Genomic DNA, 54,160 nt, shown 5'->3' on the forward strand with positions numbered 1-54,160 from the left:
GCGCCCGCCCACGCCGCCGTTGGCGTGGTGGCGAGCAGCATCAGATACATCATCGGCGACTGGCTCTCGACCCGGCGCGCGCGCAGGATCGTGAAATCATCCCGGATCGCATCCGGGACCGGCGGCACGAACCGGCGGCGCAAAATGTCGGTGATCCCCCTCATCCTGCCGGGATTAGTCAGGAGACGTGAAATACGCGTTAAGCACAGGCAAAAGCCTCTCGCGCCGCATCACTCGCCGCGCCATTTAAGCAGCAGCCACGGCACACGGTCGGGCGCGAATTGGGTGCGGCTTTTGCGGTCGAAATAGGGCGGCATGGGAGCCAGAGCCGCGAACCCAATAAGGTCAGCACGTGGCTAAACCGCGGGCCCGACGACCGATGCAGGCTAGCTCGCGCCGACCTTGCTGATGCGGTAATCGGCAAGGCTCATCCAGTAAGCGAACCGCCAGCGCATCCGGTTGATGAAGGTGCTTTCCCGTTCATACCGCTCGCGCGTCATTGGCTCACTGGCGGCTTCCATGTGGTCGATCAGCTCGCGCAGCTTGGCGGCCAGCTCCGCGTCCTCGATCCGCACCATCAGCTCGACATTGATGCGGAACGACCGCTTGTCGAGATTGGCGCTGCCGACATAGCTCGCATCATCCACCACCATCAGCTTCATGTGCAGCTTGCACGGCTGGAACTCGGCAATCTTGGCACCGGCGCGCAGCAGCTTGCCATAAAGCAGCCGCGCCATATCGACCGCGGCCGAGATGTCGGACTTGCCTGCCATGATCATCCGCACCTCACCGCGCCGCGCGACCTGCGCCATCTGGCGGCGGTAACTGCGCGGCGGGGAGAAATAGGCCGAGACTGTGTCGAGCCGCTTGGCCTTCACCAGATCCTGCCGAAAACACCATGCCCAGTGCCCGCGCCGCACCAGCGGCCCGCCAACCAGCAACCGCACCTTCCCATCAGTCCCATCGGCGCCGCCGTCCCAGGCCTTGACGATATCGCGCAAGCGGCGGAGCTGGCTTGTGCGACCGTTGGCCTCGTTCGCGACCCATTTCTGCAAAAGGTCGAACCAGCGCATGAACTGCTCCACCACCGCGCCCTCGATCAGCACCGACAGATCGCACCACCCATTATTGGCGGGGATCGCGAAGTAATGATCGGAGACATTGGCCCCGCCCGTCATCACCCGTGCGCCGTCGGCGATCACGAACTTCTGATGGTTGCGCACCAGATAGCGCTTGCCCCAATTCGGCGAGAAGACTGCGAAGCTGCCGCCGGCCTCCTCAAGCGGGGCGAAGAACTCGGCGCCCGCGTCATTGCCGAAATCATCCACGATCAGGTCGACCGTCACCCCGCGCTGCGCGGCGGTGACCAACGCGTCGCGCACCATCGTGCCGGAGATGTCACTGTCGAACAGGTAGTAGAACAGCTTAAGGCTGTCCTGCGCGCCGTCGATCAGCGCGACCAGCGCCTTCAGCCGGTCCTGCCCGTGGGGGTAGAAGGTAAATTCATGCCCGGCGGCGGTGAGGTTGAACGGGTCCAGATCGGAATAATCAGTCACCTGCTCGCCGGATTGGGAAGAATCGGCGGCGGGAGCGGGAGCGGTGGCCATGGCGCCTTGTAACGCGCGGCAAGCACAAAGCCACTGCCCGTTGCGACAAAGCGCAGCAGGCGCGGGACTTGCGGCACGCGCTCAGTTCACGCCGGTGCAGGTCGCCGATTACATTACCTTGCGGCTGCTCGCCCCGACGCGCTAGATGGCCGAGGTGGCCGGCCGCGCACAGCGCTCGATCCTGACGCTGATTCGCGCCAACGCGGATCGCCAGTCAGAAATGTCGCGCTTTGATCTCACCTGTCTGGCCACGCTCTACCGCCTGCGCTTCAATGCGACCGCCATGGAAGTGGCGATGACCACTGCGCGCATGCTGGCAGAGGATGGGGAGGAGGCGCGGTAGGACGGCAGCGCCTAGCGGATCAAGGCCGGGCCTCCAGCGGATCAACCGGCGCGCGCTCGGCAAAGTCGAACACCGCAGGCTGGCGCCGCAACGGCGACACCCGCACGCCTTCCGCTTCCAGCAGCATGGTCTGATAATCCGTTCCGCCTGGGTATTTCGGATTGAGAAAGCCGCCCTTCTTAAGCACGCGCCACCACGGTGTCAGCTCGGCATCGGGCATGCCCATCTCGCGCTGCTCCTCGGCGGCACGGGCGCACATGTTGAGGAAGATTGCGGTCGAAACCGGGCAGGCCACCGCGACCGAATAGCGGCGGGCGATAGCGGCGCGCAGGCCATCCAGCGTCACCAGCTCCCCGCTCCTCAGGCGGCGCACCATCGCGTTTACCTCCGCTGGCGACGACACCACCATCGCACCGCCATCGGCCTCGCGATAGCCGGGTGCGCCCGGGGGAATGAGATGGACGATGTGCGGCTCACGTCCGCTGGAAAGATGGTCGAGGGCGGTCTTGCGCTTTCCCATGGGCGATAGGCTCCTGATTCGAGGAAGGTCTATCGCAACTCACACAGAGCGGGAATAAGATGACTTTGTTCACCTTTTGAGCAGTGATCGCCCTATCCGGCATCCCGCCTCGGAATACACTGAGGCGCGGTTCGGCACGTCGCCTATGCGGGTTGCACAGTCCGGTCCGCGCTGGCTGACACCCCCTTTTCCTTGACTTCGTGCCCCCGCCTGCCTAGCTGCGCGCTTCTCTTTCCGTCCCGATTCTGACAAAAGGCTGCCCATGGCACGCGTTACCGTTGAAGATTGCGTCGACAAGGTTCCCAACCGGTTCGACCTCGTCCTGCTTGCCGCGCAGCGTGCGCGCGAGATTTCGGGCGGTAGCGAGCTGACCATCGATCGTGACCGCGACAAGAACCCGGTCGTGGCCTTGCGCGAAATCGCCGAGGAAACCGTTGGCCCGCGCGCGCTGCATGAATCGCTCGTCACCAGCCTGCAGAAGATCCTGCCCGATGACGAGGACGAGGCCGATGAGATCGGTTCGCTCAGCCAGTCGGCGGAAGCGCTGCGGATCACCGCCTCGGCACCGGCGCGCACCTCCTCGCTCGGCGGTGACTACGACGGGTAAGCGCTTCGCTATAAAATATTAGCCCAATTCGAGGGGCGGTCCAGACCGGGGTTCACCGGCCCAGACCGCCCCTCGGTCGTTTTAGCCTCTGCTTGACCACTTCTTGACCCCGCCTTGCCCGCGCTTGCCTTCGGGCTTCGCGGCGTTATCCCATGTGGCTGTAACGGAACGGTCATATCACGGGGCGGCAAGGCGCATGGCATCGATTGCGGTCTACAGCGTAAAGGGCGGGGTCGGGAAGACAACGCTGGCGGTTAATCTCGCTTGGTGCTCGGCAAGCATCTCGCGCCGCAAGACGTTGCTGTGGGATCTGGACGCGGCCAATGGCTCGGGCTTCCTCTTGGGCGTGGACCCCAAGAAAAAACGCAGCGCAGACAGCATGTTCGCCGAAGGCAGCGATCCGGCCAAGCTGATCCAGCCGACCGCCTTTCCCGGCCTCGACCTGCTACCCGCTGACGAGAGCATCCGCGCGATTGATCGCACGCTTGACCGGATGGGGAAGAAGAAGCGGCTGGCCAAGCTGACGGCGGCGCTAGGCAAGGACTATGATCGGATCATCTTCGATTGTCCGCCCGTTCTCAACGAGTTAAGCGCTCAGATCATCCGCGCTGCCGACCTCATCATCGTCCCCCTGCCGCCCTCGCCCCTGTCGGCCCGGGCGTTCGAAGTCGTGGTCGAGGAAGTGCGCGGGGCCGGCAAGGGGCATCCGCCGATCCTGCCCGTGCTCGCCATGCTCGACCTGCGCCGGAGCCTGCACAAGGAAGCGCGTGAGGCCAACCCGAACTGGCCCGCCATTCCGCTCGCCAGCGCGGTCGAACAATGCGCGGTGGAGCGCAAGCCTGTCGGCGCCTTCGCCCCACGCTCTCCTGCGGCGCGCGCCATTGCCCAACTTTGGACCGCGATCGAACGCAAGCTGGCTGAGAAATAGCCGCTTTCGCAGGTGCGGGAAAAAGGCTTATACCAGCGCGGTTTGCAGACACAGGGGGGCGCAGCATGAGCGGATTGGGCGAGGGAATCGGCGCGGCGATCGAAGGCGGCCTGCTGGCGCGCGCGGTCGAACCCCGAGCCGGCGAGATCGGCAGCCATTCGCCGGCAAGTTCCGTCACCTGCGCGAATTGCGGCACTTCCTATCACGGGCATTTCTGCCCGGAGTGCGGTCAGAAGGCCCACATCCACCGTAGCCTCGCCGCCATCGGGCATGACATCATGCACGGGGTGCTGCACCTCGACGGCAAGCTGTGGGAGACACTGCCGCTGCTGACTTTCAAGCCGGGGGAGCTCACCCGCCGCTACATTACGGGCGAGCGCGCCAAGTTCGTCAGCCCGATGGCGATGTTCCTGTTCACGGTCTTCGCGATGTTCGCGGTGTTCCAGATGGTCGGCATCGGAGCGCCAACCGATTTGGCGAACGACCTGTTCGGATCGGACGACGACAACCCGGTTCAGACCGAGGTGCGCAGCCAGATGGAAGCGCTGGAAAAAGAGCGTGCCACCCTACCCGCGAAGAGCCCTCGCCGCGCGCAGATCGATAGCGAGCTAAAGGGGCTCAATCTGGTCTTTGCCAAGGCTGGGAGCCCGGGCGACGAGACGGATAAGGTCGTCACCTTCAATACCGGCAATTCGTGGCTCGATCACAAGCTGTTGGAAAAATGGAAAAATAATCCAGGGCTGATGCTCTACAAGCTCCAGGCCAACGGGTACAAATTCAGCTGGCTGCTCATTCCGCTATCGGTGCCGTTCCTGTGGGCGATGTTCCTGTGGCGGCGGCAGTTCAAGGCCTATGACCACGCGGTGTTCGTCACCTATTCGCTGAGCTTCATGTCCCTGCTGTTCATCGTGATGTCGATCCTCAGCACGATCCCCGATGGCGGCGGCTGGTCGGCGATGTTGTTCTTTGTGGCTGCTCCGCTCCACCTCTACAAGCAGCTTCGCCAAGCCTATGGCCTCAGCCGCTTTTCGGCGTTCTGGCGGTTCTGCGTGCTTATCTTCTGCATGCAGATCGTAGTGTTGCTGTTCCTGATTGTTCTGGGTCTGCTGGGCGCGTTCTGATCGCGCCGCAGCGAAGCGCGATCAACGGCAGGGGAAACGCTGACGCACAAGCTGCGAGAAAGCTTCGCGGATCGTGGTGCGCGCAGCGGCTTCCGGAGTGTAGCCCGCCAGATGAGCGAACAGCACATCGCTTTCGATCTCGGCTTCGGGCGGCAGGCAGGCTTCGACCGGCTGCCCGGCCGTGAGCCGGTCAGCTAGGGTCTGGCGATAGGCCTTGCCGACGGCCGAGATCGCTCCGAACAATTCGCCAGCCTCGGGTGAAAGCGTCCATTCGGGGCCGCCTGTGCGCAGTTGATCGACCCGGGCGAGAAAGGCCGCCACGGTCATGTCGGGCGAGGGAGTGATCGCGGTCGTGGGCACGGTCTGCGCGATGCTTGCCCCTGACATCACCAGCGCGCTGGCGACCAACGCCAAAGCCATCACTCGCAGCATCCGATTGCCCCTGCCTCTTGATCCTGAGAAGTGGCCGGATGTGCTGCTCGCCAGCTTAACCCACGCTGAAAGCAACAAAAAAGGCGCCGGAATTGCTTCCGGCGCCCTTGTTGTTCATGGCAGAGGATCAGGCGCCCTGCGGTGCCTCGTCACCTTTCCCGAAGCGCTTGCCCGCCTTGGGGATCGCCGAGCCGCGCATCGGCGCTGCCACCATCGGCCCGCGCGGGGCATCGGGACGGTCAATCTTGCCGTTTTCGAGCAGCGAATTGATCTCCTCGCCATTCAACGTCTCGTATTCGAGCAGCGCCTGAGCGAGAAGGTGGAGCTGATCCTCATGCGTCTTGAGGATGTCAGTGGCACGGGCATGAGCGCCTTCGACCAGTCCCTTGATCTCGTTGTCGATCAACTCGTTGGTCTGGCCCGAACGGAACGTCCGCTGCGAGGCCCCGTAACCCAGATAGCCCTCAGACTGCTCCTCATACTGGAGCGGGCCGAGCTTGTCCGACATGCCCCACTGGGTCACCATGCTGCGCGCCAGTTTGGTTGCATACTGGATGTCCGACGAAGCGCCCGAGCTGACCTTATCATGGCCGAAGATGATTTCTTCCGCCACGCGGCCACCCATCGAGACCGAGAGGTTCGCGTGCATCTTGTCACGGTGGTAGGAGTAGCTGTCCCGTTCCGGCAGACGCATCACCATGCCCAGTGCGCGGCCGCGCGGGATGATGGTGGCCTTGTGGATCGGATCGGACGCCGCCTCGTGCACCGAGACAATCGCGTGGCCGGCTTCGTGATAGGCGGTCATCCGCTTCTCATCATCGGTCATGACCATGCTGCGACGCTCCGCGCCCATCATGACCTTGTCCTTGGCGTCTTCAAACTCCTGCATCGCCACCAGCCGCTTGTTACGGCGCGCGGCCAGCAGAGCGGCTTCATTGACGAGGTTAGCCAGATCGGCGCCAGAGAAGCCGGGCGTGCCGCGCGCGATAACGCGCGAGTTGACGTCAGGGGCCAGCGGCACCTTCTTCATGTGCACGGCGAGGATTTTCTCGCGCCCGTCGATATCGGGGATCGGCACGACCACCTGGCGATCGAAGCGGCCCGGACGCAGCAGCGCCGGATCGAGCACGTCGGGCCGGTTGGTCGCGGCGATGATGATGATGCCTTCGTTGGCTTCAAACCCGTCCATTTCGACCAGCAGCTGGTTCAGCGTCTGCTCGCGCTCGTCATTCGAGTTGCCGAGGCCATTGCCGCGCGAACGGCCCACGGCGTCGATTTCGTCGATGAAGACGATGCAGGGCGCGTTCTTCTTGGCCTGTTCGAACATGTCGCGCACGCGGCTCGCGCCGACGCCCACGAACATCTCGACGAAGTCCGAGCCTGAAATGGTGAAGAACGGCACGCCCGCCTCACCCGCGATGGCGCGGGCAAGCAGGGTCTTGCCGGTACCGGGCGAACCGACCAGCAGCGCGCCCTTGGGAATCTGACCGCCGAGCTTGGAGAAGCGCTGCGGATCGCGCAGGAACTCAACGATTTCCTGCAATTCTTCACGCGCTTCATCGATACCAGCCACATCGTCGAAGGTCACTTTGCCCGACCGTTCGGTCAGCAGCTTGGCCTTGGACTTGCCGAAACCCATCGCGCCGCCGCCGCCGCCCTTCTGCACCTGACGCAGCGCGAAGAACGCGATGCCGAGGATCAGAAGGAATGGCAGGGAATTGAGCAGGATGAACAGAAGAACGTTCTGCCCCTCACGCTGCGTGCCGGTGAAGCGCACGCCGTTGTCTTCCATCAGCTTGGTGATTTCGACATCATTGGGCACGGGGACGGTGCTGAACGGCTCGCCATTCTTGAGCGTTCCGGTGATGAGCTCGGCGCCCATCTGCACGTCTTGCACTTCGCCTTCGGCGACAGCGGCGCGGAAGTCGGAATAGCGGATCGCGGCGCCCGTGGTCTGGCCCGCGTTGCTGAACATGGTCACCACCAGCAGCAGGGCGAGGAAGATCCCGCCCCAAATCATCAGCTGCTTAACCCAAGGGTTGGGGCCGTCGCCTTGCGGCTGGGGATCGTTTTGCTGACTCATTGCAAGGGATTCCTTTCGTCAGCCTGCAATGTAGGATGCGCGCGGTGAATGGCAAGATAATGCGCAAGCTCGCGCATGATGCTAATTTTCGAACAGCGTGATGCGAATTATCGATCCGTCGCGCACGGCATCGCCGGTTTGCCATAAGCGGCGAGGAACACCTCGACCGCGCCCGCGATACGCTGATCGCGCGCTTCCGGGGTGACGAAGGCACCAAAGCGGCGTTCAAGATCGCCCATGCCCTTGCACATCGACACGAATTGTTCGGCCGCTAGCATCGGATCAGGGATCGCCAGCTCGCCTGCCGCGACCGCATGACTGAGATAGGCCGCAAAGCCATGCTTCATCCGCCACGGCCCGGCTTCGAGAAACGCCGCGCCAATAGCGGGTTCAACCTCGGTCTCGGCAGCGATGCGGCGTTCGAACTGGATCATTTCCGGGCGGAACAGGAAGGCGTAGATCGCCTGGCCGATCGCTGTCAGCCGCTCACGGACGGTGCCGTGGACTGCGCCTTCGAGCGAGAAATGCCCGCGCATCTTCTCGCATTCGCATTCGACCGCCGCGGTGAACAGCGCGCGCTTGTCGCCGAACTGGTTGTAGATCGTGACCTTGGAGACGCCCGCGTCAGCGGCGACCTGTTCGATCGCGGTGGCGGCATAGCCGTGGTGGAAGAAATGATGCGCAGCTGTCTCGACGATCGCTACGCGCTTGGCGGCATCAAGCGGCCGGCCCGCCTTGCGGCGAACAGGTTTTTTTTCAGGTTCGGATGAACCGGAGATTGACAAAATGAACGGCTCCGTTCAGTTAAACGCGACCGTTCAACAATGCGTCTAATCATCCAAGGGCGCAACCCTCTCCGCTGATAAAGGTTCCTGCCAACGTGCTTTGGATCGCCATCAGGATGCTCACCGGGGACGCCCAGAAGTTCTATGGGCTGTTGTTCGGTATCGGTTTTTCCACTCTCCTCATCACCCAGCAGATGACGATCTTCGTCAACCTGGTCGAGCGCGGGGCCAGCGGCGTTTACAACGCGCCCGAGGCCGAAGTGTGGGTGATGGACCCGGTCAGCCGCACCACCGATGTCAGTTACGCGATGCCCGGCACCGCGCTGGACCGGGTGCGCTCGGTCGAGGGGGTGGAATGGGCCGTCCCGCATCTGCGCGCAGTCGCCAATGTGCGCACGGCCGACGGCGATCTCGAAGGCGTGGCGGTGATCGGCGTTGACGATTCAACGCTGATCGGCCTGCCCGAACGCATGGCCAAAGGCGACAAGTCGGTGATGTTCGCGCCGGACAGCGTGGTGATCGACGACACCGGAACCACCCGCTTCTTCCCGCCCGAACAAGACCCGATCGGCGAGCGGCTCGAACTCAATGACCAGCGCGCCGTTATCCGCGGCATTGCGGATTCGATCCCGAGCTTCACCAGCACCGTGGTGCTCTACACCCGCTATTCCAACGCTCTGAAGTTCGTCCCCGGCACTCGCAACCGCCTGAGCTTCGTGCTGGTCGGCGTGAGCGAGGGACAGACGCCCCAAGAGGTTGCCGCGCGGATCGAAGCCGAGACCGGATTGAAGGCCCAGACCCGCGACGAATTCTCGCAGGCCGGCGTCAACTTCATCATCGAGAACACCGGCATCCCGACCAATTTCGGCATCACCGTGTTCCTCGGCTTCGTGGTCGGCGTGGCGATTGTCGGCCTGACCTTCAGCCTGTTCCTGCGCGACAACATCAAGCAATTTGGCGCCTTGAAGGCGATCGGCGTCACCAATTCCAAGATCGTCCAGATGGTCGCAGCGCAGGCCGGGATGGTCGGCATCATCGGCTATGCGCTGGGCGTGGTCGGCACGGTCGCCTTCATCAAGGGGTTCAGCGCCAATCCGTTCTTCAAGGGCTTCTACATCCCCTGGCAGATCCCGCTGATCAGCTTGGCTGCCGTGGTGGTGATCCTCGCCATCACCGGCCTGATCGCGATCCGCAGCGTGCTCAATACCGAACCGGCTTCGGTGTTCAGGTGAGCGGGGAGGTGATCATGGACACGACAAAAATCGGCGGCTGCGCGCCCGAAGCCGCGATCTGCGCGCGCGGCATCTCCCGCGATTTCGAGGCCGGGCAGACCACCATCCGCGTGCTGCACGACATCAACACTGACATCCGCCCGGGCGAAATGACCTATGTTGTGGGCGAAAGCGGCTCGGGCAAGACGACGCTGATCTCGATCATGTGCGGCATCCTGTGGCCGACCGAGGGCGAGGTGAAGGTGTTCGGCACCGACATTTACAAGCTGTCGGATACTGAGCTGGTCAAGTTCCGGCTCAACAACATCGGCTTCATTTTCCAGCAGTACAACCTGATCCCGTCGATCGACGTCGCCAGCAACGCCGCCGTCCCGCTGATCGCGCAAGGGATGCCGCGCGAGGAAGCGCGTGAACGGGCCAAGGTGCTGCTCGACAAGCTCAATATCGGCAATCAGGCGGACAAGCTGCCGCGCCAGCTTTCGGGCGGGCAGCAGCAGCGCGTCGCCATCGCCCGCGCACTGGTGCACGAACCGCGGCTGGTGGTGTGTGACGAGCCGACCGCCGCGCTCGATGCCTCGTCGGGCCGCCGGGTGATGGACCTTCTGCGCGAAGTCGCGGTTGCGCCGGATCGAGCGTGCATCATCGTGACTCACGACAACCGCATCTTCGATCTCGCTGACCGCATCATCGTGCTGGAAGACGGTCGCATCACGCATGACGGCAAGGAAATGCCCGATGACCATTGATGCCGCCCCAAACACTCTCTCCCCCTCCCTCCTGACTCCGCCGAGGACGCCATGTTCCGCAATCTAAGCTTTGCCCGCCAGATCCTGCCGATTGCCGCGCTGATCGGTGTCGCCATCGGCGCCTGGCTGATCTTCGTCGGCTTGCCTGACCGCTCCACTTCCGAGCCGGTTGAACAGCCCCCCAAGGCGGTCGGCAAGCTGGCCGACCAGCCGCGCGTGGCGGGCGCCGGGATTGTCGAGCCGTCGAGCGAAGTGATCGACATCGGCTCGGCCCTGTCGGGCCTTGTCACCGATGTCCGCGTGCGTCCGGGGGACCGGGTGGCCAAGGGCGAAGTGCTGTTCACGGTCGATGCCCGCGCCGCGCGAGCTACCCTCGATCAGGCCGCTGCCGCGATCAACGAAGCGCGCGCCTCAATCGCCGAAGCGAGCGCCGCGCAGAAGACCGCCCGCGAACAGCTGGCGCTCTATCGCAACCTCTCCGATCCTGCTGCCGTCAGCCGCGCCGAAGTGATCCGCGCCGAGGGTGAGGAAGCCGCTGCAACCAGCCGCCTCGGCCTCGCCCGCGCGCGCCTCGCCGCCTCGCAATCCGCCGCTGCCGCCGCCCGCACCGAGATCGAGCGGCTCGTGGTTCGCGCACCGATTGCGGGCGAGATCCTCGCGGTCAACATCCGCCCCGGCGAATTCGTCGCCACGCAGGGTGGCGGCAACAGCCAGCCCTTCATCCAGATGGGCGAGACCAATCCGCTCCACGTCCGTGTCGATATCGACGAGAACGAAGTGGCGCGTGTCGCTCTGGGCGAACCGGCAGTCGTCTCCCCGCGCGGTGCGGCGGAACTGCACGTCAATGCCACCTTCGTGCGGGCCGAACCGCAAGTGGTGCCCAAGCGCTCGCTCACCAACTCGGCGGCGGAACGAGTCGATGTCCGGGTGCTCCAGCTGATCTACGCGCTGCCGCCGTCGGATGCCTTCAGGGTCGGCCAGCAGATCGACGCCTTCATCCCCGCCAAGCCCGGCCAGCCTGCCAAGCAGGGGAACTGAGGCGATGCGCCGCCTGCCCTCCGCCCTCGCCGGAGCCCTGCTGCCGCTGACACTCGCGGCCTGCATCGCCAACCCTGCGCCCGAAATCGCGACCCCGGCGCCCGATCTGCCGCCTGCGTTCTTGTACCAGCCCGAGGGCGCGGCCGGAGCAGAGCTTGCTGCGCTGATGCCCCAAGGCGATCCGGCGTGGCGGACGCTGTCCGAGGCTGCGATTGCCGAAGGGCCAAGCCTCGCCGAAGCGCTGGCCCGGATCGATAGCGCGCGCGCCGGCGCGCGCCGCGCCGGAGCCGACCGGCTGCCGAACATCACCGCCGATGGCGATGTGACCCGCAACCGCATCAACCCGGCGCAATTTGGGCAGGCGGGCCAGCAGGGCTTCATTCCGCGCGAACAATCCTCCTATGGCGCGAATATCGTCGCCAGCTGGGACCCCGACCTGTTCGGCGAATTGAAAGCGCAGGAACGCGCGGCAATTGCCCGGATCGACGCGGCCAGCGCACAGGCGCAAGGCGTGCGGCTGGCGCTGCTGGCTGAGATTGCCGCCAGCGTTACCGATTGGCGCGTACTCGATGCGCGTGCCGCCGCGATCGAGGCTGATGGCACGGCCGCACGCCAGCTCGCCAGCCTTGCCAAGGTGCGCGAGGATGCCGGGATCGCCCCAGGGTTCGATCGCGTCCGGGCCGAAGCGACCGCGAGCTCCTCCGCCGTGCGCCTCGCCGCGCTGGATAGCGAACGCGCGCGCCTGATCGGGCGGCTGGTGACGTTGACCGGGCAGGACGGCGCGAGTGTCCGCGCTGCTTTGGCCGTCCCCGCGCCTGCGCTGGCCCCCGCCTCCGCTCCCGCCGGACTGCCGTCTGACCTGCTCGCCAACCGGCCCGATGTCGCCGCTGCGGCTGCCAGCCTCGCAGCCAGCGACGCCGATCTGGCCGCCGCCGCTCGCGCACGCTTCCCGCGCATTACGCTGTCAGGCGTGATCGGGCTGCTCGCCTTCGATCCTGAGGATTTCTTCGACAGCGATTCGATCATCGGGACGCTGACGGCCGGGATCGCCGGACCGCTGCTCGATTTCGGGCGTGTTGGCGCAGGGATCGACGCCGCCGCCGCAGACAAGCGCGCCGCTTTCGCCGCCTATCGCGGGGCGGTGTTCACCGCCTTGGGCGATGCCGAGGCGGCTTACGGCGTGGTCACCGCTGCGGATAACGAAGCGCGGCTTTCGGTCGCCGAACGCGATCAACTGACCCGCGCGGCGAGCCTTGCCGAAACCCGCTACCGCGCGGGCCTCGCCAGCTTCCTCGAAGTGCTCGAAGCCCGCCGCGCTGCCGATGCCAGCGGCGAACGCGCTGCCGCGGCGTTGGGCCGGGCGCAGCGCGCGCGGATCGTGCTGTGGCAGGCGTTGGGCGGCGACGTAATGGCCTCAGCCGCGCCGACGGATTAAGGCTGACCGCTCACACCGACACACCACTTCATCGCGCTGATTCCACATTTCGTGCGTCCAGGTGACGATCCCGGCATCGGGGCGGGATTTGCTTTCGCGCAGGTCCTTCACCTCGCTCACCGCGCGCAGGGTGTCGCCGATGAACACCGGCTTGGGGGTGACGACCTTGTCGAAGCCGAGATTGGCGACCAGCGTGCCGAGTGTCGTATCGCCCACCGACAGCCCGACCAGCAGGCTGAAGGTGAAGGTCGAATTCACCAAAATCTGCCCATAGCCGCTCGCCTTGGCCGCTTCGACGTCCAGATGAAGCGGTTGCGGGTTGTGGGTCATGGTCGAGAACAGCAGGTTGTCCGTCTCGGTCACGGTGCGGCGGATTTCGTGCTCGATCCGCTCACCCACCACCCATTCGTCGAAGAACTTGCCGGCCATCAGCTCTGCTCCGCCCAGCGCGCGACCACATCGGCGCCGTCATCCGCGCTCGACCGAACGGCGCCCGGCGTGCGGCTGAAGCGCGGGGCAGGCGCGGTGTGCCACAGCCCGTCATGCTCCACATAGGCCCCGCGCGCCTTCATGTGCGGATGCTCGCGCGCCTCGTCAATGCCGAGCACCGGGGCAAAGCAGGCATCGGTGCCTTCAAGCAATGCGCACCATTCGGCCTGCGTCTTGGTGAGGAACAGCGCCGCCAGCTTCTCGGCGTAATCGTCCCAATTGGTCGGAATCATCTGGCCCCGCGCCAATGCCTCGGGCGCGCCGGTGCGCTGGAGCATCTCGGCATAGAATTGCGGCTCGATCGACCCCAGCGAGATTTCCTTCCCGTCCGCGCAGCGGAAGCAGCGGTAGAAATGCGCCGCGCCGCCGAGCATTCCCTTGCCGCGCTCGGTCGAAAGATGCGGCACATGGCGCACGCCGAAGAAGAAGCTCATCAGGCTGGTCGCCCCGTCGACGATCGCAGCGTCGACCACCTGCCCCTTGCCGGACTTTTCCCGCTCGTACAGCGCAGCCATGATCCCGAAGGCGCAATACATCGACCCGCCGCCGAAATCGCCGACCAGGTTCTGCGGCGGCGTGGCAGGCTCGCCCGCCTTGCCAACCGCCGACAATGCGCCGGTGATCGCGATGTAATTGATGTCGTGCCCGGCGGCCTGCGCGAGCGGCCCTTCCTGTCCCCAGCCGGTCATACGGGCGTAAACGAGACGCGGGTTGGCGGCGAGAAGCTCCTCCGGCCCCAGCCCCAGCCGCTCCATCACGCCGGGGCGAAAGCCTTCGATCAGCACATCGGCGCTGGCCGCAGCGGCGCGCACGGCCGCTTTGCCCGCATCGCTTTTCAGATCCAGCGCCAGCCGATGACGCGCACGTTCCACCACCGGATTGCTTGGCACCGCCCCCGGCCGGTCGATCCGCACCACTTCGGCGCCCAGATCGGCCAGCAGCATCGCCACGTGCGGGCCGGGGCCGATACCGCTGAATTCGAGGACGCGCAGGCCGGAAAGCGGCCCTGTCGGTTGGCTCATCTGTCTCTCCCTTTTGCCCAGCCTTAAGCGCGCCGCAAAGCCAAGGGCAAGTCTCCACATTGCCAGCCCCCAAAAGGCCCACCATCCTTGCACAAAGGCAAAATTGCTTGTGGCAGGCCGCGCAGCCTATACCTGAGCGACCATGCGCAGTCTGACCCATCTCGAACGGCTCGAGGCCGAGAGCATCCATATCTTCCGCGAAGTCGTGGCCGAGGCGGAGAACCCGGTCATGCTCTATTCGGTGGGCAAGGATTCTGCGGTGATGCTGCACTTGGCGCGCAAGGCGTTCTACCCTGCGCCTCCGCCGTTCAAGCTTCTGCACGTCGACACCACGTGGAAGTTCAAAGCCATGTATGCGCTGCGCGAGAAGGCGGCGCAGGATGCCGGGATGGAGCTGCTTGTCCACCAGAACCCGGAGGCCAAGGCGCTGGGGATCAACCCGTTCGATCATGGCCCGCTGCACACCGACATGTGGAAGACCGAAGGGCTGAAACAGGCGCTCGACCTCTATGGCTTCGATGTCGCGTTTGGCGGCGCGCGGCGCGATGAGGAGAAAAGCCGGGCGAAGGAACGCATGTTCAGCTTCCGCACCGCGAGCCACAGCTGGGACCCCAAGAACCAGCGCCCTGAGCTCTGGAACCTCTACAACGCCCGCAAGAAGAAGGGCGAAAGCATCCGCGTCTTCCCGATCTCGAACTGGACCGAACTCGATATCTGGCAATACATCATGAACGAGGGCATCGAGATCGTGCCGCTGTATTTTGCTGCCCAGCGCCCGACCTTCGAATACGAGGGCGGGCTGTTCATGGCGGACGATCTGCCCCGGCTGGAAGCGGTGATGGGCTATCGGCCCGAAATCACGATGCGTTCGATCCGGTTCCGCACATTGGGCTGTTTCCCGCTGACCGGCGCGGTCGAAAGCTCGGCGGCGAGCTTGTCCGAAGTGGTGCAGGAAATGTTGCTCACCACCACCAGCGAACGTCAGGGCCGGGTGATCGACAAGGACGGCGGCGACGCCAGCATGGAGAAGAAGAAGCAGGAAGGGTACTTCTGATGAACACGCCCTCATTCTTCCAGACCGACGCCCTCATCGCCGAGGATATCGACGCCTATCTCGAACAGCACCAGCACAAGAGCCTGCTGCGTTTCATCACCTGCGGCAGCGTGGATGATGGCAAGTCGACTCTGATCGGGCGGCTGCTGTACGATTCCAAGATGATCTTCGAAGATCAGCTCGCCGCGCTCGAAAGCGACAGCGCGCGGCACGGGACGCAGGGGACCGAGATCGATTTCGCGCTGCTGGTCGATGGCCTCGCTGCCGAGCGCGAGCAGGGCATCACGATTGACGTCGCCTACCGGTTCTTCACCACCGAAAAGCGCAAGTTCATCGTTGCCGACACGCCGGGGCATGAACAATACACCCGCAACATGGTCACGGGCGCCTCCACCGCCGACCTTGCCGTGATCCTGATCGACGCGAGGAAGGGCGTGCTGCAACAGACGCGGCGGCACTCCTATCTCGTCCACCTGCTCGGCATCCGCCACGTGGTGCTGGCGGTGAACAAGATGGATCTGGTCGGCTACGATCAGGCGACGTTCGACGCCATCCTTGCCGACTACCGCGCTTTCGCCACCAGCATCGGCATCAGTGATTTCACGGCGATCCCGATTTCGGGGTTCAAGGGCGACAATATCACCGCGCTGTCCGCCAATACCCCGTGGTACTCCGGCCCTGCTCTGATCGAGCATCTCGAAACGGTGGAGGTTGATGCTGCCGCCGCGCAAACCCAGCCGTTCCGGATGCCGGTGCAATTGGTCAACCGCCCCAATCTCGACTTCCGCGGCTTTGCCGGGCAGATCGCCAGCGGCGTTGTGCGCCCCGGCGATGCAGTGCGGATCGTGCCTTCGGGCAAGACAAGCACGGTCAAGGCGATCACGACCTTCGACGGCGACTTGCACGAAGCCGTCGCGGGCCAGTCGGTCACGCTCACTCTCGCCGACGAAGTCGATTGCAGCCGCGGCGACCTGATCGCTGCCGCAGGCGATCCGCCGCAGGCCTCCGACCAGTTCTGCGCCACCTTCGTCTGGATGGACGAGGAAGCGTTGAAGCCGGGGCGCGGCTATTGGCTCAAGCTCGGCACCCAGATGGTGACCGCCACAGTGCAGCCGCCCAAATACGAGATCGACGTCAACAGCCTCGAACATCTCGCGGCCAAGACCCTCACCCTAAATGCCATCGGGGTGGCCGAATTCGCGACCGACCGGCCGATCGCGTTTGAGCCCTATGCCACCAACCGCCAGCTCGGCGGGTTCATCCTGATCGACAAGTTCACCAATGCGACGGTTGCGGCGGGGATGATCGAGTTCAACCTGCGCCGCGCGGACAATGTTCACTGGCAGCCGGTCGCGATCACCCGCGAAGATCACGCGGGCATGAAGAACCAGAAGCCCAAGGTGCTGTGGTTCACCGGCCTTTCGGGCAGCGGCAAATCGACCATCGCCAACGAGGTCGAAAAGCAGCTGTTCGTGATGAACCGCCATACCTTCCTGCTCGATGGCGATAATGTGCGGCACGGGCTCAACCGCGATCTCGGCTTTACCGAAGCCGACCGGATCGAGAATATCCGCCGCGTGGGCGAGGTGGCCAAGCTGATGGCGGATGCGGGGCTGATCGTGCTCACCGCCTTCATCTCGCCATTCCGCGCCGAGCGGCAGATGGTGCGCGAGATGCTGCCTCCCGGCGAGTTTGTCGAAATCTTCGTCGACACTCCGCTCAGCGTGGCCGAGGCGCGCGATGTGAAGGGCCTCTACAAGAAGGCGCGGTCCGGCCAGCTCAAGAACTTCACCGGAATCGACAGCCCCTATGAGCCGCCCGAAAGCCCCGAGATCCGCGTCAACACCGTGGACATGACGCCCGAGGAAGCCGCGCGCTACATCATCCAGCAGATCCTGCCGCTCAAATGACGCTGACCGATCTTGATGATGCCGCGCTGGCGGCCCGGCTGGCCTACGAAGCGGGGCAACTGGCTCTGGACGTGCGGGCCGGGTCGGGCCTGACCGGCAAGGCGCTGGGCGATGCCGGTGACGCTGCCGCCAACCGCCTGCTGTGCGATGCGATCCGCACCGCGCGGCCCGACGATGGCCTGCTCTCTGAGGAGGAAAAGGACGACACCCGGCGCTGTTCGCAAAGCCGGGTGTGGATCGTCGATCCGGTCGATGGCACCCGCGAATATGGCGAGGCGCGGGCCGATTGGGCGGTGCATGTCGCGCTGGCGGTGGACGGGGTCGCCAGCATCGGCGCTGTCGCGCTGCCCGACCTCGAAGGCGGCGTGGTGTTGCGCTCCGACCAGCCGCAAGCCCTTCCGCCAATGGCTGCCCGCCCGCGCTTCCTCGTCAGCCGCAGCCGCCCTGCACCCGAGGCTGAGGCCGTGGCCAATGCGCTCGGCGGCGAGTTGGTGCCAATGGGCAGCGCGGGGGCCAAGGCGATGGCCGTCGTCAGGGGCGAGGCGGAAGTCTATCTCCACTCCGGCGGCCAGCACGAATGGGACAGCTGCGCACCCGTGGCCGTGGCGCTGGCGCACGGTCTCCACTGCTCGCGCATCGACGGCAGCCCGCTCGTCTACAACCAGCCGCATACCTATATGCCCGATCTGCTGATTTGCCGCGCCGAATGGGCCGAACGGGTGCTCGCCGAAGTGGCCCGCATCGCTGGGAGCCATTGACTGAGCAGCAAGCAGGACACCGCATGGTGAAAAGCGTAGCAAGCCTAACGCGATTTTAAGGGCTTTGCGGGCAATGTTCCGGCTGAAAACCGGGACACGACCTCGCATGAATGCTCCTTTCGATGCCACCGCCGCGCTCGGGCGCAAGGCCCTCGCCCATCCCGCACCGGATCATCAGGTTGCGGTGATCGGCCTTGGCTATATCGGCCTGCCAACCGCCGCAGTGCTCGCCAGCTACGGCTGGAGCGTGTGCGGCGTCGATGTTTCGCAGAAGGTGGTCGACACCGTGAATGCGGGCGGCGTGCACATTGAAGAGCGCGATCTCGACAAGCTGGTGCATGACGCGATCACCGCGCAGACTCTGGTGGCGTCAACCGAAGTGCCAACTGCGAGCTTTTACATGATCGCCGTGCCCACCCCGCTGGGGCCGGACAATGCGCCCGACATCTCCTATGTCGAAGCGGCCGCCCGCGCGATTGCACCCCGGATTTTGCCCGGCGCCTGTGTGATCGTCGAAAGCACCTCGCCCGTCGGTACGACCGAACGCGTCGCTGCGATCATCGCCGAGGCGCGCCCCGATCTGGTCGTCCCGAGCGATGGCTGCGATGAGGAGGCGGACATTGCGCTCGCTTATTGCCCGGAACGCGTGCTGCCGGGCCGGATCGTCAACGAACTGGTCCATAATGACCGCGTGATCGGCGGCGTGACGCCGGCCTGCGCTGAACGCGCGGCGGTGCTCTACACCAGCTTTGTGAAGGGCGATTGTCTCACCACCACCGCCCGGGTGGCCGAGACGGTCAAGCTGGTCGAAAACAGCTTCCGCGACGTCAATATTGCGTTTGCAAACGAACTCTCGATGATCGCCGATGTGATCGGGGTCGATGTGTGGGAAGTGATCCGCCTCGCCAACCGCCACCCGCGCGTCAATATCCTGCAACCCGGCCCCGGCGTGGGTGGGCATTGCATCGCAGTCGACCCGTGGTTTCTGGTCGCGGGTGCACCCGCCGCCGCACGGCTGGTGCGCACGGCGCGCGAGGTCAATGACCACAAGGCGGTCCACACCGAAAGCAAGATCCGCGCGCTGCTCGATGCCGCGCCGCAAGGTAAGGTCGCGCTGCTCGGGCTTGCCTTCAAGCCTGACATCGACGACTTCCGCGAAAGCCCAGCGCTCGAAATTGCCGAGGCGCTCTCCCACACGCATGGGAACCGCATATTGGTGGTCGAGCCCTTCACCGACGAATTGCCACCCGCGTTCGGCGGATCGGGCGCGAGCCTCGTGACGCTTGACGCAGCGCTGCGGCAGGCGGAGATTGTGGTGGTGCTGGTCGATCACACCGCGTTCAAACACCTCTCGCCTGCCGATCTGGCGGGCAAGCTGGTATTCGATACCCGCGGCATGCTGCGGCGGTGAGCGGCTTGGGGAGTGAAGCGCGCGGGAAACCCCGCATTCTCGTCACCTTCGGCACCCGGCCTGAAGCGATCAAGATGTTCCCGGTGGTCGCGGCCTTGCGCGAAACCGGGCGGTTCGATGTGCGGGTTGTCGTGACCGCGCAGCATCGCGAGCTGCTCGATTCTGTGCTGGCGCTGGCCGATCTGGTTCCTGACGTCGATCTCGATCTGATGGAGCCCAACCAGTCGCTTGATGCGCTTAGTGCGCGGCTTATCGCCCGGTTTGGTGCAGTCTTGGACGCGTGGTTGCCTGATCGTGTGCTGGTGCATGGCGATACGTTGACGACCATGATGGCTTCGCTGGCGTGCTATTTCCGGCGCATTCCGGTGGGCCATGTCGAGGCCGGATTGCGCAGCGGCGACATCTATTCGCCTTGGCCCGAAGAGGTGAACCGCAAGGTGACAGGCGTGATCGCCGACCTGCATTTCGCTCCGACCGAGACGGCAGCAGCGGCGTTACGCGCTGAAAACGTGTGTGAAAATAGCATCCACGTTACCGGCAACACCGTGATCGACGCGCTACTCTACGCACAGGCGAAGATCGCTGCCAACCCCGCTCTGGCGCCTGCCATCGCCCCGCTCAAGGCGCGGTTTGCGGGCAAGCGGATCATCGCCGTCACCGCCCACCGGCGCGAGAATTTCGGTGCCGGGATGGCGCAGATTGCGCAAGGTTTACAGATGCTTGCGGCGCGCGATGACGTGGCGATCATCTATCCGCTGCATCCCAATCCCAATGTCGGCGGCGTGATGCAACCGGCGCTGGCGGGGCTCGACAATATCGCGCTCATCAACCCGCTGGATTACCTTGATTTTGTGGCGATGATGGCGGCGAGCGACATCGTGCTGACCGACTCCGGCGGGATTCAGGAAGAAGCCCCCAGCCTCGGCAAGCCGGTGCTGGTCATGCGCGACACGACCGAGCGGCCTGAGGGTGTCGCCGCTGGCACAGCCAAGTTGGTCGGCGCGGATGCTACTGTCATCGTTGCCGAAACATCGCGCCTGCTGGATGATCCTGCGGCCTATGACGCGATGTCCCGCGCGCACAATCCTTACGGCGACGGCACCGCCAGCCGGCAGATCGCCAACATCATTGCGGGCGCTTTCGGGTAGGCTTTCGCGTCAGCGGCAATGACGCAAAACGGCGAGCATCGGGCCTCTGGCGCGGCGCGATGGCGCCGCTCAAAGCGTGCGGATAATGCCCGAGAAGTCGGTACCCGCATTGTCCTTGGCAAAGGCTTCATAGATCGCGCGGGCGTGCTCACCCAGCGCCACAGTTGCGCCCGCCCCCTGCGCCGCTTCCATGGCGAGGCGCAGGTCCTTTAGCATCAACCCCGCAGCAAATCCGCCTTGATAGTCGTTGTCCGCCGGGGTCACCGGGCCGACTCCGGGAACCGGGCAATAGGACGTCATCGACCAGTTCTGGCCGCTTGAAACGCTGGAGATGTCATAGAAGGTCTGCGGGTCGAGCCCCAGCTTCTGCGCCATGGCAAAGGCTTCGCAGGTGCCGATCATATGGATCGCCAGCAGCATGTTGTTGCAGATCTTGGCCGCCTGCCCCGTGCCAGCCGCGCCTGCATGGATCACCGCCTTGCCCATCGCGGCAAGGATCGGCTGGGCGCGGGCAAAGGCTTCGTCACTACCGCCGACCATGAAGGTCAGCGTCCCGCCATTGGCCGCCGCAATCCCGCCCGAGACCGGCGCATCGACCATCTGGTAGCCATGCGCCTCGGTCACTTCGATCACCTCGCGCGCGGTGGCGACGTCGATGGTCGAGCAATCGAGCAGGATCGCGCCTTCGGGGGCGTGGCCGATCACGTCGTCCCAATAGACCTGTTTCACGATTGCCCCGTTGGGCAACATCGAGACGACGGCTTCGGCCTCGGCGCAAGCTTCCTTCGCGGTCAGGAAGGTGGAACACCCGGCCCCACGTGCGGCGGCAAGCGCAGGCTCGCTGAGGTCGAAAGCGTGGACTTCGTGCCCGGCCTTGACCAGGTTGGCAGCCATGCCGCCGCCCATGTTGCCGAGGCCGATAAAGGCGATTTTCATGGCTTTTCTCTCTTCCATCGTCCCAGCGAAAGCCGGAATCTCAAGCGGCTGGGTGCCGCGCTCGCTGCCCTAGGCCCCAGCTTTCGCTGGGGTGACGGCTGAACCTACCGCCCCTTCCACTGCCCTTCACGCTTCTCGATAAACGCCGCCATGCCTTCGGCCTTGTCCTCGGACGCGGTGAGGATCTGGAAGATCCGGCGCTCAACGATCAGGCCTTGGTCGAGCGTCATTTCGAAGGCCGAGTTCACCATTTCCTTGTTGGCGATCACCGCCATCGGCGGCATCCCGGCGATGGTTGCTGCGGTCTTGAGCGTCTCGGCGATCAGCTCCTCATGCGGCACGACGCGGGCGACGAGGTTGCTGCGCTCAGCCTCCTCGGCATTCATCATCCGACCGGTGAGGCACATTTCCATCGACTTCGACTTGCCGATCGCGCGTGTCAGCCGCTGCGATCCGCCCATGCCGGGGGCCACGCCCAGCTTGATTTCGGGCTGGCCGAAGCGCGCCTTGTCACTAGCGATGATGAAGTCCGCCATCATCGCCAACTCGCACCCGCCGCCTAGCGCAAAGCCATTGACGGCCGCGATCCATGGCTTGCGGGTCTTCTTGACGATCTCGGCCGTCCAGGGGCTGAAGAAATCGTCGAGGAAGAAATCGGCCGCGGCCTTATCGCTCATTTCCTTGATGTCGGCCCCGGCGGCGAACGCCTTGTCGCCGCTGCCCGTCAGGATCGCGCAAAGCTGAGTCGCGTCGGCCTGATAGGCGGCGAAGGCGTGGATCAGTTCTTCCAGCACCTTGGAGTTGAGCGCGTTCAGCGCCTGCGGGCGATTGATCGTCAGCAGGGTTACGCCCTTGGTCCCGCGCGAATCTGTTTCGACGAGAATCGTTTCGTAGGTGGCCATCGGCCTGTTCCTCCTTCGTCACCCTGAACTTGTTTCAGGGTCCATTCTTCGGTCCGCACCGACTTCGCTATTGGCAAAATGGATGCTGAAACAAGTTCAGCATGACGGTGCTGGATGTTTTAGCCCAGCGGCACCCACTCCTCGCCCTCGGGCAGGGGCGCGAAGATTGCGTCGAGCAAATCCTCCGTCACGCCTTCAGGGGTCGCCGGGTCCCATTTGGGATCATTGGTCTTGTCGACGATCACCGCGCGCACGCCCTCGGCAAAGTCCGGGCGGGTCAGCACGCGGCTGGCGATGCGGTATTCCATGCGCATGTTGTCGGCAAAGTCGGTGAGGGCCGCGCTTGTTGCCAGCTGGCGCAGTGCGACCTTGCAGGTCTGCGGGCTTTTGGTGCCGAGCGTGTCGCGTTCCTTGATCGCCCAGTCGTCACCTGCTTCGATCGCAGCTTCGAGGCTGGCGAGGATGTCTTCATAGGAGTCGGACGCGAAGTGCTTGGCGATCCGGTCCGCGTTGCCTTCGATCCGCGCCTTGGGCGGGGTGCCGACCGGCTCGCTGAGGATACCTGAAATCCGGTCGGGATGATCGTGAATGCGCGCCTTCAAGTCCTCAACCATGTTGTGCGGCACGTAATGGGTAGCAAGGCCGGTCCACAGGCACTCTGCCCCATCAAGCCGCGCTCCGGTGAGCGCGAGGAACTGGCCGAACCTGCGCCCCAGCCGCGACAGATACCAGCCGCCACCCACGTCAGGGAACAGGCCGATCCCGGTTTCGGGCATGGCGAAGCGGGTGTTTTCGGTCGCCACGCGGAACTTGGCTGGCTGGCTGATGCCCACGCCGCCGCCCATCGTGATGCCGTCCATGAAAGCGACGATGGGCTTTCCATAGGTGAACATCTGGTGGTTGAGCTGATATTCGTCGTGGAAGAACTGCCGCCCCGACACGCCGCCGTCATTCAGCGCCGAATTGCGCAGGAAGGCGATATCGCCCCCCGCGCAGAAACCGCGCCCCTCGGCGTGATCCAGGATCACCGCCTTGATGCTGTCGTCGCCTGCCCACGCCGTCAGCGCCGCGCTCATTGCGTGGCACATCTCCAGCGTAAGCGCGTGGAGCGCCTTGGGGCGATTGAGGCTGATATGGCCGATGGGGCCATTGGTGCGGATGAGAACGTCTTCGGTCATTGCCCCGGTTCTTTCGGTTCGATCAGGTCCCAGCGATTGCCAAACGGATCGCTGAAGACCGCAACTGTGCCATAAGCCTCGTGGCGCGGTTGCTCGTGAAACTGCACCCCTGCATCGATAAGCCGTGCATGGGTACCTGCAAAATCATCGGTGTGCGCAAAGAAGCCGACCCGCCCGCCAGTTTGCTTGCCGATGGCAGCGGCTTGCGTGTCGTTGGCTGCTTTCGCAATCAGCAACCGTCCGCCCCCGGCTCCGCCAACCACGACCCAGCGCTTGCCTGCGCCCATATCGCTGTCCTCGATCAGGTCGAAGCCCAGCGCGCCGACGCAGAACGCAATCCCTGCGTTGTAATCGGGCACCACCAATGTCGTCAGGGCAAGGCGCACGGCGCTCACTGGCGCAGCAAGTCCCGGCCCACCACCATCCGCATGATCTGGTTGGTGCCTTCGAGGATCGAATGGACGCGCAGGTCGCGCCAGAAGCGTTCGATCGGGTAGTCCTGCAAGTAGCCATAGCCCCCGAACAATTGCAGCGCACGGTCGACCACTGACGAGCCGTTGTCGGTCGCCAGCCGCTTGGCCATCGCGGAAAAGCGGGTCTTGTCGGGCGCGTTGTCGGTCACCTTGGCGGCGGCGAGATACAGCAGCGCGCGGGCGGCCTCCAGATCAGTGGCCATGTCAGCGAGCATGAACTGGGTGTTCTGGAACTCGGCCACGGCTTGCCCGAACTGCTTGCGATCCTTGGTGTATTGGATCGCTTCGTCCAGACACCGCTGCGCCCCGCCGAGCGAGCAGGCGCCGATGTTCAACCGCCCGCCGTCCAGCCCCATCATCGCGATGCGGAAGCCTTCACCCTCGCCGCCGACGAGGTTTTCGACCGGCACGCGCACATCCTCGAGGACCAACTGCGCGGTCGGCTGCGAGTGCCAACCGAGCTTCTTCTCCTGCGCGCCGAAGCTGACGCCGGGCATGTCCTTTTCGATCACCACGCAAGAAATGCCCTTGGGCCCATCCTCGCCGGTACGCACCATCACCACATAGATCTCGTTCGCTCCCGCGCCCGAGATGAATTGCTTGGTGCCGTTGAGCACGAAGTGATCGCCATCGCGGCGCGCGGTGGTGCGCAGTGCCGAAGCGTCCGATCCGCTCGACGGTTCGGTCAGGCAGTAGCTGGCGATCTTGTCCATGGTGACGAGATCGGGGAGATACTTCGCCTTCACCGCCTCGCCGCCGAAGCGGTCGATCATCCACGCGGCCATATTGTGGATCGAGATAAACGCGCTGGTGGACGGACAGCCATAGGCCATCGCTTCCATGATCAACGCCGCCTCCAAGCGCCCCAGCCCGATCCCGCCCGACTGTTCGGAGACATAGATCGCGCCAAAGCCGAGTTCGGCGCTGCGCTGGATCGTCTCGCGCGGGAAGATGTGCTTTTCGTCCCATTCGGCCGCGTGGGGCGTGATCTGATCGGCGGTGAACCGCTGCGCAACCTCGCGGATGGCAAGCTGATCTTCGGTGAGTTGAAACTGTCCGTGCATGGCAGGTGCTCTAGCCGCCTTGTTCGCCCTCGAAAAGAGCGGCGCGGGATCATGGCTTGCGGAAATTTGCTAGTGTGGCAGGTCCGTGCCAAATCCGGATGCATCAATGGGGCGTATGTATCAGAATGATAACCACAACTACGACCCTGATCTTCGTCTACAACGCCAAGAGTGGATTGATTTCGGCGTTCGGCGACATGGTGCACAAGATCGTTTCTCCAGCGACCTACCCCTGCTCCTTGTGCGCGCTGACCTATGGCGCGGTCTGGATGAGGGGCGAGTGGCGGCGGTTCCTTGACGGGACCGGGCTGCCGACACGATTCCTCTACCGCGACGAGTTTCGCAGCCAGCCTGACGCGCGTCATCTGGCCTTGCCGGTGATCCTGCTGGGCGGGCACGCGCCGGTGCCCGAGGTGCTGGTCAGCGCAGAAGAGCTTAATTCCCTGCCCGACCTACCCGCCCTGATCGCGCTGGTCGAGGCGCGGCTGGCGGCAGTTACGGACTGACGGCCTAGGCCTCGCGGAGGCGGCACAAGTCGGCCTTCCCAGCCTCGGCCGCAGCCGCAAAGCGTGCCGCATCGGGGGCAAGTCGGCGGATAAGGATGACGCCTTTGGTAGTCGGACTGACGATGGCGCCGGGCTGGGCTGCACTGCCCGGCGGCAGCAGCCGCACGCTCTCCGCGTTGCCCGTTCCGCGCAGGGTCGCAAAATTGTCCGTCTGCCCGTCGAAGAAGGCGAGCGACTGGTAATCCGGCCAGGCCCCCATCCTGAGGTCGAGCACGCTGCCAGGCTTGCTCAGATCATAGCGGCAGAGCGCGTAATAAAGATCGGGTGAGGAGCGCACGACGCTCTGCGATTGCGGGGTCACGCGCTCGGGCGTGGTGAAACGATGGAGCGCGACGCCGCGCTGCGCCAACGCCTCCATCGCACGGTTCATGATGACACCGGGTGTGAGATAAAGCGTCAGCGCGTGGGCGGCGGCAGTGCACAGCGCCAGCGCCAGCAACGGACCAAGCCAGCGCCTCATGATGCGCCCTCGCAAGACAGCCGCGCGATCCGAGGCGCATCGAGCGTTCCGTTGGGGTCAGTCAGCAACGCGGAATCGGGCATATAGAGCCGCAAGGTCAGATCGAAGGTCCCTGCACCGCGGCTCGAAATCCAGTGCGCCGCGCGCTCGGGCCGCCGCGCCGCAATCACGGCTTCCCACGCGCCTGCGCCCGCCCGCCCGGCATCAATGCTGAGCGCGCCGTCGGTGTTGGCGGGGAGCATGCTCCCCGAATCGTATAGCGTGACCGACCACCATCCCCCCGGCATTGGCCCGCCCGTCAGGCGATAGGTGCAGGATTCCCGCAAGGGCTCGCCCGCATCATCCAGCGCACGGGTGAGATAGACCGCTTCGGTCTTGGCTAGCGCGAGCAGCCCATGCCGGGCGACCCGTGCGCGGGTGTAGGGGTCGGCGGCCTTCGATCCGATCGCGAAATCGCTGCGCCAGCCGCCCACATCGACATCGCCGAAGGCCAGACTGCGCCCCGCAGGCCATAACCCCGCCATCCACAGCGCGCTGCCGAGGCCGAGCGCGCAGCCTGCGACAATCGCGGCGAGATAGGCGAACAGGCGGCGCATCAACCGGGGATGACGGCCTCAGCCTCGATCTCGATTTTCCATTCCGGGCGGCACAACCACGCCACCCCGGCCATGGTCGCTACCGGGCGAGCTGCGCCGAAGAAGCGCGCATGAACCGCACCGACCGCATCCTGATCGGCGGGATCGGTCAGCAACATCCGGGTGCGCACCACGTCCGCCGCGCTACCGCCCAACTCCTCGATCGCGGCAACGATGATCGCACAAACCCGCGTCGCCTGCGCGGCCGCATCGCCGGGGGTGGTGGAGCCATCCGGCTCAACCGGTCCGGTGCCCGCGACGATGATGCGATTGCCCTCACGCACCGCGCGTGCGAACCCGAAGATCGCCTCGTAAGGCGAGCCCGATGTCACCCGGCGGCGGGCCGAAATCTCGCCGGTCATCCGCAGGTAATCTCGACGATTTTCATCTGCGCATCATACCGCACATTCACCCGGTCCTCGCGGTAATCCATCGTCCAGGCCGCATTCGGCGGGCCCCAGCGCAAAGACCGCGCACCGCTGTCCCTGACGATCGCCTCCCCGGTCGATTGCGATGCGTTGCGGCCGACATGGGACTGCGCCGCTGCGGCATTGCACACCATCGGTGCAGGCGGCGGCGGCACGGGCTCGGCTCCGTCGGGCGCCGAATCGCTGATGTTCACCACGCAGCCCGACAGCGCGAGCGCCGCGATCCCCAATACAGCCTGCTTCATTATGTCCTCCATTGGATAAGAGGCGTGCATATCAGGCGGCAGACAACGATTGAAGCACTGACAGGCTTCCGCGCGCATATCGCGGCACGAGCCAGCGTCAGTCCTTGTGCTTTTCCAGCTCGTCGCCAGTCACGCTCACCACATGAAGCAGGTTGGTCGCCCCCGGCATTCCGAACGGCACGCCGGCGAGCACGATCAGCTTGGCCCCGGCGCTGGCAAACTTGTGGCGCAGCGCCATGCGCTTGCCCTTGCCGATCATCTCTTCGAAGCTGCCGATATCCTTGGTCGCCACCGCATGCGCACCCCACAGCAGCGCCATGCGGCGTGCGGTGCGGATCGACGGGGTGAGCACCAACACCGGGGTCGCCGGACGCTCACGCGCCACCCGGCGGGCGGTCGAACCGCTGGTGGTGAACACGGTGATGGCGCTGATCGGGACGGTGTCGGCGATGGTCATGCAGGCATGGGCCAGCGCGTCGGAGGTGGTCGCATCGGGCGGCGTATCGAGGAACCGCACCCGCGCCTTGTAGCCTTCGTCCCGCTCCACCTGCACCGCAATGCGGTCCATCATCGCGACCGATTCTTCCGGCCACGCGCCCGCCGCGCTTTCGGCCGAGAGCATCACGGCGTCCGCCCCATCATAGACTGCGTTGGCCACGTCGGAGACTTCGGCACGGGTCGGGGTCGGGGCCTCGATCATCGATTCGAGCATCTGAGTCGCCACGATCACCGGCTTGCCCGCCCGGCGTGCGGCATTGACGATGCGCTTCTGGAGCGGCGGCACTTCGTAGGGTTCAAGCTCCACACCCAGATCGCCGCGCGCGACCATGATGCCGTCAGCCAGTTCGATAATCGCATCGAGCCGGTGGACGGCCTGCGGCTTTTCGATCTTGGCGCAGATTGCCGTGCCGTGGGTGCCGATGAGCTTGCGCGCCTCGGCGATGTCCTCCGGGCGCTGCACGAAGCTGAGGCCGATCCAGTCAGCCCCGTGTTCGGTGGCGAAGGCGAGATCGCGGCGGTCCTTCTCGGTCAGCGCCGGGATCGGCACCTCGGCATCGGGGACGTTCACGCCCTTGCGATCAGAAATCACCCCGCCGACCTCGGCGCTGCACAGGATGCGGCTGCCATCGGATTCGAGCACTTTCAGCCGGATCTTGCCGTCATTGATCAGCAAACGCTGTCCGCGTTCCATGATGCCGAACAGTTCGGGATGCGGCAGGCAGACGCGGTTTTCGTCGCCCGGCGTCTCGTCCCGGTCGAGCACGAAGTGGCCCGAATGGCGGATCACCGCCTGACCATCCTTGAACGTGCCGACGCGCAGCTTGGGCCCTTGCAAGTCAGCGAGAATCGCAATCGGGCGGGCAAACTGCTTTTCGAGCGCCCGGATCGCGTGAACCGCCGCCTCGTGATCGACGTGCGCACCGTGGCTCATGTTGAGGCGGAAGGCATCGGCACCCGCTCGCACCAAGCGCTCAAGCATCTCGGGCGAGCGGCTGGCGGGTCCGATGGTGGCGAGAATTTTGACCTTGCGGCCGCGCGGGTCGATCCGTGACTGATCGCGTCGTGACATTTTTGGTGATCCCTAGTTAGGGTCGCCTATGGCACACCCGTTTTTCAACTCAAGGAAAAGCCGCGATGAATAGCAATGCCGATCCGCTCGACAGCCTCGATGATGCGCACGCCGCCGCCGCCTTCCGCCGGCTGGTGCGCCACTTGCGCCATCGACATGACGCGCAGAACATCGAGCTGATGGGGCTGGCAGGCTTCTGCCGCAATTGTCTGGCCGACTGGATTCGCGATGCGGGCTACCCCGGCGACAAGGAAGCCGCGCGCGAAGTGATCCACGGGATGCCCAGCGCCGAGTGGAAGGCCACGCGCCAGACCCCGGCAACCGAGGAGCAGCTGGCCCGCATGGAAGCCAGTATCGCGAAGAACGCACAGGAATAATTTGCCGGGGCGGTTCAATCGCGGCGGCGGGCTGGCTATCGCACCGCTCAACCGATTCTGTTTGATGGAGAACCCCCATGGCCGACGACGCCCAATCGACCGATGACCGCCTGCGCCTGCTGATCGAGCGCATCGAACGCCTTGAGGAAGAGAAGAAGGGCATCGCTGACGATATCCGCGACGTCTACATGGAAGCCAAGGCGGTCGGTTATGACCCCAAGATCATGCGCCAGATCGTGCGCCTCAGGAAGATGAAGCCTGACGACCGCAGCGAGCAGGACATGCTGCTGGAGACGTACAAGAACGCGCTCGGGATGGAGTAAGGCCGGACGCCCGCGCGCGTCTGTCATTGAAATTGCGTCAAGCTGTGTTATCTCGGTAAGACAGCATTAAGAGGAGAGACGGCAATGGCATCCCCTTGGAAAGATTCGCGCGGCGTCATCGTCAGCACCACCCCGACACTCGAAGGCCGCCCGATTCAGGAATACATGGGCATCGTCACCGGCGAAGTGATCGTCGGCGCGAACCTGTTCCGCGATCTGTTCGCCAATATCCGCGACATCGTCGGTGGGCGCTCGGGCTCATATGAGCGCATTCTGGCCGACGCGCGCGCGCAGGCGATCGAGGAATTGCAGGCCGAAGCGGCCGCGCGCGGGGCCAATGCAGTGGTCGGGATCGATCTCGATTACGAAGTGATCGGCGATACCGGATCGATGCTGATGGTCTCGGCAAGCGGCACGGCGGTGCGGGTCTGAGCGCGCCGCCCGGGCAGCAATCTTCATACTGCACTTCGAGATCGCGCCTTAGCGCAAAGCAAAGGGCACGCCGAAGAACACCGCGTTGTAGAGGCCATGGTGGAGGATCGCCCATGCCAACCCCAACCGCGTGCGAGTATAGGCGAGAAGCACACCGCCAATCATCTGCGGCGTCACCGCAATCAGCCCAAGCAGTCCTGACGGCGTGTCATCATTGCCGAGGTGGATGAGCCCGAACATCAACGACGATCCCCACACGAACCAGCGAAAATGGCGGATGAACCACGCGGGCACCGCGCGCTCGGTGTCGTTCGTCAGCCCCCATTGCAGCAGCCCGACGAACACCGCTAGGACGGCCATGCCTGACAGCACGTTCCCGCTGGTCTCAAGCACGATGTCTGCCAGCAACAGCGCCAGCGCAACAAGGCCATAGAGCCCATATCGCAACGCCGCGATCCGCCCCGACAACCAGGCGCGGAACAGCATTTCTTCAAAGATCGGGGCAAAGGCCAGCGCAACGAAAAGGTCACGCAGCTGCTTGGGTGGAGGCTCGGCCCGCTGTAGGCGTATCGTCATCGCAGGGTCGACCAGATTCAGCATCAGGCCAAGCGGAACCATGATCGCGAAACTGAGCGCAAGCAGCACCGCCAGCGCCTTCACGGCCTGCCAGCCCGTTACAGTCGGCGCTTCGGCAAAGGTCGGGCGCAGCGCAAACCGCATCACATCTGCGATGCGCGCCCTTGCGCCAAGCGCGCCTGCCGGAGTAAGGCGCGCGCTCACATTTCCAACATTCCGGTGAAGTTCGTCCAATGGCAGGCCATTCCAAGTTCAAGAACATCATGCACCGCAAGGGTGCGCAGGACAAGAAACGCTCGGCGATGTTCTCCAAGCTGAGCCGCGAGATCACGGTGGCGGCCAAGATGGGCATGCCCGATCCCGACATGAACCCCCGCCTGCGGCTCGCGGTCAACGCTGCCAAGGCGCAGTCGATGCCCAAGGACAATATCCAGCGCGCGATCGACAAGGCGAGCATGGCGGGCGGCGAGGACTATGCCGAAATCCGCTACGAAGGCTATGGCCCGGGCGGCGTCGCGCTGATCGTCGAAGCGCTGACCGACAACCGCAACCGCACCGCGACCAATGTGCGCACCGCCTTCAGCAAGAACGGCGGGAACCTCGGCAGCGAAGGCTCGGTTTCGCACGGCTTCGAACGGCGCGGGCTGATCGAGTATTCGGCCGCTGCGGGTGACGAAGAGAAGATGCTCGAAGCCGCGATCGAAGCGGGCGCGGATGATGTGGAATCCTCCGAAGACGGCCACACCATCTGGACCGCCGCCGATGCGCTGCACGGCGTGGCGGGCGAGCTCGAAAAGGTGCTCGGCCCGGCGGACAATGTGAAGCTCGCATGGAAACCGGTGCTGAGCGTCGATGTCGATGAAGCGACCGCCGGCACGCTGATGAAGCTGATCGACGCGCTCGATGATGATGACGATGTGCAGACCGTCTGGGGGAATTACGAAATCTCCGACGAGGTGATGGAGAAGCTGGGCTGAAACGCTGGGAATGGCTGCTGGCGATTGCCCTTGGCAGTGCTTTCCTTCTGGCCGCTGCCTGGCGCATCGGCCTGACGATTGGCCTTTGAAGGCGTGATCATCCTCGGCCTCGACCCCTCGCTCTCCTCGACCGGCTGGGGCGTGATCCGCAGCGAAGGCGCGCGGATCAGCCATGTCGCCAATGGCCAGATTAAAACCGACCCGTCCGCCCCGATGGCTCAGCGCCTTGCCGCGTTGCAGGCGGAGCTGGCCGAGGTGATCGCCGCCCACCAGCCTGCCCGCGCTGCTGCCGAGGAAATCTTCGTCAACAAGAACCCGCAATCAACGCTGAAGCTGGCACAGGCGCGCGGCGCGGTGCTGGCGGCGTGCGGCGCGGCGGGACTGACGGTCAACGAACACGCCGCGCGGCTGGTGAAGAAGGCCGTCACCGGCACCGGGGCTGCCGAAAAGGTGCAGGTCGCCGCGATGGTGAAGGTGCTGCTGCCGGGCGTTGCCATCACCGGAAGCGACGCAGCCGACGCCCTCGCCGTGGCGATTGCGGACGCGCATCTCGCTCCGCGCAGTTGAACAGGAACGCCGCGCGAAGTTGACAAAGTTGACAGGGTGTCAAGCGCTCAATTTTCAATATTCCTATTAAATTTCATATGCTTGTCTCAGAAAAGCGAAGTTGACACTTCGGCGTCTCCGGGGGGGGGGCTGTTCGCCGCGAGGCAGGGTGACAACAATGCAAAAAGAGCAGACCACCCCCTAGCGCGCCCGCACGATGTAGGAAATGCGCTCCGTCCGCTTTCGGATAGGGCGTATGCTGGCCTGAATGGCCGGAATTGGGTGGATTGCTGAATGGCGGCTTAGCCTACACCCAAACAAAAATAGTCGGACCGGACCAGCCACACGCGACGCTCATTCTTCCCCTTCACAGACGCCCATTCGTGATCAGGGCGATCACCTCGACGTATTTGGCAGGGGTTATCGCGAGCGGGTTGCCGGTAATTGATCGTACGCGCCGATCAACGAAACGTAGAACTAGCGAAGAAGATGAAACAATACAGCGGTGGCATCAGCGAGAGCCAAACTTTGTAAAATTTCGTTAGGTATGTTAAATAACCATCAGGGGAGCATCATGATAATCGACTCGATGCAAATGCTTGACGCACTTGCACGGGGGGGAGGGTTATTTTATGAGAAAATTCCACATACTTATGACAGCGGCGGCAACGGTTCTACTTGGCAGCTCCGCGTTTGCTCAAAGTTTCACTTACGATGTTGTTTGGGAACCAGTTGATTTCGTTGGCGGAATGACGGGATCCGACGGCCAGCCCACTGGAGGTGCAGGCATCGTCAGTGGAACCTATGCCACCAAGTTCAGCGACGGGACGACCCAGAAGGGCAGCGTTCGCTGCATCGGGCAAGACCAACCCGACAATGCCCTCTTCGATCTGCATTTCTCTTGCACCACAAAGGATTCTTCGGGAACAGCTTCGCTGATCTACGGGTGCAACTATCTGGGCAAGCCGGGGCCGGAAACGCCGCTCGGTTGCGTCGGAGGAATCGAAGCCATGACCGGCGAGGCCGCCAAACGCCGCGGCGCCCTTACCATGGAATGGTACTCGGACACGAATGCACGTGGCACCGGCCAGTGGTATGGTGATAAGTAGTACTTAACGAGACTCTCCGGCCGCTGGTCTGACGACTTGTGGCCGGACGCTCGTTGGCCGCTGGCGAGAACCTAGACCCCTCCAGCAACCAATCGACCTTCGCGCAATCCTCGGGCGTAATGCCGCACTGGAGAACATCCGCACGATTGCTTGCCTGCGCTCCTCTACGAGATTTGCATTGCAGTCGAAGCGGGTCTTCGTAGGGCCCCGATGCCAAAACGTATGACGACTGCAGCGGGGTCGGTTGCGGAATTTCCGCTGCTGGCACGAAACCCGTTGAAGCTGCCCGGCGGCTTTCGGGGCCGCGCACCGGTCCGGCTCATGACCGATCGTGGGTGGAAAGGTGACATAGCGCTCAATTAGCGCTGAACCGTTGCCTGATCCGTTGCGCACCAATGATCAATTGCACCGCAAGGGTGCGAACTGGATAGTGAAAAGCGCCCATTGCACGACGTCAGACCTGTCGGCACGAAGACCGCGAAGATAAACGTCGACAATGTTGGTATCGAGGAAAAGCGCAAGGAAGCCAGACCGCGCTAGCAATAAGAAGATCGAGATAGCGAGACGTAAGCGCCTGAGGAGGCGATCCGCCTACGTCTCGCCTTCTAGCATCCGGCGGCGCTGCTTCAACGGAGCGAGCAGTCGCGCCTCGACCTCTTCAGGCTTGAGCCGCCTGCAATCCGCAAGGAACTTGGTGTCGCCGCTGCGCGCGAAGGTCTCGGCCTCGTTATCCGACCTGGCGTTCTCGATAAGGAACTTACGAATACGCGCGGTCAGCGCCTCGGTGGGAAGCCTGCCCCTTGTAAAGGACGACAAGGTGAAGCCGGCATCGTAGATGTTCCACTTCCAAAGATAGCCACCCGCCAAGAGCTGCGCCTTCAGGCTGTCGAGGGTCTGCTCGGCCTCCCGTGCCACGATTAGGTTCATGACGTAGTTTATTCCGTATTCGCCGCCATCCTTGCGGGCGCTGAGGATGCACACCGGCGTCAGAGCTCCGAGCGGGCCGGCGACATATTCCGAACCGTCTAGCCGGAACCGCGTGAGGTCGAGGCCCTCACCGGCGAGTGCCTCAGCGATCACGCGCAGATCGGAAAGCTTCGACAGCGGCCCCTCCTCTTTCTTCAGTTCGGATGAGCGTCCAAAAAAAGCGCGCAGGGTATTCGCCAATGCGCGCCCCGCGCAGAAGTAGCTTGTTCTGACCGATGACCGCTTCGGGGTCGTTAGCGGAAGGTCTGCTTTCGGCGCAAGTGAGGCGATAGCTGCCCGTCCGCTTTCAGGTTCGCGGCTGATCGCGGCGAATGACTGCATCTGAGTGGCAAGCTGCCATCAAACTCTCGTCGCCCCGTGCTTGACACGGCGCTTGGCTTTTCATTTCCGCCGCCGGGTTACTTGGCTATGGAAGTTCGCGCTGGTTGAGGCGGAGAACCCCGGTTGGGACGGCCTGTGGGAACAGTGGTTCGCGCCTGATACAGCGCAGAAGTAGCCAAGCCCCGTGTCAAGCACGGGGCGACGATGGAAGAAATGTCTGCTCCAGTCTCGCTCCCGGAACGGCAGATTTTTTCCCAAGCCCCACTGGAGCGACCGGTTTTCTGTGCCATACCGCACGCACTCCAGACCCTGACCGGCACGAAAGACCACAATCATCAATGGCTGACATCCACCTTTACGGCATTCCCAACTGCGACACGGTGAAGAAGGCGCGCGTGTGGCTCGACGCGCAGGGGCGGGAATACACCTTCCACGATTACAAGAAGGAAGGGGCGGAGCCCGAGCGCATTGCCGGCTGGATCGCTACCGCCGGCCTCGATGTGGTGGTCAACCGCAAGGGCACGACCTACCGCGCGCTGTCGGACGCGGACAAGGCCCTGGCCGCCAGCGCAGACACCGCGCCAGCGCTGCTCGCCGCCAACCCTTCGGTGATCAAGCGCCCGATTGCGGAGCACGCAGGCGGCCTGTTGGTCGGCTTCAAGGCGGACGAATGGGCCGCTGCGCTCGCCTGAATCGCACATTCCGATGAACCCGCTGGAGATGATCGCCGTCGCGCTCGGGCTGGCCAATGTCGGCCTGCTCGTGCGGCGTTCGATCTGGAACTACCCGTTCGGCATGGCGATGGTGGCGCTCTATTTCGTGATCTTCCGCGACGCGCGCCTGTATGGCGAGGCGGCGTTGCAAGTGTTCTTCTTCGTCGTGCAGGGCTGGGGCTGGTGGCTGTGGGCGCGTGCCGGAGGGATGGCGCAGCTGGTTGAGGTCCGCTGGATGGACGGGCGCGCACGGGCCGCCGCGCTGGTGCTGGTCGCGGGATCGAGCGTCGGGATCGGCTGGGCGATGGCGCGCTTCACCGATGCCGCCCTGCCCTATGCCGATGCGACCATCGCCGGGGCGAGCGTGGTGGCGCAGGTGCTGCTCGCGATGCGCCAGGTCGAGAATTGGGCGCTGTGGATCGCCATCAATGTGCTGTCGATCGGGGTCTATCTCAACCGTGAGCTCTATCTCACCGCCGGGCTTTATGTGGCGTTTCTGGTGCTCGCGACGGCAGGCCTGATCGCATGGGCCAAGGCGGCGCGCAGCGGCGAGGCAATTGCGGCGTGATGCGGCGCGGGTTCCTGCTCGGCAAGTTCATGCCGCCTCATGCCGGGCACATGGCGCTGATCCGCGCGGCGCGGGCGCTGGTGGACGAGCTGACGGTGCTGGTGTGCTGGCTGCCCGATGATCCGATTGCAGGCGAGGTGCGGCTGGCATGGATGCGGGATCTGCTCCCCGATTGCCGGGTACTGGGCCACGGCCAGGTGGTGCCGCAAGCGCCCGGGGACAGCGCCGATTTCTGGCCGATCTGGCGCGGCATCGTTGCCGCAGCGCATCCCGAAAGCATCGACTATCTCTTCGCGGGCGAGGATTACGGTGCGGAACTGGCGGCTCAGGTCGGCGGGCTGTTCGTGCCGCTGGGGGGCCGGGTGCTAGGGTTGGTGGATGACCCGCTCTCGGGCCTTTCGGGCAGCGGCGTGCGTGCCGATCCGGCGGCGCATTGGGCCTACCTGCCAAAGCCGGTGCAGGCCCATTACCGTCGCACCATCTGTCTTCACGGGGCAGAGAGCACCGGCAAGACCACGCTGGCCGCCGCGCTCGCCGCAGAGACCGGCGCGATGACCGTTGGCGAATATGGCCGCAGCCATTGTGAGGTGCACAAGGCGCCGCTCACCCGCGATGACCTGCTCCTGATCGGCCGCGCGCAGCAGGCGATGATCGCCGCCGCTGCCGAGTGGGCCGGACCACTGCTGCTGACCGACACCGATGCGCTGATGACCGCCGCATGGTGCGAAATGCTGCTGGGCGAGCGGCCGCAAGAACTGATGCAGGCACCCAAGGCCGACCTTTACCTGCTGCTCGAACCCGATCTGCCGTGGATCGACGATGGCACGCGCTTTTTCGCCGATCCCGCCGACCGTCACAAGTTTGCAAGGATCGTCGCCCAAGTGCTGGACGATGCCGCCGTGCCGTTCGTACGGATTGCCGGGCAAGGGCCCGAACGGCTCGCCGCTGCGCGGGCCGCGATAGGAGCGTTGAATGATTGATTCCCGCCTGATCCTTGCCGCGCTGCTGGCTGCGGCATCGCCCGTGGCGGCGCAGGATATGTTGATCATCGCCCACCGCGGCGCGAGTGCCGAGCGGCCCGAGCACACCCTCGCCGCCTATGAGCTCGCGATTGATCAGGGCGCGGATTATATCGAGCCTGATCTGGTTGCGACCAAGGATCTGGTGCTGGTCTCGCGTCACGAAAACGAGCTGTCGGGCACCACCGACGTGGCGAGCCGCGAGGAGTTCGAGGATCGCCGCCGCGACAAGACGATCGACGGGCAGAAGGTCGCCGGCTGGTTCGCCGAGGACTTCACCCTCGCCGAACTGCGCACCTTGCGCGCGAAGGAACGCATTCCGTCGGTCCGGCCCGCCAATGCGCGGTTTGACGGGCTGTATCAGGTGCCGACACTGGCCGAGATCGTAAAGCTGGTGCGCGCCAAGGAAGCGGCGACGGGGCGACGGATCGGGCTCTACCCCGAATTGAAGCGCCCCGAATTTCTGTTGCAGAATGACGGAATCGACATGGTCGATCTGCTGCTGCGCGAATTCCGCACGCTGGGCATCACGCCTGCCGACCCGGTGTTCATCCAGAGCTTCGAAATTGCCCCGCTCCAACGGTTGAAGCAGCGCGGCGGCGGGTTCAAGCTGGTGCAGTTGGTCGCGCCCATCGGCGGCCCGGCGGACGAGCCTGCGATGCGCTATGCCGAAATGGTGACGCCGACGGGGCTGGCCGAGGTCGCGAAGTATGCCGACGCGGTGGGCGCGCATATCGCGCTGGTGCTGACGCCTGAGGGCGCGCCGACCGCGCTAGTGGCGGATGCCAAGGCGGCGGGGCTGGTGGTTCACGCATGGACGGTCCGACCGGAGAATGACTTCCTGCCACCAATGCTGCGGACGGGGGACGAGCCGAGGGGCCGGGGCTGCGGCGATGTGAAGCTGGCTGCGATGCTTAAGGCGGCGGGCGTTGCGGGCGTGTTTAGTGATGGGGCGCTGAAGGGGCGGGTGTGCTCCTGACCCTCTCCGCTCGTCATCCCGGCGCAGGCCGGGACCCAGAGCGGCAAGCACTGCACATCGCTTCACCGGGCCCCGGCCTGCGCCGGGGTGACGACGTCAGGCGCGCTTTGCGCTCAGAATATAATTCAGCGACATATCATCCGACAGGTGCAGCCCCTTGCCGGGCCGCCATGCGATCCCGCGCTTGGCCGTCACGGTCAGACCAGCATCCGCCAGCAGCGCTTCCAACTCCTCCGGGGTGATGAAATCCTCCCAGTGGTGCGTGCCCTTGGGAACATAGCCCACCGCCTCCGCCGCGCCGACCAGCAGCACGCGGCTCGCCGCCGTCCGGTTCGGTGTCGACATCACCAGCAAGCCATCAGGCGCAAGCCGCGCCGCAACATCGCGCAGGAAAGCGGGCTTGTCAGCGACATGCTCGATCACCTCGACGCTTGTGACAAGGTCGAAGGTGCCGATGTCCAGCCCCGCGACCTCGCCCGCCATGTAGCGGATGTCCAGACCCACGCCGTCCGCATGAGCGCTCGCCGCCGCGACATTCTCCGCCGCCGCGTCAACACCCGTCACCGCCGCGCCCAGCCGCGCCAGCGGCTCGCACACCAGCCCGGCCCCGCAGCCGATGTCGAGCGCCGCCTTGCCCGCCATAGGCTTGGCCGAAGCCCGCGACCCCGGCCAATGCGCGTCAATCGCGTCGCGGATGAACGCCATGCGCACCGGGTTCACCTGATGCAGACTCGCCATCGGCCCCTTGGGGTTCCACCAGTCGCGCGCGAGATTTGCGAAGAAATCGGCTTCCTCGGGGCGGATAGTAACATTCGATACGTTTGCGTTTCCCATGAAGCCCTCCTAACAGCGCCCGCGAACACTCACCAGCAGGAGCTTTGGCGCCTTGGCTCGTATCGTGATGAAATTCGGCGGCACCTCGATGGCCGGGACGGAGCGTATCCGCCGGGTGGCCAATATCGTGCGCGCGCAGGCGGCGCGCGGCGATCAGGTCGCTGTGGTGGTCAGCGCCATGGCGGGCGAGACCGACCGGCTCGTGAACTTCTGCCGTGAGGCCAATCCGCTCTACGATCCGGCGGAATATGACGTGGTGGTGGCCAGCGGCGAGCAGGTCACCAGCGGGTTGCTGGCGCTCACGCTGCAAGCCTTGGGCTGCAAGGCGCGCAGCTGGCTTGGCTGGCAGCTCCCGATCAAGACCATCGAAGCCCACGCCAAGGCCCGCATCGACGAAATCGACGCGCCCGCACTGATCGCCGCGATGGAAGCGGGCGAGATTGCGGTGATCCCCGGCTTTCAGGGCGTGTCCGAGGACGGCCGCATCACCACGCTGGGCCGCGGGGGCTCCGACACCTCGGCGGTCGCCGTCGCCGCCGCGATCAAGGCGGACCGCTGCGACATCTACACCGACGTTGACGGCGTTTACACCACCGACCCGCGCATCGTCGCCAAGGCGAAGAAGCAAAAGGCGGTAACTTACGAGGAAATGCTCGAACTCGCCAGCGTCGGGGCCAAGGTGCTCCAGACCCGCTCCGTCGGCCTCGCCATGAAGGAAAAGGTGCGGGTGCAGGTGCTATCGAGCTTTATCGGCGAAGGCGCCCCGCCCGCCGATGATCTGCCCGGGACAATGATCGTCTCGGACGAAGAAATGGACGAATTGGTGGAGAAGGGCCTGATGGAACGCCAGCTTGTGACCGGCATCGCGCATGACAAGAACGAGGCGAAGGTGATCCTCACCCGCGTGCCCGACCGTCCGGGCGCGGTGGCGAACATCTTCGAACCGCTGGCTGCGGCCAGCATCAATGTCGACATGATCATCCAGAACGTCGGCCGCGACAAGGGTGAGACCGACGTGACCTTCACGGTCCCCCAGTCCGATCTGGCGCGCGCGCAGGCGCTGCTCGAAGACCGCCGCGATTCCATCGGCTTCAACCGCATCATCACCGATAGCAAGATCGCCAAAATCAGCGTTGTCGGCGTCGGCATGAAGAGCCATGCCGGGGTCGCGTCCTCGATGTTCCGTGCACTGTCGGATCGCGGGATCAACATCCAGGCAATCTCCACCTCCGAGATCAAGATCAGCGTCATGATCGACGAAGACGAGACTGAACTCGCCGTCCGCGTCCTGCACACGGCTTACGGGCTGGATGCGGTTAGCTGAAAAGCAGTCCAGTTCATCTGAATTAACCATTATTGGTGACTGCGCTTTAACCTTTCCAGCCGGATTGTGCGGGCTCTCACGCAGAGAGCGAAAGGGCGCACACCATGGCCATCAAGGCCCATCTCAATTCTGTGGCGGCGGGCGATAGCCAGCGCGCCGTCCCCCGCCGTGACTTACGGCTGTCAGCCAGCGGGCTCGCCCCTGATGGCGAGGAAGCCAACGTCACCATCCACAATATCTCGGCCGCCGGGCTGCTGATCGAAACCGCGCTCGATCTGGCGGCGGGCGAGCAGCTGGCGCTCGATCTGCCCGAGGCAGGGATCGTCACGGCGGCAGTGGTGTGGCGCAGTGAGCGGCTTTACGGCTGCGCCTTCGAACAGGCGATCGGTCCGGCTGCACTGGCCGCGGCGCAATTGCAGGGCTTTGCGCCCGGCGTGCCGAACCAGCCGCGGCAATCGGCACTGGCAACGCAATCGAGCGAGGCACTGGGCTCGCGGCTCAACCGGCTGCGGCGCGAGGCGGGGCTAACGCTCGCCGATGTCGCAGCCACGCTCGGGGTCAGCAAGCCGACTGTCTGGGCATGGGAGAAGGGCAAGGCCCGCCCCCTGCCCGAACGGCTCGATTCCATCGCCGCCGCGCTCGGCGTCACGCCCGAACTACTCGCCCCCGGCCCGGGCAGCGATGGCGAGATCGGCGCCGTGATCGCCGAGTGCCGCGAGCGGATTGCCGCAGCCTGCGGAACCTCCCCCCAATCCGTCCGGATCATGATCGAACTGTAAGCAGTTCGGGGTTCCTGAGACTAGAAATTGTCACCTACTGCGGCCAATACGTATTGGATAGACTGTCCCAATTACAAAATATGGTAAACGAAATCCGGAGGTGATTCGTTTTTTAGTCGAGTTTATTTACTTAGCTAACAATAATTGGGATCTTTTCGGGAAAACAGGGGAATGTTTTCACCTAATAAAATCGCGTTAGTTACCAAGTAAATCTGACTAGGAGCGAGTTGACGAATCTTTCGTTGGACCGCTGGGGCACTGTCGGCATGAAAATTGGTTTGAGTGACGTCGAAGGCCACGTCTTGCATGGCCTGCTGGAGGAAACCTCCGGCGATATTGTGATCCGGCTCGACCGGCATGGATTCATCATTCACGCATCGGCCAATATTGCCGAGCTGGGGCTCGATCTATCCGGCGCATTGCTGCTGCCGCACATCACTGACCTCGCCGATCGCAATCATGCCGCTTTCCTGGGCGAGCATGTCAACGCGGCGCTCTCCGGACGCACGCAGGCCGGCTGGACCGAGTTTCCCGTGATCGCCTGCCCTGAACGCGACACCTGCCGGGAAGCGCACTGCCAGCGCTGGTACGCCCTTAGCCTCAGGCCGATGTGCGATAACACCGGCACGCCTGATGGGGCGATGTGCCTGATGCGATCGGTCCAGCAAGTGCGCAGCCTCGAAGGCGAATTGCACGCCCGCGCGGTCACCGATCCGCTGACGGGGCTCGCCAATCGGCAGGCGTTTTGTGCCAGCTTACGGCGGCACCTGGCCAAGGGCGGCGGGCAGATGATCGCGGTCTTCGCAGTCGATGCGATGCGCGCGCTGCTGATGCGTTATGGCCAGCGCACGGCGGATGAAGTGCTGTGGGGCTTTGCCATGTTTCTCGAAACAATGGCACTTCCGGGGCATGAACTGGCGCAGCTGGATGGCGAGCGCTTCGCGGTGCTGCTGCCCGAAATGACCTCACGCGGCGCGCGCGAATGGGCCGAGGATGTGGTCACCACCTTCGCCGGCCTCGCCGCTCCCGTCTCAGCCAAGGCGCCGCAATTGACCGCCAGTGCAGGCCTTGCTCGGGTGGAATGCACGGTCGACTGGACCTTGCGGGAGGCGGAACTCGGCCTCGTGCTGGCGCGCGCCGGTGGCGGAGGGAAGGTGGGTTTAGCGGGGTATCGACGGGCAGCGTGACGCCCGGCTAGACTCGCGCGGGCGGATGGGTAATGCCTCCGGCATGAGCCACATTGCCACCATCCTGCTGCTCGGTTCGGGCGAGTTGGGCCGCGAATTCGTGATTGCCGCCAAGCGCCTCGGCGCGAGGGTGATTGCCTGCGACAGCTATGACAATGCCCCCGCGATGCAGCTGGCAGACGCGCGCGAGGTGTTTTCTATGCTCGACGGCGCGGCGCTGCGCGCTGCGGCAGAGAAGCACCGCCCCGATCTGATCGTCCCCGAAATCGAAGCGATCCGCACCGAAGTCCTCGCCGATCTGGAGCAAGAGGGCTTCACCATCGTCCCCTCCGCCCGCGCGGTACAGCTGACCATGAACCGCGACGCGATCCGCGATCTGGCCGCGGGTGAGCTGGGCCTCGTCACCTCGCAATACGGCTATGCCGAAAGCTTTGCTGAAGCGCGCGAGGTCGCAGACCGCATCGGCTATCCGCTGGTGATGAAGCCCGTGATGTCGTCATCGGGCAAGGGCCAGAGCAAGGTCGACACGCCCGAAGCACTGGAAGCCGCGTGGGACTATGCCGTCGCCAATATGCGCGGCGACCGGGCGCGGGTGATCGCTGAGCAGTTCATCGCCTTTGACTATGAAATCACCCTGCTGACCGTGCGCCACGCGGGCGGCATCAGCTTCTGCCCGCCCATCGGCCACCGGCAGGAGCGCGGCGATTACCGTGAAAGCTGGCAACCTGCCGCGATGTCGCCTGCCGCGCTGGCCGCCGCGCAGGACATGGCGGCCAAGGTCACCGCCGCGCTGCAAGGCGGCGGACGCGGCTGGGGGCTGTATGGGGTGGAGTTCTTTGTTGCCAGAAACAAGGAAGGCACCGAGGAAGTGATCTTCTCCGAGCTCTCCCCGCGCCCGCACGATACCGGGATGGTGACGCTGGCCTCGCAGGACTTGAACGAATTCGATCTCCACGCCCGCGCGATCCTCGGCCTGCCCGTGCCCAGCAGCATTGCGGCCCGCCCCGCCGCCTCGGCCGTGATCCTCGCCGACCGCGATTGCGATGACTTCGGCTTCGAGGGGCTGGCCGATGCGCTCGCCCTTTCGCCCGATGTGGACGTGCGTATCTTCGGCAAGCCGGTCACCCGCCCCTACCGCCGGATGGGCGTTGCGCTCGCACGAGCGGCCGACGCACTCGCTGCCGTCGAACTTGCCAAGCAAGCCGCCGCAGCCGTGCGGATTGTCTATTCTCCCGAAGCCGACTAGGGCGCGCGCCATGACAACCTATCCTCATACCGCCGCCTTGATGAAGCGCGGCACCGACTTCCTCGGCTGCGAGACCGCGATCATGTGCGGCGCGATGAGCTGGGTGAGCGAGCGCAACCTCGTCGCCGCGATTTCCAACGCGGGCGGGTTCGGCGTGATCGCCTGCGGGGCGATGACGCCTGACATCCTTGACCGCGAAATTGCCGCGACCAAGGCGCTGACGACCAAGCCTTTCGGTGTGAATCTCATCACCATGCACCCCGGCCTGTTCGATCTGATCGCCGTGTGCCGCAAGCATGGCGTGACCCATGTGGTGCTGGCAGGCGGCATCCCGCCCAAGGGTTCGGTAGAAGCGATCAAGGAGAGCGGCGCGAAAGTGATCTGTTTCGCCCCCACGCTGGCGCTCGCCAAGAAGCTGCTGCGTTCCGGCGCGGATGCGATGGTGATCGAGGGGATGGAAGCGGGCGGCCATATCGGCCCGGTCTCCACCAGCGTGCTGGCACAGGAAATCCTGCCGGAACTCGCCGCCGACCACCTGATCTTCGTTGCCGGCGGTATCGGCCGGGGCGAGGCGATCGCCAGCTACCTCGAAATGGGCGCGGCGGGTGTGCAATTGGGCACCCGCTTCGCCTGCGCGACCGAGAGCATCGCTCACCCTGCCTTCAAGAAGGCCTTTTTCCGCGCCTCGGCCCGCGAAGCGGTCGCCAGCGTGCAGGTCGATCCGCGCTTGCCGGTGATCCCGGTGCGCGCACTGAAGAACAAGGGCACCGAGGAATTCACCGCCAAGCAGCGCGAAGTCGCCGCCCTTCTGGACGCGGGCGAAGTCGACATGGGTGAAGCGCAGCTCCAGATCGAACATTTCTGGGCAGGCGCCCTGCGCCGCGCGGTGATCGACGGCGATGTCGAAAACGGCAGCGTCATGGCCGGGCAATCGGTCGGCATGGTCACCAAGGAAGAGCCCGCCGCTGACATCATCGCCGAGCTGATGAGCCAGTGCGAGGCGGCGCTCGCGCGGTAAGATGGCGCAACCTCTGATCCTCACCCTCGCCTGTCCCGACCGGCCCGGCATCACCGCGCGGGTCACAGGGTTTCTGTTCGAGCGCAATTGCAACATCCTTGACGCGCAGCAGTTCAACGACCGCGCCGGGAACGGCGGCGCCGACCGCTTCTTCATGCGCGTGGTGTTCGATCCCGATGGCTCGACTGCGGAGGGGTTGCGCAGCGATTTCGCGGCGCTGGCAGGCGAGTTCGCGATGGAATGGACGATGGTCACCGAAGACCGCCCGCGCCGCACGATCATCCTCGTCAGCAAGTTCGATCACTGCCTGGTCGATCTCCTCTACCGCTGGCGCACGGGCGAGCTGCCGATCGATCCGGTGGCGATCGTCTCCAACCACCCGCGCGAGGCTGCGATCCGGGTGGATATTGGCGATATCCCGTTCCACCACATCCCGGTGACCCCCGCCACCAAGCCCGAGGCCGAGGCGGCGTTCCGCGCGCTGGCGGATGCAACCGACGCCGAGTTGATCGTGCTGGCGCGCTACATGCAGGTGTTCTCGGATGAACAATCCGCCCATTTCGCGGGGCGCTGCATCAACATCCACCACTCGTTCCTGCCCGGTTTCAAGGGCGCGCGGCCCTATCATCAAGCGCACGAACGCGGGGTGAAGATCATCGGCGCGACGGCGCATTTCGTCACTGCCGACTTGGACGAAGGCCCGATCATCCATCAGGATGTCGAGCGCATCACCCATGCCGACAGCCCTGAAGATCTGGTGCGCAAGGGCCGCGATATCGAACGCCGGGTGCTCGCCGAAGCGGTGCGGCTGTTCTCGCAGGAACGTGTATTGATGAACGGCACCCGGACGGTGGTGTTCAGAGGTTAAGTCAATCGGGGGGAACGGCGCATGATCAAGGCAATCGCAGGGGCGGCGCTGGTACTTCTCGCGGTTCCCGTGGCCGCGCAGGAACCTGCTCCGTTTGCACCTGACTGCACCGCCATCGCTACCTTCCTTGACCGCGCTGTGACCGAAGGCCGCACCGTGGGCGCAACCGCGCTGGTGTGGAAGGACGGCGGGGAACGCTGCTTTGCCACCGCCGGCGATGCTGATCGTGAGGCAGCCCGCCCTATCGCGCGTGACACGCTGTTCCAGATCTATTCGATGACCAAGCCGGTCACTGGCACCGCGCTGATGCAGCTGTGGGAGCAGGGCAAGTTCGGGCTCGACGATCCGCTCGAATGGCACCTGCCGGAATATGCCGCGCTGAAAGTGGCCGATGGGACGAACCCCGATGGCTCGCCGATCCTGCGCGAACCGCGCCGCAAGGTGACGGTGCGGGATGTGCTGCGTCATACGGCGGGCTTCACCTATGGCCCCGAAGGCCCGCCGCAGAACGCTGCCGACCGGGTGTGGGCCGAGCTCCAGCCGCTGTCCTCCACCAACACTTTGGCGGAGTTCTCGCAGAAAATGGCGCAGGTGCCGCTGCTGTTCGATCCCGGCACGCACTGGAATTACAGCGCGGGCGTGGATGTGCAGGCGCGGCTGGTCGAGGTGCTGTCGGACCAGCCCTTCGCCGACTATGTCGCGCAGCATATTTTCCAGCCGCTTGGCATGGCGGACAGCGGATGGAAACGCACCGCCGCCGACCGCCCGCGCCTCGCCCGCATCTATGAAGGTGAGAACGGCGCGCTGGCGCCGTGGCCGGATGACAGGCTGCTCAATGCCAATTTCATGGGCCAGCCGATGACGATGGGCGGATCGGGGATCGTCACCACGGTCGATGATTACATGACATTCGCGCGGATGCTGCTGGGCGAAGGGACGCTGAACGGGGTGCGCATCCTCAAGCCCTCGACCATCCGACTGATGGCGAGTGACCAGCTCGATCCGCGTATCGCGCCCGCGAACCGCTCATGGCTGGTGGGCAAGGGCGGCGGCGGGTTCGGGTTCGATGTCTTCGTGCGCACGGCGCCACCGGCAACGCCCGAGGAGAACCGCGGCAGTGTCGGCGAGTTCTATTGGGACGGTTACCCCTCGATGCTGTTCTGGGTCGATCCGGCGCAGAATATGGCGGTCGTCTTCGCGACGCAGAAGCTGCCGTTCGATACCGATCTGCACCGCGATTTCCGGATCGCGGTATACGGCGTGGACTATACCGGGCCTCCGGGCGACTAGCGCATTTTTCGCAGTGGCCAGCCACGGCCGGCGCGCGCAATCTGGCGACCATGATTGTTGAACGCCTCGACCATGTGAACATCATCACCGACCGGCTGGCCGAGACCGCGCGGTTCTATGCCGGGCTGCTCGATCTGGAGGAGCGCGACGGCCCGCCGCCGCTCCCGCCGCATCAGGTGCGCTGGATGTATGATGCGAGCGGGCAGGCGATCCTGCACATCAATTCGGTCGATTGCCCGCGCGCCTTTGACCGCGCGGTGATGCCCGGGGCCGAGACCGGGGCGATTCACCATGTCGCGCTGCGCTGCGGGGCGTTTGATGTGGTGAAGGCGCGGCTCGATGCGCGCGGGGCGGAGTACCGGGTGAACGATATCCCCTCGATCGGGCTGCGGCAGATCTTCACCGCTGATCCGAACAATGTGCTGCTGGAGCTGAACTTTTTCGGGAGTTGATCCCCCTACTCCCATCACCCCCGTCACCCTGAACTTGTTTCAGGGTCCATCGGGCGGCCCAACGCGGTTCATGATGGAGCAGAGAAAAGCTGTGAAATGGATGCTGAAACGAGTTCAGCATGACGAGAAAAGGGGCAATCAACCCTCACCTTTCACCAGCGCGCGCCACACCGGAGGCGCTTGCTCGTCCTCCAGCGGGTTCCACACCTTTGCCATCCGCGCGCGGGCCTCGGGTTCGGGCACGCCCTCCGCGCAGTCGAGCAGGTAGAAGAACGCCGTCACCCGCCAGTTCATGATGCAGTGCACGTGGGTAGCGCCGGGATGCGCGGCAAGCGCTTCGTCCAACGCCGCGACATGGGCAGGCGTTGGCGCGTCGAAGGGCACCGGGATGTGGGTGTAAGCGATCCCCGCAGCCGCCATGAGCGCCGCCTCATCCGCCAGCGCCTCGGGGTGTTCGGTCAGGGCGAGGTTCACCACGTGCCGCACGCCGATGGCCGCGAGGCGTACCGGATCATGCGCTTCGAGCTTGCCCGAGGTCGTGATCCCGTCCGCGCGGCGCTGCCAGTTGCGGATATCCTCGGGATCGCCGCTCATGGCCTAGCCCTTGGGCGGGGCGGGCAGGTCGATCGCCTGCACTTCGGTGCCGATGGCGTAGAGCCGGACGCCCTTGTCGGTGCTGACGGCTTGGAACTTGTTGGCAGCCCGCGCGATGGGCGCGCGCTCCCACGTTGTGCCGCCGTCCTTCGTGGCAAAGCCCCCTGCGGCCGTGCCGACAAAGCCCACATCCGCGCTGACGAAGCCGATGCCGAACTGGCGCGCGGCCTTGTCCTGCGCGATTTCGATCTCGCGCCATGTCCGCCCGCGATCATCGCTGCGGATCACCAGCTGGGTGGCGCGTTCGGGGTCGTAACTCTGCACCGTGGCGTAGCCGGTGTCGCCGCCTTCGGGAAAGCTCGCCTTCCAGATCAGCTCATAGCCGCGGCCTGAGCGGTAGACTTCCTTCCACGTCTTGCCGCCATCTTCGGTGCGCAGCACCAGCCCTTCGGCCTGCGCGGGATCAGCGTTGGTGGCGGCGAAGACGAGGCCGGTGTTCTCATCGAAGAACTTCACGTCGAGGATCATGCCCGCGTGCGCGCTCATATCGATCACGCTCCACGTCTCGCCCCCGTCGACCGAGCGCAGCATCCCCGTCGGCCCGCCAACGCGCCCGGCGGCGTGGATGATGGTGCGGGGCTTGAGTTCGCCCTGATAGATGCGCTTCACTGGCAGGATGTCGATCGCGCAGACGCCCTTGATCGTGGCATCTCCGGTATCGACCGCTTCCCACGTCACCCCGCCATCGCGGGTGCGGTAGAGCGGGGTTTCGTCGGTGACGCCGGGGTAATAGTCTGTGCCGATATTGCCGATGAAGCCGTTCTGGCGGTCAACGAAGCCGACCGCGCGGACGAAGGTGCCGGGGCGGCTGGCGATCTTCTGCCACGTCGCGCCGCCATCCTTGGTGGCGAACAGATCGCCTGCGCCGGTGCCGTACCAGCCGTGGCTTTCATCGACGAAGCTGACAGAGTCGCGCTTCCCGCGATACGCCTCGGTGGCGAAGGTGCGCCATTCGCCCGCAGACGGAGCGGCAGCGACAGGCGCGGCCTCCTCGGCGGCGAGCGGCATGGCATAGGCAAGTGCGGCGATTGCCGCGGCAGTAAGCAGCTTCATGTGGTGCGATCCCTTGTTTGGCCTAGCGGCGGGCGACCTTCCTCCCCGCCTCTATGGCCTTGTCTGCGTTAGCCCGGCTGATGACATAGGCGCGGATCGCTTCGATCTCTTCTTTCGACAAAGAGCCTTTGAAACTCGCCATACCGTTGTTTTTCAGCACGCCGTCATGCACCACCGCGCTCCACGCCGCCGAGCTTTCGAGCGAACCGGCGCGGCGCAGGTCCGGCAACACGGTTGAACCCACCGCGCCCGGCGCATGGCACACCGCGCAGTAACGGCCATACTTCACCTGCCCCACCGCGATCACCTCGGGCGCAGCCGTGCTCGGCGGCGGGTCGAGCGGCAGGTCGGCCAGCGCTGGTTCGGGCGGCAGTTTCGCCGTCCCGCCAAGCTTGAACACCAGCAGGCGCGAGATGTTGCGCACCGGGGCCTTGCGGTTGATCAGGTCGCCGTCGACCGACAGCGCATAGGCCCCGCCCCAACCCGCCAGCACCGCGACATATTGCTCGCCATTGACGGTGTAGGTCACAGGCGGCGCGACCACGCCGGTCTGCGCGGCGAAGCTCCACAGCTTCTTGCCGTTGGCGGCGTCATAGGCGTTGAATTCGCTCCCCGTGGTGCCCTGGAACACAAGGCCGCCTCCCGTAGCCAGCAATCCGCCGTTCCACGGCCCCGGATGCTCGACCGTCCAGCGCGCCTTCTGCGCCACCGGGTCCCACGCCACCAGCCGACCCTTGAGCGTACCGGCGACCTCCTTTCGGAAGCCGCCGTCAGACGGCAATTCGCCTGCCAAGCTGAAGCCGACATTGAAGCCGCGCGCGCGATCAGGCTTCCAGTTGGCCTCGGGCGCATACATCATCCCCGCTTCGAAGGCCGGGATGTAAACCAGGTTCTCGGTCGGGCTATAGGCCATCGGGTGCCAATTGTGCCCGCCGAGCGGCCCCGGCAGCACCAGCGCGGGCTTGCCGGTCTTGTCGATCCGGGTTTCGGGGTTCTCGATCGGACGGCCGGTCTTGGGATCGACGCCCGTCGCCCAGTTGAGACCAACATAGGGCTTGGCCGAGATGAACTTCCCCGTCTCGCGGTCGATCACGTAGAAGAACCCGTTCTTGGGCGCCTGCATCAGCACTTTGCGCGGCTTCCCGTCGATCTCCATGTCGGCGAGCATGATGTGCTGAGTGGCGGTGAAGTCCCACGTCTCCCCCGGCGTCGTCTGGTAGTGCCAGACGTACTCGCCCGTCTTGGGCCGGATCGCGACGATGCTGGAAAGATAGAGGTTGTCCCCCTCCCCCGTCCCGTCCTTGCCCGGACTGCGATAGGCGCGGTTCCACGGGCTGCCATTGCCGACCCCGATATAGAGCAAATCAAGCTCGGGATCGTAAGCCATCGAATCCCACACCGTGCCGCCGCCGCCAATCGCATCATTGGCGCCCAGCACGTCCATGTTCCACGTTTCCGCGGCCTTCTGGAGATAGGCGGGCTGATCCTTGGCGTCCCCGCCTTCGGGCACGGTATAGAACTTCCACAACTGCTCGCCGCTGCCGGCATCATAGGCGGCGACAAAGCCGCGCACGCCGAACTCGGCCCCGCCATTCCCGATGATCACCTTGCCATCGATGACGCGCGGCGCGCCGGTGATGGTGTAGCTCTTGGACTGGTCGACCGTGACCTTCTCCCAGGCGACCTTGCCCGTCTCGCGGTCGAGCGCGATCAGGCGGCCATCCAGCGTGCCGAAGAACAGCTTGTCGCCCCATGCCGCCAGCCCGCGGTTCACCACATCGCAGCAGGCCTTCACGGCGGTTTCGCCCGGAACCTCCGGGTCATGCTCCCACAGCTTGGCGCCGGTGGTCGCGTCAAACGCCTTCACCTTGCTCCACGCGGTGGTGAGGTAGAGCTTGCCGTCGATCACCAGCGGGGTCGCTTCCTGCCCGCGCCCGGTGTCCATATCGGCATACCAGGCCAGGCCGAGCTGGCCGACATTCTCGCGGTTGACCCCATCCAGCGGCGAAAAGCGCTGTTCGGAATAGGTGCGCCCATGGCTCACCCAATTGGCCGAATCGCCATCCGCACCGACCAGCACGGCGGACGTGATGCGCCCCTCCTCACCCCCGTCAGCTCCGCCGAAAATCTGGCTGCAATTGGCCAGCGTGCCTGCCGACAGCAATAATGCTGCGCCCAGCGTCCACCGCTTCAGGTCCATCGATCCCACTCTCCCTGTTTTCTTTTGCCACCTATGTTGCCCACACAATCAGCGCTTGTCCATGCCTGCCGCTCCTGCCTATCTGTGGCCATGGCGGGGGCCGCAGGAGAGATTTCAATGTGCGAAGAAAGCAAGCTGGCCGAATGGGCCAAAGCCACGATCAGCCGTCGCCAGTTCGGCGCTTTGACCGGAGCAGCGGCGCTGGCCGCCTGCGCGTCAGGCGAAGCTGAAAGCGTGGCGCAAAACCCGCTCCCCGGCCTCAAGGAGCGCGGGGTCAGTTTCGCAACCGCCGATGGCACGCTGGACGGGTTTTTCGTCCAGCCTGAAAGTGGCAACCACCCCGCCGTAATCCTGTGGCCCGACATTGCCAGCATCCGTGAAGCCAAGCGCAACATCGCCCGCAAGCTCGCGCAGGCAGGCTACGCCGTGCTGGTCGTGAACCCCTATTACCGCGACGTCACCGGCGAACAGTTCGCCGATTTCGCCACCTTCATTGCTGATGGCGGCTTCCAGAAAGTCGGCCCGTGGCGCAAGAAATTGGATGCCGCTGCGATCATGCGGGATGCGACCGCCATCGTCGACTGGCTCGACCGGCAGGACGGCGTCGATCAAGCACACGGGATCGGCACGCAGGGCTATTGCATGGGCGGGCCGTTCACGATCTGGAGCGCAGCAGCTGTGCCGACGCGGATCAAGGCTGCGGCCAGCTTCCACGGCGGCGGGCTGGTGCGGCCCGACAATCCGATGAGCCCGCACAAGCTGCTGGACAAGGTCGATGCCAGCCTGCTGATCGCAGTGGCACAGGATGATGACGCCGAGGCTCCCGCCGACAAGACCACCTTTGCCGAAGCGGCCGAGGCAGCCAAGGTCGGCGCGGTGGTGACCGTCTATCCGGGCGATCACGGCTGGATGGTGGCCGACAGCCCTGCCTATGACGCCACGGCCGCCGCGCGCGGAGAGGCTGACCTCAAGGCGCTTTACGCCGCCGCGCTGGCTTAGAACGGCGGGCTTTCCTACTTGGAGGGGGCGGGTTTAGGCTCGCCCTCATGCTGCGCGCCCTGCACCCTACGTCCTGCCTTGCTGCTGACGGGAGTTTCCGGTCGGTGGGGGCGTTTCCCAACGCCGCGCTTTGTGTTCTGGACAGTGTCTCATGTGTCTCCAACACAGGGTCGGAGGGGCACGAGCCTGAACGGGATCGCGGGTGTGCCGGGCGTGGCGCGATTCGCGTGGGCCTAGGCCTTGCGCGCCTTTGCCCGGTCATTGGCTGCGCCAAAGCGGCCATGCTTGCGGTAACGCTGCATCCACTTGTCGAGGAACAGGCCGAGCGGCTTGGGCTCGATCCCCAATTCGGCAAACCCGCGCGCACCCGGCGCGACCGTGCTGCCGGGCTTGAGCAGCGTCCACTGGTCACGGCTCATCGGCGTGCCGGGCAGCGCAGCGAAGGTCGCGCTGAGGCCATCGGGCACGGCGAGGAAGGTGCGCTTGCGCCCTTGGGCTTCGGCGATCCGCTCGTGGATCTCCATCATGGAGAGCTGCTCCGGCCCGCCCAGCTCATAGGTGTGGCCGCCGTGGAGTTCAGGGTGCTCCAGCGCCACTGCAATCGCCTCGGCCACGTCATCGGCATAGACCAGCTGCAACTTCGCCTCCGGCCCGAACACCGGGAGCACCGGCAGCATCTCGATCATGCCGCCGAACAGGTTGAGGAAGTTGTCGTCCTTGCCGAACACGATCGAGGGGCGCAGCACCGTCGCAGCGGGGAAAGCGGCGAGCACGCGCTGCTCGCCCAGCGCCTTGCCGCGCGCGTAAGCGGTGGGCGAGGCCGCGTCCGCACCGATCGCGCTGATCTGGACGAAGGCCTTGACGCCGTCCGCTGCGGCCAGCCGCGCGATCGTGCCGGGGGCCTCACCCATCAGCTTTTCGAGATCACCGCTGAATGCGCCGACGAGGTTGACCACATAGCTCGCCCCGTCGAGCGCAGCAGCGACGTGCTCCTCGCGCGTGATATCACAGGGCATCAGTTGCAGCTGGCCCAGATTGGCGAGCGGTTTGAGATCCTGCGCCTTGCCGGGCGCGCGGCTGGCCAACCGGATGCGCGCGCCGCGTGCGAGCAAGCTCTGCGCGACGTAATTGCCGATATAGCCAGTGCCGCCGAAAATCGTGACCAGCTGGCCGGAAAGCGGGGAGGAGGTGGGCATGGTTTGGGTGCTCTTCGTGGCCTGAGACAGTGCAGGGCGTTGTGCTGGCCGCGCTTTGCTTCAACGAAGCGGGCGAGGCAAGAGTTCCGGTGGCGGGAATCGCCGAGATTGCCAAGGCGCTTTGCGGGCGTTTCGACAGGCCGAAGCAGCCGGTGGTGCTTCGCCTGCATGGCGGGCAAGGTTTGCATTGACAGCACCCCCACCCCCCCGCTAATGGCCCGCGCCTACCCAGCTTCCGGCAGCGATGACCGGATGCACCGTGCCCAGATGGCGGAATTGGTAGACGCACCAGCTTCAGGTGCTGGCGCTCGCAAGGGCGTGGAGGTTCGAGTCCTCTTCTGGGCACCATTTGTTCTTTTCAGAACATCCCAAAAAGTCTATAAAAGCCGCAGAAATCCGGGGGAATTGGCCCTCGGATGGTTCCGGATCGTCCCGGCTGTTCCCGGGGGTTCCTGACATTTTTGCGGGCCTTTTGCGGGCCTTTTGCAAATACCGCTAGAAAAAGGCCCGCACATGGCTTTGACCGAGACTCGGCTCCGCGCACTCAAGGCGAAGGACAAACCATACAAGGTCGCCGACCAACGCGGCCTCTATATCGAGGTCACTCCGTCGGGCGGCAAACTCTGGCGATTTCGGTATCGGATCGGCAAGGTTGAAAAGAAGCTGGCCATCGGAAGCTATCCCGACATCAGTCTGAAACAGGCGCGAGAAGCGACATACGAGGCACGCCATTCGGTGGCTTCAGGCGGCGACCCTGCATTCGAGAAGCGTAAGCAGAAGATCCGCGAGGAGTTCCTGTCCGCGCAAACCTTCGAAGCTGTCGCGCGCGAATACATCGAGCAGATGATGGTGCAGAACGGCCGGGCCGATGCGACCCTCATCAAGGCCAATTACTTCCTCGATCAACTGGTTCCCGCGATTGGCGACCGGCCCATCCAGGATATCGAGCCGTTCGAAGTCCTGGCGCCGCTCAAGCGGCTTGAAGCGACCGGCAAGCACGAAACGGC

General features: G+C 64.6%; 62 protein-coding genes and 1 tRNA gene (2 of these 63 only partly in view). 38 read left to right on the plus strand and 25 right to left on the minus strand.

Going from position 1 to position 54,160, the window contains the following annotated elements; translation table 11 throughout:
* Positions 1–164, minus strand: the beginning of a protein-coding gene (locus tag GRI59_RS01360) for a GGDEF domain-containing protein (protein ID WP_202390842.1). It extends 982 nt beyond the left edge of the window; the window shows 164 of its 1,146 coding nt (coding positions 1–164); its start codon is at positions 162–164; the stop codon falls past the left edge of the window.
* A 222-nt stretch (positions 165–386) separates the two neighbouring features.
* Complete coding sequence (locus tag GRI59_RS01365; RefSeq protein WP_160759408.1) at positions 387–1,607, minus strand: phospholipase D-like domain-containing protein; 1,221 nt, start codon at positions 1,605–1,607, stop codon at positions 387–389.
* On the opposite strand from GRI59_RS01365, the gene GRI59_RS01370 reads away from it, so the two are divergent.
* A complete protein-coding gene (locus GRI59_RS01370) occupies positions 1,606–1,752 on the plus strand; it encodes a hypothetical protein (protein ID WP_160759409.1) in 147 nt (48 codons plus the stop codon). The two genes, GRI59_RS01365 and GRI59_RS01370, sit on opposite strands and share 2 nt — an antisense overlap.
* On the plus strand, positions 1,753–1,950 hold the full coding sequence (locus GRI59_RS01375) for a hypothetical protein (RefSeq protein ID WP_160759410.1): 198 nt from the start codon (positions 1,753–1,755) through the stop codon (positions 1,948–1,950).
* A 19-nt stretch (positions 1,951–1,969) separates the two neighbouring features.
* Here the strand turns inward: GRI59_RS01375 and GRI59_RS01380 are convergent, their stop codons facing one another.
* Entirely contained in the window at positions 1,970–2,470 is a 501-nt protein-coding gene (locus GRI59_RS01380) for an MGMT family protein (protein ID WP_160759411.1), read from the minus strand.
* Between the two features lie 262 nt (positions 2,471–2,732).
* Between GRI59_RS01380 and rpoZ the strand changes: the two genes are divergently transcribed.
* The 3 genes from rpoZ to GRI59_RS01395 all read left to right on the plus strand — a co-directional run bounded on the left by rpoZ (position 2,733) and on the right by GRI59_RS01395 (position 5,126).
* On the plus strand, positions 2,733–3,077 hold the full coding sequence (gene rpoZ, locus GRI59_RS01385; protein WP_160759412.1) for a DNA-directed RNA polymerase subunit omega: 345 nt from the start codon (positions 2,733–2,735) through the stop codon (positions 3,075–3,077).
* Positions 3,078–3,273: 196 nt separating this feature from the next.
* A complete protein-coding gene (locus GRI59_RS01390) occupies positions 3,274–4,005 on the plus strand; it encodes a ParA family protein (RefSeq protein ID WP_160759413.1) in 732 nt (243 codons plus the stop codon).
* 65 nt (positions 4,006–4,070) lie between these two features.
* Positions 4,071–5,126, plus strand: coding sequence for a DUF3667 domain-containing protein (locus tag GRI59_RS01395; RefSeq protein ID WP_160759414.1), 1,056 nt, complete (start codon positions 4,071–4,073; stop codon positions 5,124–5,126).
* Positions 5,127–5,147: 21 nt separating this feature from the next.
* Here the strand turns inward: GRI59_RS01395 and GRI59_RS01400 are convergent, their stop codons facing one another.
* The 3 genes from GRI59_RS01400 to GRI59_RS01410 all read right to left on the minus strand — a co-directional run bounded on the left by GRI59_RS01400 (position 5,148) and on the right by GRI59_RS01410 (position 8,426).
* Complete coding sequence (locus tag GRI59_RS01400) at positions 5,148–5,558, minus strand: hypothetical protein (protein ID WP_160759415.1); 411 nt, start codon at positions 5,556–5,558, stop codon at positions 5,148–5,150.
* Between the two features lie 127 nt (positions 5,559–5,685).
* Positions 5,686–7,641, minus strand: coding sequence for an ATP-dependent zinc metalloprotease FtsH (gene ftsH, locus GRI59_RS01405; RefSeq protein ID WP_160759416.1), 1,956 nt, complete (start codon positions 7,639–7,641; stop codon positions 5,686–5,688).
* Positions 7,642–7,748: 107 nt separating this feature from the next.
* Complete coding sequence (locus tag GRI59_RS01410) at positions 7,749–8,426, minus strand: TetR/AcrR family transcriptional regulator (RefSeq protein WP_160759417.1); 678 nt, start codon at positions 8,424–8,426, stop codon at positions 7,749–7,751.
* 95 nt (positions 8,427–8,521) lie between these two features.
* Between GRI59_RS01410 and GRI59_RS01415 the strand changes: the two genes are divergently transcribed.
* From GRI59_RS01415 to GRI59_RS01430, 4 genes are read left to right on the plus strand one after another with little or no spacing between them, the layout of a single operon-like run.
* Positions 8,522–9,658, plus strand: a complete 1,137-nt coding sequence (locus GRI59_RS01415; RefSeq protein WP_160759418.1) for an FtsX-like permease family protein — start codon at positions 8,522–8,524, stop codon at positions 9,656–9,658.
* Between the two features lie 14 nt (positions 9,659–9,672).
* Entirely contained in the window at positions 9,673–10,404 is a 732-nt protein-coding gene (locus tag GRI59_RS01420; RefSeq protein ID WP_160759419.1) for an ABC transporter ATP-binding protein, read from the plus strand.
* 51 nt (positions 10,405–10,455) lie between these two features.
* Positions 10,456–11,442, plus strand: a complete 987-nt coding sequence (locus GRI59_RS01425) for an efflux RND transporter periplasmic adaptor subunit (protein ID WP_160759420.1) — start codon at positions 10,456–10,458, stop codon at positions 11,440–11,442.
* Positions 11,443–11,446: 4 nt separating this feature from the next.
* Complete coding sequence (locus tag GRI59_RS01430) at positions 11,447–12,877, plus strand: efflux transporter outer membrane subunit (protein ID WP_160759421.1); 1,431 nt, start codon at positions 11,447–11,449, stop codon at positions 12,875–12,877.
* On the opposite strand, the gene GRI59_RS01435 is transcribed toward GRI59_RS01430, so the two are convergent.
* Both GRI59_RS01435 and GRI59_RS01440 read right to left on the minus strand, forming a co-directional pair.
* On the minus strand, positions 12,857–13,306 hold the full coding sequence (locus GRI59_RS01435) for a MaoC family dehydratase (protein ID WP_160759422.1): 450 nt from the start codon (positions 13,304–13,306) through the stop codon (positions 12,857–12,859). The two genes, GRI59_RS01430 and GRI59_RS01435, sit on opposite strands and share 21 nt — an antisense overlap.
* The gene (locus GRI59_RS01440) at positions 13,306–14,388 is read right to left on the minus strand and encodes a CaiB/BaiF CoA transferase family protein (RefSeq protein ID WP_160759423.1); all 1,083 of its coding nucleotides are present in this window, start codon (positions 14,386–14,388) and stop codon (positions 13,306–13,308) included. Before GRI59_RS01440 ends, GRI59_RS01435 begins: the two co-directional genes overlap by 1 nt.
* Before the next feature lie 142 nt (positions 14,389–14,530).
* Here GRI59_RS01440 and cysD point away from each other — a divergent pair, with 142 nt between their 5' ends.
* From cysD to wecB, 5 genes are all read left to right on the plus strand, one after another.
* Positions 14,531–15,442, plus strand: a complete 912-nt coding sequence (gene cysD / locus GRI59_RS01445) for a sulfate adenylyltransferase subunit CysD (protein ID WP_160759424.1) — start codon at positions 14,531–14,533, stop codon at positions 15,440–15,442.
* Positions 15,442–17,352 (plus strand): sulfate adenylyltransferase subunit CysN, encoded by a 1,911-nt coding sequence (gene cysN, locus GRI59_RS01450; RefSeq protein WP_160759425.1) that lies wholly within the window; start codon positions 15,442–15,444, stop codon positions 17,350–17,352. Before cysD ends, cysN begins: the two co-directional genes overlap by 1 nt.
* On the plus strand, positions 17,349–18,110 hold the full coding sequence (locus GRI59_RS01455; RefSeq protein ID WP_160759426.1) for a 3'(2'),5'-bisphosphate nucleotidase CysQ: 762 nt from the start codon (positions 17,349–17,351) through the stop codon (positions 18,108–18,110). Before cysN ends, GRI59_RS01455 begins: the two co-directional genes overlap by 4 nt.
* A 106-nt stretch (positions 18,111–18,216) precedes the next feature.
* Positions 18,217–19,521: a UDP-N-acetyl-D-mannosamine dehydrogenase gene (wecC, locus tag GRI59_RS01460; protein ID WP_160759427.1), complete on the plus strand. Its 1,305-nt coding sequence runs from the start codon at positions 18,217–18,219 to the stop codon at positions 19,519–19,521.
* Positions 19,518–20,669: a non-hydrolyzing UDP-N-acetylglucosamine 2-epimerase gene (gene wecB / locus GRI59_RS01465; protein WP_337190213.1), complete on the plus strand. Its 1,152-nt coding sequence runs from the start codon at positions 19,518–19,520 to the stop codon at positions 20,667–20,669. Before wecC ends, wecB begins: the two co-directional genes overlap by 4 nt.
* A gap of 69 nt (positions 20,670–20,738) precedes the next feature.
* Here wecB and mmsB read toward each other — a convergent pair whose 3' ends face one another.
* From mmsB to GRI59_RS01490, 5 genes are all read right to left on the minus strand, one after another.
* The gene (mmsB, locus tag GRI59_RS01470) at positions 20,739–21,623 is read right to left on the minus strand and encodes a 3-hydroxyisobutyrate dehydrogenase (protein ID WP_419866781.1); all 885 of its coding nucleotides are present in this window, start codon (positions 21,621–21,623) and stop codon (positions 20,739–20,741) included.
* Between the two features lie 86 nt (positions 21,624–21,709).
* Positions 21,710–22,507, minus strand: coding sequence for an enoyl-CoA hydratase-related protein (locus tag GRI59_RS01475; protein ID WP_160759429.1), 798 nt, complete (start codon positions 22,505–22,507; stop codon positions 21,710–21,712).
* 119 nt (positions 22,508–22,626) lie between these two features.
* Positions 22,627–23,685, minus strand: a complete 1,059-nt coding sequence (locus GRI59_RS01480; protein WP_160759430.1) for an enoyl-CoA hydratase/isomerase family protein — start codon at positions 23,683–23,685, stop codon at positions 22,627–22,629.
* Positions 23,682–24,080, minus strand: a complete 399-nt coding sequence (locus GRI59_RS01485; RefSeq protein WP_337190214.1) for a VOC family protein — start codon at positions 24,078–24,080, stop codon at positions 23,682–23,684. Before GRI59_RS01485 ends, GRI59_RS01480 begins: the two co-directional genes overlap by 4 nt.
* Positions 24,077–25,222 carry an acyl-CoA dehydrogenase family protein gene (locus tag GRI59_RS01490; protein WP_160759431.1) on the minus strand — a complete coding sequence of 382 codons (1,146 nt, stop codon included), beginning with the start codon at positions 25,220–25,222 and terminating at the stop codon, positions 24,077–24,079. Before GRI59_RS01490 ends, GRI59_RS01485 begins: the two co-directional genes overlap by 4 nt.
* Before the next feature lie 125 nt (positions 25,223–25,347).
* Between GRI59_RS01490 and GRI59_RS01495 the strand changes: the two genes are divergently transcribed.
* The gene (locus tag GRI59_RS01495; protein ID WP_160759432.1) at positions 25,348–25,728 is read left to right on the plus strand and encodes a hypothetical protein; all 381 of its coding nucleotides are present in this window, start codon (positions 25,348–25,350) and stop codon (positions 25,726–25,728) included.
* Between the two features lie 4 nt (positions 25,729–25,732).
* Here the strand turns inward: GRI59_RS01495 and GRI59_RS01500 are convergent, their stop codons facing one another.
* The 5 genes from GRI59_RS01500 to pyk all read right to left on the minus strand — a co-directional run bounded on the left by GRI59_RS01500 (position 25,733) and on the right by pyk (position 29,126).
* On the minus strand, positions 25,733–26,248 hold the full coding sequence (locus GRI59_RS01500) for a DUF1254 domain-containing protein (protein WP_160759433.1): 516 nt from the start codon (positions 26,246–26,248) through the stop codon (positions 25,733–25,735).
* Complete coding sequence (locus GRI59_RS01505; protein WP_160759434.1) at positions 26,245–26,844, minus strand: DUF1214 domain-containing protein; 600 nt, start codon at positions 26,842–26,844, stop codon at positions 26,245–26,247. Before GRI59_RS01505 ends, GRI59_RS01500 begins: the two co-directional genes overlap by 4 nt.
* A complete protein-coding gene (locus GRI59_RS01510) occupies positions 26,844–27,245 on the minus strand; it encodes a RidA family protein (RefSeq protein ID WP_202390843.1) in 402 nt (133 codons plus the stop codon). Before GRI59_RS01510 ends, GRI59_RS01505 begins: the two co-directional genes overlap by 1 nt.
* Positions 27,242–27,556, minus strand: coding sequence for an I78 family peptidase inhibitor (locus GRI59_RS01515; protein WP_160759435.1), 315 nt, complete (start codon positions 27,554–27,556; stop codon positions 27,242–27,244). Before GRI59_RS01515 ends, GRI59_RS01510 begins: the two co-directional genes overlap by 4 nt.
* Positions 27,557–27,653: 97 nt before the next feature.
* Positions 27,654–29,126, minus strand: a complete 1,473-nt coding sequence (gene pyk / locus GRI59_RS01520; RefSeq protein WP_160759436.1) for a pyruvate kinase — start codon at positions 29,124–29,126, stop codon at positions 27,654–27,656.
* A gap of 65 nt (positions 29,127–29,191) precedes the next feature.
* Here pyk and GRI59_RS01525 point away from each other — a divergent pair, with 65 nt between their 5' ends.
* The 3 genes from GRI59_RS01525 to GRI59_RS01535 all read left to right on the plus strand — a co-directional run bounded on the left by GRI59_RS01525 (position 29,192) and on the right by GRI59_RS01535 (position 30,258).
* Complete coding sequence (locus GRI59_RS01525; RefSeq protein WP_160759437.1) at positions 29,192–29,503, plus strand: DUF1244 domain-containing protein; 312 nt, start codon at positions 29,192–29,194, stop codon at positions 29,501–29,503.
* Between the two features lie 77 nt (positions 29,504–29,580).
* Entirely contained in the window at positions 29,581–29,826 is a 246-nt protein-coding gene (locus tag GRI59_RS01530; RefSeq protein ID WP_160759438.1) for a DUF2312 domain-containing protein, read from the plus strand.
* A gap of 84 nt (positions 29,827–29,910) precedes the next feature.
* Positions 29,911–30,258 (plus strand): heavy metal-binding domain-containing protein, encoded by a 348-nt coding sequence (locus tag GRI59_RS01535; protein WP_160759439.1) that lies wholly within the window; start codon positions 29,911–29,913, stop codon positions 30,256–30,258.
* Positions 30,259–30,306: 48 nt separating this feature from the next.
* Here GRI59_RS01535 and GRI59_RS15735 read toward each other — a convergent pair whose 3' ends face one another.
* Entirely contained in the window at positions 30,307–31,038 is a 732-nt protein-coding gene (locus GRI59_RS15735; protein ID WP_160759440.1) for a CPBP family glutamic-type intramembrane protease, read from the minus strand.
* Between the two features lie 29 nt (positions 31,039–31,067).
* Here GRI59_RS15735 and GRI59_RS01545 point away from each other — a divergent pair, with 29 nt between their 5' ends.
* The 3 genes from GRI59_RS01545 to GRI59_RS01555 all read left to right on the plus strand — a co-directional run bounded on the left by GRI59_RS01545 (position 31,068) and on the right by GRI59_RS01555 (position 33,466).
* Positions 31,068–31,811 (plus strand): YebC/PmpR family DNA-binding transcriptional regulator, encoded by a 744-nt coding sequence (locus GRI59_RS01545; RefSeq protein WP_160759441.1) that lies wholly within the window; start codon positions 31,068–31,070, stop codon positions 31,809–31,811.
* A 93-nt stretch (positions 31,812–31,904) separates the two neighbouring features.
* On the plus strand, positions 31,905–32,378 hold the full coding sequence (gene ruvC, locus GRI59_RS01550; protein WP_160760374.1) for a crossover junction endodeoxyribonuclease RuvC: 474 nt from the start codon (positions 31,905–31,907) through the stop codon (positions 32,376–32,378).
* Between the two features lie 611 nt (positions 32,379–32,989).
* Complete coding sequence (locus tag GRI59_RS01555) at positions 32,990–33,466, plus strand: hypothetical protein (RefSeq protein WP_160759442.1); 477 nt, start codon at positions 32,990–32,992, stop codon at positions 33,464–33,466.
* A 591-nt stretch (positions 33,467–34,057) separates the two neighbouring features.
* Here the strand turns inward: GRI59_RS01555 and GRI59_RS01560 are convergent.
* Positions 34,058–34,633 (minus strand): hypothetical protein, encoded by a 576-nt coding sequence (locus GRI59_RS01560; RefSeq protein WP_160759443.1) that lies wholly within the window; start codon positions 34,631–34,633, stop codon positions 34,058–34,060.
* A gap of 193 nt (positions 34,634–34,826) precedes the next feature.
* On the opposite strand from GRI59_RS01560, the gene GRI59_RS15895 reads away from it, so the two are divergent.
* The 5 genes from GRI59_RS15895 to GRI59_RS01580 all read left to right on the plus strand — a co-directional run bounded on the left by GRI59_RS15895 (position 34,827) and on the right by GRI59_RS01580 (position 38,053).
* Positions 34,827–34,949, plus strand: coding sequence for a hypothetical protein (locus tag GRI59_RS15895; RefSeq protein WP_272916980.1), 123 nt, complete (start codon positions 34,827–34,829; stop codon positions 34,947–34,949).
* A gap of 163 nt (positions 34,950–35,112) precedes the next feature.
* On the plus strand, positions 35,113–35,466 hold the full coding sequence (locus tag GRI59_RS01565; protein WP_160759444.1) for an arsenate reductase: 354 nt from the start codon (positions 35,113–35,115) through the stop codon (positions 35,464–35,466).
* A 13-nt stretch (positions 35,467–35,479) separates the two neighbouring features.
* Positions 35,480–36,055 carry a nicotinamide riboside transporter PnuC gene (gene pnuC, locus GRI59_RS01570; protein WP_160759445.1) on the plus strand — a complete coding sequence of 192 codons (576 nt, stop codon included), beginning with the start codon at positions 35,480–35,482 and terminating at the stop codon, positions 36,053–36,055.
* Positions 36,013–37,035, plus strand: coding sequence for an AAA family ATPase (locus GRI59_RS01575; protein ID WP_237440635.1), 1,023 nt, complete (start codon positions 36,013–36,015; stop codon positions 37,033–37,035). The genes pnuC and GRI59_RS01575 overlap by 43 nt, the downstream gene beginning before the upstream one ends.
* Positions 37,028–38,053, plus strand: a complete 1,026-nt coding sequence (locus tag GRI59_RS01580; RefSeq protein ID WP_160759446.1) for a glycerophosphodiester phosphodiesterase family protein — start codon at positions 37,028–37,030, stop codon at positions 38,051–38,053. Before GRI59_RS01575 ends, GRI59_RS01580 begins: the two co-directional genes overlap by 8 nt.
* A gap of 96 nt (positions 38,054–38,149) precedes the next feature.
* On the opposite strand, the gene ubiG is transcribed toward GRI59_RS01580, so the two are convergent.
* The gene (ubiG, locus tag GRI59_RS01585) at positions 38,150–38,887 is read right to left on the minus strand and encodes a bifunctional 2-polyprenyl-6-hydroxyphenol methylase/3-demethylubiquinol 3-O-methyltransferase UbiG (RefSeq protein ID WP_160759447.1); all 738 of its coding nucleotides are present in this window, start codon (positions 38,885–38,887) and stop codon (positions 38,150–38,152) included.
* Positions 38,888–38,939: 52 nt separating this feature from the next.
* Between ubiG and GRI59_RS01590 the strand changes: the two genes are divergently transcribed.
* The 8 genes from GRI59_RS01590 to GRI59_RS01625 all read left to right on the plus strand — a co-directional run bounded on the left by GRI59_RS01590 (position 38,940) and on the right by GRI59_RS01625 (position 47,051).
* Positions 38,940–40,211, plus strand: a complete 1,272-nt coding sequence (locus GRI59_RS01590) for an aspartate kinase (RefSeq protein ID WP_160759448.1) — start codon at positions 38,940–38,942, stop codon at positions 40,209–40,211.
* A gap of 104 nt (positions 40,212–40,315) precedes the next feature.
* The gene (locus GRI59_RS01595) at positions 40,316–40,990 is read left to right on the plus strand and encodes a helix-turn-helix domain-containing protein (RefSeq protein ID WP_160759449.1); all 675 of its coding nucleotides are present in this window, start codon (positions 40,316–40,318) and stop codon (positions 40,988–40,990) included.
* A 266-nt stretch (positions 40,991–41,256) separates the two neighbouring features.
* Positions 41,257–42,177, plus strand: a complete 921-nt coding sequence (locus GRI59_RS01600; RefSeq protein ID WP_160759450.1) for a GGDEF domain-containing protein — start codon at positions 41,257–41,259, stop codon at positions 42,175–42,177.
* A gap of 43 nt (positions 42,178–42,220) precedes the next feature.
* Positions 42,221–43,423, plus strand: coding sequence for a formate-dependent phosphoribosylglycinamide formyltransferase (gene purT / locus GRI59_RS01605; protein WP_160759451.1), 1,203 nt, complete (start codon positions 42,221–42,223; stop codon positions 43,421–43,423).
* Between the two features lie 10 nt (positions 43,424–43,433).
* The gene (locus GRI59_RS01610) at positions 43,434–44,441 is read left to right on the plus strand and encodes an NAD(P)H-dependent flavin oxidoreductase (RefSeq protein WP_160759452.1); all 1,008 of its coding nucleotides are present in this window, start codon (positions 43,434–43,436) and stop codon (positions 44,439–44,441) included.
* 1 nt (position 44,442) lies between these two features.
* Positions 44,443–45,309, plus strand: coding sequence for a formyltetrahydrofolate deformylase (gene purU, locus GRI59_RS01615; protein ID WP_160759453.1), 867 nt, complete (start codon positions 44,443–44,445; stop codon positions 45,307–45,309).
* A gap of 21 nt (positions 45,310–45,330) precedes the next feature.
* The gene (locus GRI59_RS01620; protein ID WP_160759454.1) at positions 45,331–46,599 is read left to right on the plus strand and encodes a serine hydrolase domain-containing protein; all 1,269 of its coding nucleotides are present in this window, start codon (positions 45,331–45,333) and stop codon (positions 46,597–46,599) included.
* Positions 46,600–46,649: 50 nt separating this feature from the next.
* The gene (locus tag GRI59_RS01625; protein ID WP_160759455.1) at positions 46,650–47,051 is read left to right on the plus strand and encodes a VOC family protein; all 402 of its coding nucleotides are present in this window, start codon (positions 46,650–46,652) and stop codon (positions 47,049–47,051) included.
* Positions 47,052–47,189: 138 nt separating this feature from the next.
* On the opposite strand, the gene GRI59_RS01630 is transcribed toward GRI59_RS01625, so the two are convergent.
* Genes GRI59_RS01630 through GRI59_RS01640 form a run of 3 tightly spaced genes read right to left on the minus strand, consistent with a single transcriptional unit; the run spans position 47,190 to position 50,958 of the window.
* Complete coding sequence (locus GRI59_RS01630) at positions 47,190–47,645, minus strand: protein tyrosine phosphatase family protein (protein WP_160759456.1); 456 nt, start codon at positions 47,643–47,645, stop codon at positions 47,190–47,192.
* Between the two features lie 3 nt (positions 47,646–47,648).
* The gene (locus tag GRI59_RS01635) at positions 47,649–48,758 is read right to left on the minus strand and encodes a WD40/YVTN/BNR-like repeat-containing protein (protein WP_160759457.1); all 1,110 of its coding nucleotides are present in this window, start codon (positions 48,756–48,758) and stop codon (positions 47,649–47,651) included.
* A 22-nt stretch (positions 48,759–48,780) separates the two neighbouring features.
* Complete coding sequence (locus GRI59_RS01640; protein WP_160759458.1) at positions 48,781–50,958, minus strand: PQQ-dependent dehydrogenase, methanol/ethanol family; 2,178 nt, start codon at positions 50,956–50,958, stop codon at positions 48,781–48,783.
* Between the two features lie 117 nt (positions 50,959–51,075).
* Here GRI59_RS01640 and GRI59_RS01645 point away from each other — a divergent pair, with 117 nt between their 5' ends.
* Positions 51,076–51,957 carry a dienelactone hydrolase family protein gene (locus GRI59_RS01645; protein WP_160759459.1) on the plus strand — a complete coding sequence of 294 codons (882 nt, stop codon included), beginning with the start codon at positions 51,076–51,078 and terminating at the stop codon, positions 51,955–51,957.
* A gap of 233 nt (positions 51,958–52,190) precedes the next feature.
* Here the strand turns inward: GRI59_RS01645 and GRI59_RS01650 are convergent, their stop codons facing one another.
* Complete coding sequence (locus tag GRI59_RS01650; RefSeq protein WP_160759460.1) at positions 52,191–53,153, minus strand: complex I NDUFA9 subunit family protein; 963 nt, start codon at positions 53,151–53,153, stop codon at positions 52,191–52,193.
* A 41-nt stretch (positions 53,154–53,194) separates the two neighbouring features.
* Between GRI59_RS01650 and GRI59_RS01655 the strand changes: the two genes are divergently transcribed.
* The 3 genes from GRI59_RS01655 to GRI59_RS01665 all read left to right on the plus strand — a co-directional run.
* Positions 53,195–53,344: a hypothetical protein gene (locus GRI59_RS01655; RefSeq protein WP_160759461.1), complete on the plus strand. Its 150-nt coding sequence runs from the start codon at positions 53,195–53,197 to the stop codon at positions 53,342–53,344.
* 70 nt (positions 53,345–53,414) lie between these two features.
* Positions 53,415–53,501: transfer RNA gene (locus GRI59_RS01660), tRNA-Leu, on the plus strand.
* A gap of 165 nt (positions 53,502–53,666) precedes the next feature.
* A protein-coding gene (locus tag GRI59_RS01665) for a tyrosine-type recombinase/integrase (RefSeq protein ID WP_160759462.1) crosses the window boundary here: on the plus strand, positions 53,667–54,160 show its 5' portion. Its footprint extends 733 nt past the window's final position; only the first 494 of its 1,227 coding nucleotides appear in the window; its start codon is at positions 53,667–53,669; its stop codon lies beyond the right edge, outside the window.

It is taken from the genome of Erythrobacter ramosus (genome assembly GCF_009828055.1).
In the GTDB taxonomy this organism is placed as follows: Bacteria; Pseudomonadota; Alphaproteobacteria; order Sphingomonadales; family Sphingomonadaceae; genus Erythrobacter; species Erythrobacter ramosus.

Coding starts and splice junctions, on each gene's coding strand:
- GRI59_RS01370 (WP_160759409.1), top strand. CDS start 1,606: ATGGCGCCTTGTAACGCGCGGCAAGCACAAAGCCACTGCCCGTTGCGA.
- GRI59_RS01365 (WP_160759408.1), bottom strand. CDS start 1,607: ATGGCCACCGCTCCCGCTCCCGCCGCCGATTCTTCCCAATCCGGCGAG.
- GRI59_RS01375 (WP_160759410.1), top strand. CDS start 1,753: ATGGCCGAGGTGGCCGGCCGCGCACAGCGCTCGATCCTGACGCTGATT.
- GRI59_RS01380 (WP_160759411.1), bottom strand. CDS start 2,470: ATGGGAAAGCGCAAGACCGCCCTCGACCATCTTTCCAGCGGACGTGAG.
- rpoZ (WP_160759412.1), top strand. CDS start 2,733: ATGGCACGCGTTACCGTTGAAGATTGCGTCGACAAGGTTCCCAACCGG.
- GRI59_RS01390 (WP_160759413.1), top strand. CDS start 3,274: ATGGCATCGATTGCGGTCTACAGCGTAAAGGGCGGGGTCGGGAAGACA.
- GRI59_RS01395 (WP_160759414.1), top strand. CDS start 4,071: ATGAGCGGATTGGGCGAGGGAATCGGCGCGGCGATCGAAGGCGGCCTG.
- GRI59_RS01400 (WP_160759415.1), bottom strand. CDS start 5,558: ATGCTGCGAGTGATGGCTTTGGCGTTGGTCGCCAGCGCGCTGGTGATG.
- ftsH (WP_160759416.1), bottom strand. CDS start 7,641: ATGAGTCAGCAAAACGATCCCCAGCCGCAAGGCGACGGCCCCAACCCT.
- GRI59_RS01420 (WP_160759419.1), top strand. CDS start 9,673: ATGGACACGACAAAAATCGGCGGCTGCGCGCCCGAAGCCGCGATCTGC.
- GRI59_RS01425 (WP_160759420.1), top strand. CDS start 10,456: ATGTTCCGCAATCTAAGCTTTGCCCGCCAGATCCTGCCGATTGCCGCG.
- GRI59_RS01430 (WP_160759421.1), top strand. CDS start 11,447: ATGCGCCGCCTGCCCTCCGCCCTCGCCGGAGCCCTGCTGCCGCTGACA.
- GRI59_RS01435 (WP_160759422.1), bottom strand. CDS start 13,306: ATGGCCGGCAAGTTCTTCGACGAATGGGTGGTGGGTGAGCGGATCGAG.
- GRI59_RS01440 (WP_160759423.1), bottom strand. CDS start 14,388: ATGAGCCAACCGACAGGGCCGCTTTCCGGCCTGCGCGTCCTCGAATTC.
- cysD (WP_160759424.1), top strand. CDS start 14,531: ATGCGCAGTCTGACCCATCTCGAACGGCTCGAGGCCGAGAGCATCCAT.
- cysN (WP_160759425.1), top strand. CDS start 15,442: ATGAACACGCCCTCATTCTTCCAGACCGACGCCCTCATCGCCGAGGAT.
- GRI59_RS01455 (WP_160759426.1), top strand. CDS start 17,349: ATGACGCTGACCGATCTTGATGATGCCGCGCTGGCGGCCCGGCTGGCC.
- wecC (WP_160759427.1), top strand. CDS start 18,217: ATGAATGCTCCTTTCGATGCCACCGCCGCGCTCGGGCGCAAGGCCCTC.
- mmsB (WP_419866781.1), bottom strand. CDS start 21,623: ATGGAAGAGAGAAAAGCCATGAAAATCGCCTTTATCGGCCTCGGCAAC.
- GRI59_RS01475 (WP_160759429.1), bottom strand. CDS start 22,507: ATGGCCACCTACGAAACGATTCTCGTCGAAACAGATTCGCGCGGGACC.
- GRI59_RS01480 (WP_160759430.1), bottom strand. CDS start 23,685: ATGACCGAAGACGTTCTCATCCGCACCAATGGCCCCATCGGCCATATC.
- GRI59_RS01490 (WP_160759431.1), bottom strand. CDS start 25,222: ATGCACGGACAGTTTCAACTCACCGAAGATCAGCTTGCCATCCGCGAG.
- GRI59_RS01495 (WP_160759432.1), top strand. CDS start 25,348: ATGATAACCACAACTACGACCCTGATCTTCGTCTACAACGCCAAGAGT.
- GRI59_RS01500 (WP_160759433.1), bottom strand. CDS start 26,248: ATGAGGCGCTGGCTTGGTCCGTTGCTGGCGCTGGCGCTGTGCACTGCC.
- GRI59_RS01505 (WP_160759434.1), bottom strand. CDS start 26,844: ATGCGCCGCCTGTTCGCCTATCTCGCCGCGATTGTCGCAGGCTGCGCG.
- GRI59_RS01510 (WP_202390843.1), bottom strand. CDS start 27,245: ATGACCGGCGAGATTTCGGCCCGCCGCCGGGTGACATCGGGCTCGCCT.
- GRI59_RS01515 (WP_160759435.1), bottom strand. CDS start 27,556: ATGAAGCAGGCTGTATTGGGGATCGCGGCGCTCGCGCTGTCGGGCTGC.
- pyk (WP_160759436.1), bottom strand. CDS start 29,126: ATGTCACGACGCGATCAGTCACGGATCGACCCGCGCGGCCGCAAGGTC.
- GRI59_RS01525 (WP_160759437.1), top strand. CDS start 29,192: ATGAATAGCAATGCCGATCCGCTCGACAGCCTCGATGATGCGCACGCC.
- GRI59_RS01530 (WP_160759438.1), top strand. CDS start 29,581: ATGGCCGACGACGCCCAATCGACCGATGACCGCCTGCGCCTGCTGATC.
- GRI59_RS01535 (WP_160759439.1), top strand. CDS start 29,911: ATGGCATCCCCTTGGAAAGATTCGCGCGGCGTCATCGTCAGCACCACC.
- GRI59_RS01545 (WP_160759441.1), top strand. CDS start 31,068: ATGGCAGGCCATTCCAAGTTCAAGAACATCATGCACCGCAAGGGTGCG.
- GRI59_RS01555 (WP_160759442.1), top strand. CDS start 32,990: ATGAGAAAATTCCACATACTTATGACAGCGGCGGCAACGGTTCTACTT.
- GRI59_RS01565 (WP_160759444.1), top strand. CDS start 35,113: ATGGCTGACATCCACCTTTACGGCATTCCCAACTGCGACACGGTGAAG.
- pnuC (WP_160759445.1), top strand. CDS start 35,480: ATGAACCCGCTGGAGATGATCGCCGTCGCGCTCGGGCTGGCCAATGTC.
- GRI59_RS01575 (WP_237440635.1), top strand. CDS start 36,013: ATGGGCCAAGGCGGCGCGCAGCGGCGAGGCAATTGCGGCGTGATGCGG.
- GRI59_RS01580 (WP_160759446.1), top strand. CDS start 37,028: ATGATTGATTCCCGCCTGATCCTTGCCGCGCTGCTGGCTGCGGCATCG.
- ubiG (WP_160759447.1), bottom strand. CDS start 38,887: ATGGGAAACGCAAACGTATCGAATGTTACTATCCGCCCCGAGGAAGCC.
- GRI59_RS01595 (WP_160759449.1), top strand. CDS start 40,316: ATGGCCATCAAGGCCCATCTCAATTCTGTGGCGGCGGGCGATAGCCAG.
- GRI59_RS01600 (WP_160759450.1), top strand. CDS start 41,257: ATGAAAATTGGTTTGAGTGACGTCGAAGGCCACGTCTTGCATGGCCTG.
- purT (WP_160759451.1), top strand. CDS start 42,221: ATGAGCCACATTGCCACCATCCTGCTGCTCGGTTCGGGCGAGTTGGGC.
- GRI59_RS01610 (WP_160759452.1), top strand. CDS start 43,434: ATGACAACCTATCCTCATACCGCCGCCTTGATGAAGCGCGGCACCGAC.
- purU (WP_160759453.1), top strand. CDS start 44,443: ATGGCGCAACCTCTGATCCTCACCCTCGCCTGTCCCGACCGGCCCGGC.
- GRI59_RS01620 (WP_160759454.1), top strand. CDS start 45,331: ATGATCAAGGCAATCGCAGGGGCGGCGCTGGTACTTCTCGCGGTTCCC.
- GRI59_RS01625 (WP_160759455.1), top strand. CDS start 46,650: ATGATTGTTGAACGCCTCGACCATGTGAACATCATCACCGACCGGCTG.
- GRI59_RS01630 (WP_160759456.1), bottom strand. CDS start 47,645: ATGAGCGGCGATCCCGAGGATATCCGCAACTGGCAGCGCCGCGCGGAC.
- GRI59_RS01635 (WP_160759457.1), bottom strand. CDS start 48,758: ATGAAGCTGCTTACTGCCGCGGCAATCGCCGCACTTGCCTATGCCATG.
- GRI59_RS01640 (WP_160759458.1), bottom strand. CDS start 50,958: ATGGACCTGAAGCGGTGGACGCTGGGCGCAGCATTATTGCTGTCGGCA.
- GRI59_RS01645 (WP_160759459.1), top strand. CDS start 51,076: ATGTGCGAAGAAAGCAAGCTGGCCGAATGGGCCAAAGCCACGATCAGC.
- GRI59_RS01650 (WP_160759460.1), bottom strand. CDS start 53,153: ATGCCCACCTCCTCCCCGCTTTCCGGCCAGCTGGTCACGATTTTCGGC.